The 57331-nt window shown below is 53.1% G+C and carries 58 protein-coding genes and 3 tRNA genes (2 of these 61 running past the window's edge); 33 read left to right on the top strand and 28 right to left on the bottom strand.

The annotated features are described in order from the left end of the window. Positions 1-1030: the 5' portion of an ATP-dependent nuclease gene (locus OGX67_RS18655; protein ID WP_050310687.1), read on the bottom strand. It extends 896 nt beyond the left edge of the window; only the first 1030 of its 1926 coding nucleotides appear in the window; its start codon is at positions 1028-1030; its stop codon lies off the left edge, out of view. Positions 1031-1574: 544 nt separating this feature from the next. Here OGX67_RS18655 and OGX67_RS18650 point away from each other — a divergent pair. After that, positions 1575-2522, top strand: coding sequence for an ArdC family protein (locus OGX67_RS18650; RefSeq protein ID WP_050310688.1), 948 nt, complete (start codon positions 1575-1577; stop codon positions 2520-2522). A gap of 193 nt (positions 2523-2715) precedes the next feature. Here the strand turns inward: OGX67_RS18650 and mobC are convergent, their stop codons facing one another. From mobC to OGX67_RS18550, 20 genes are all read right to left on the bottom strand, one after another. Next, on the bottom strand, positions 2716-3462 hold the full coding sequence (gene mobC, locus OGX67_RS18645; protein WP_050310690.1) for a MobC family replication-relaxation protein: 747 nt from the start codon (positions 3460-3462) through the stop codon (positions 2716-2718). Positions 3463-3471: 9 nt separating this feature from the next. Then, entirely contained in the window at positions 3472-5331 is a 1860-nt protein-coding gene (locus OGX67_RS18640) for a type IV secretory system conjugative DNA transfer family protein (protein WP_050310691.1), read from the bottom strand. Positions 5332-6030: 699 nt separating this feature from the next. Beyond that, positions 6031-6333, bottom strand: a complete 303-nt coding sequence (locus OGX67_RS18635) for a TrbM/KikA/MpfK family conjugal transfer protein (protein WP_050310693.1) — start codon at positions 6331-6333, stop codon at positions 6031-6033. Positions 6334-6393: 60 nt separating this feature from the next. Continuing rightward, a complete protein-coding gene (gene virB11 / locus OGX67_RS18630; RefSeq protein ID WP_003036362.1) occupies positions 6394-7413 on the bottom strand; it encodes a P-type DNA transfer ATPase VirB11 in 1020 nt (339 codons plus the stop codon). Continuing rightward, positions 7403-8707 (bottom strand): VirB10/TraB/TrbI family type IV secretion system protein, encoded by a 1305-nt coding sequence (gene virB10, locus OGX67_RS18625; protein ID WP_050310694.1) that lies wholly within the window; start codon positions 8705-8707, stop codon positions 7403-7405. The genes virB11 and virB10 overlap by 11 nt, the downstream gene beginning before the upstream one ends. Further along, entirely contained in the window at positions 8704-9594 is an 891-nt protein-coding gene (virB9, locus tag OGX67_RS18620; RefSeq protein WP_003036368.1) for a P-type conjugative transfer protein VirB9, read from the bottom strand. The genes virB10 and virB9 overlap by 4 nt, the downstream gene beginning before the upstream one ends. Further along, entirely contained in the window at positions 9591-10274 is a 684-nt protein-coding gene (locus OGX67_RS18615) for a VirB8 family type IV secretion system protein (RefSeq protein WP_050310695.1), read from the bottom strand. The genes virB9 and OGX67_RS18615 overlap by 4 nt, the downstream gene beginning before the upstream one ends. Continuing rightward, positions 10267-10407 carry a hypothetical protein gene (locus OGX67_RS18610; protein WP_020078407.1) on the bottom strand — a complete coding sequence of 47 codons (141 nt, stop codon included), beginning with the start codon at positions 10405-10407 and terminating at the stop codon, positions 10267-10269. The genes OGX67_RS18615 and OGX67_RS18610 overlap by 8 nt, the downstream gene beginning before the upstream one ends. A gap of 89 nt (positions 10408-10496) precedes the next feature. Continuing rightward, the gene (locus OGX67_RS18605; RefSeq protein WP_050310697.1) at positions 10497-11528 is read right to left on the bottom strand and encodes a TrbL/VirB6 family protein; all 1032 of its coding nucleotides are present in this window, start codon (positions 11526-11528) and stop codon (positions 10497-10499) included. A 75-nt stretch (positions 11529-11603) separates the two neighbouring features. Continuing rightward, positions 11604-11879, bottom strand: a complete 276-nt coding sequence (locus OGX67_RS18600) for an EexN family lipoprotein (RefSeq protein ID WP_047063072.1) — start codon at positions 11877-11879, stop codon at positions 11604-11606. A gap of 11 nt (positions 11880-11890) precedes the next feature. Then, positions 11891-12619, bottom strand: coding sequence for a TrbJ/VirB5 family protein (locus tag OGX67_RS18595; RefSeq protein WP_050310699.1), 729 nt, complete (start codon positions 12617-12619; stop codon positions 11891-11893). Between the two features lie 22 nt (positions 12620-12641). Continuing rightward, the gene (locus tag OGX67_RS18590; protein ID WP_252019572.1) at positions 12642-15389 is read right to left on the bottom strand and encodes a VirB4 family type IV secretion/conjugal transfer ATPase; all 2748 of its coding nucleotides are present in this window, start codon (positions 15387-15389) and stop codon (positions 12642-12644) included. A gap of 11 nt (positions 15390-15400) precedes the next feature. Continuing rightward, positions 15401-15679 carry a TrbC/VirB2 family protein gene (locus OGX67_RS18585; RefSeq protein ID WP_003036389.1) on the bottom strand — a complete coding sequence of 93 codons (279 nt, stop codon included), beginning with the start codon at positions 15677-15679 and terminating at the stop codon, positions 15401-15403. Next, complete coding sequence (locus OGX67_RS18580) at positions 15676-16320, bottom strand: lytic transglycosylase domain-containing protein (protein WP_003036391.1); 645 nt, start codon at positions 16318-16320, stop codon at positions 15676-15678. Before OGX67_RS18580 ends, OGX67_RS18585 begins: the two co-directional genes overlap by 4 nt. 70 nt (positions 16321-16390) lie before the next feature. Further along, entirely contained in the window at positions 16391-16612 is a 222-nt protein-coding gene (locus tag OGX67_RS18575; protein ID WP_050310702.1) for a hypothetical protein, read from the bottom strand. A gap of 396 nt (positions 16613-17008) precedes the next feature. Further along, positions 17009-17218 (bottom strand): TraR/DksA family transcriptional regulator, encoded by a 210-nt coding sequence (locus OGX67_RS18570; protein WP_050310705.1) that lies wholly within the window; start codon positions 17216-17218, stop codon positions 17009-17011. Then, positions 17208-17795 carry a DUF2857 domain-containing protein gene (locus OGX67_RS18565; RefSeq protein ID WP_003036399.1) on the bottom strand — a complete coding sequence of 196 codons (588 nt, stop codon included), beginning with the start codon at positions 17793-17795 and terminating at the stop codon, positions 17208-17210. The genes OGX67_RS18570 and OGX67_RS18565 overlap by 11 nt, the downstream gene beginning before the upstream one ends. Before the next feature lie 121 nt (positions 17796-17916). Next, positions 17917-18102 carry an AlpA family transcriptional regulator gene (locus OGX67_RS18560; RefSeq protein WP_003036401.1) on the bottom strand — a complete coding sequence of 62 codons (186 nt, stop codon included), beginning with the start codon at positions 18100-18102 and terminating at the stop codon, positions 17917-17919. A gap of 146 nt (positions 18103-18248) precedes the next feature. Next, on the bottom strand, positions 18249-19175 hold the full coding sequence (locus tag OGX67_RS18555; protein WP_050310707.1) for a hypothetical protein: 927 nt from the start codon (positions 19173-19175) through the stop codon (positions 18249-18251). A gap of 738 nt (positions 19176-19913) precedes the next feature. Continuing rightward, complete coding sequence (locus OGX67_RS18550; protein WP_077266344.1) at positions 19914-20588, bottom strand: TetR/AcrR family transcriptional regulator; 675 nt, start codon at positions 20586-20588, stop codon at positions 19914-19916. A 272-nt stretch (positions 20589-20860) separates the two neighbouring features. Between OGX67_RS18550 and OGX67_RS18545 the strand changes: the two genes are divergently transcribed. The 8 genes from OGX67_RS18545 (at position 20861) to OGX67_RS18510 (ending at position 29414) form a co-directional block, all read left to right on the top strand. Beyond that, entirely contained in the window at positions 20861-22273 is a 1413-nt protein-coding gene (locus OGX67_RS18545) for an efflux transporter outer membrane subunit (protein WP_003036410.1), read from the top strand. Beyond that, positions 22273-23472 (top strand): HlyD family secretion protein, encoded by a 1200-nt coding sequence (locus OGX67_RS18540; protein WP_050310708.1) that lies wholly within the window; start codon positions 22273-22275, stop codon positions 23470-23472. Before OGX67_RS18545 ends, OGX67_RS18540 begins: the two co-directional genes overlap by 1 nt. A 3-nt stretch (positions 23473-23475) precedes the next feature. Further along, positions 23476-25008, top strand: a complete 1533-nt coding sequence (locus OGX67_RS18535; protein ID WP_023137328.1) for a DHA2 family efflux MFS transporter permease subunit — start codon at positions 23476-23478, stop codon at positions 25006-25008. Between the two features lie 105 nt (positions 25009-25113). After that, positions 25114-26040: a ubiquinol oxidase subunit II gene (cyoA, locus tag OGX67_RS18530; protein ID WP_023137327.1), complete on the top strand. Its 927-nt coding sequence runs from the start codon at positions 25114-25116 to the stop codon at positions 26038-26040. Positions 26041-26042: 2 nt separating this feature from the next. Beyond that, positions 26043-28040 carry a cytochrome o ubiquinol oxidase subunit I gene (gene cyoB, locus OGX67_RS18525; protein WP_050310710.1) on the top strand — a complete coding sequence of 666 codons (1998 nt, stop codon included), beginning with the start codon at positions 26043-26045 and terminating at the stop codon, positions 28038-28040. Beyond that, positions 28030-28647, top strand: coding sequence for a cytochrome o ubiquinol oxidase subunit III (gene cyoC / locus OGX67_RS18520; protein WP_023137325.1), 618 nt, complete (start codon positions 28030-28032; stop codon positions 28645-28647). Before cyoB ends, cyoC begins: the two co-directional genes overlap by 11 nt. Then, entirely contained in the window at positions 28644-28967 is a 324-nt protein-coding gene (cyoD, locus tag OGX67_RS18515; RefSeq protein WP_050310712.1) for a cytochrome o ubiquinol oxidase subunit IV, read from the top strand. The genes cyoC and cyoD overlap by 4 nt, the downstream gene beginning before the upstream one ends. A gap of 54 nt (positions 28968-29021) precedes the next feature. After that, positions 29022-29414 carry a helix-turn-helix domain-containing protein gene (locus OGX67_RS18510; RefSeq protein WP_003030860.1) on the top strand — a complete coding sequence of 131 codons (393 nt, stop codon included), beginning with the start codon at positions 29022-29024 and terminating at the stop codon, positions 29412-29414. A 179-nt stretch (positions 29415-29593) separates the two neighbouring features. Here the strand turns inward: OGX67_RS18510 and OGX67_RS18505 are convergent, their stop codons facing one another. Both OGX67_RS18505 and OGX67_RS18500 read right to left on the bottom strand, forming a co-directional pair. Next, a complete protein-coding gene (locus OGX67_RS18505) occupies positions 29594-30862 on the bottom strand; it encodes a tyrosine-type recombinase/integrase (protein ID WP_003030858.1) in 1269 nt (422 codons plus the stop codon). 161 nt (positions 30863-31023) lie between these two features. Then, positions 31024-31099: transfer RNA gene (locus tag OGX67_RS18500), tRNA-Asn, on the bottom strand. A 326-nt stretch (positions 31100-31425) separates the two neighbouring features. Here OGX67_RS18500 and nac point away from each other — a divergent pair. Continuing rightward, a complete protein-coding gene (gene nac / locus OGX67_RS18495) occupies positions 31426-32343 on the top strand; it encodes a nitrogen assimilation transcriptional regulator NAC (RefSeq protein ID WP_003030855.1) in 918 nt (305 codons plus the stop codon). Between the two features lie 101 nt (positions 32344-32444). After that, the gene (cbl, locus tag OGX67_RS18490; protein ID WP_003846751.1) at positions 32445-33395 is read left to right on the top strand and encodes an HTH-type transcriptional regulator Cbl; all 951 of its coding nucleotides are present in this window, start codon (positions 32445-32447) and stop codon (positions 33393-33395) included. Positions 33396-33535: 140 nt separating this feature from the next. Here cbl and OGX67_RS18485 read toward each other — a convergent pair. The 3 genes from OGX67_RS18485 to OGX67_RS26870 all read right to left on the bottom strand — a co-directional run bounded on the left by OGX67_RS18485 (position 33536) and on the right by OGX67_RS26870 (position 35352). After that, a tRNA-Asn gene (locus OGX67_RS18485) sits at positions 33536-33611 on the bottom strand. Positions 33612-33710: 99 nt separating this feature from the next. Beyond that, entirely contained in the window at positions 33711-35198 is a 1488-nt protein-coding gene (locus tag OGX67_RS18480; RefSeq protein WP_003846749.1) for an EmmdR/YeeO family multidrug/toxin efflux MATE transporter, read from the bottom strand. A gap of 46 nt (positions 35199-35244) precedes the next feature. Continuing rightward, positions 35245-35352: a DUF5951 family protein gene (locus OGX67_RS26870; protein ID WP_219339467.1), complete on the bottom strand. Its 108-nt coding sequence runs from the start codon at positions 35350-35352 to the stop codon at positions 35245-35247. A gap of 6 nt (positions 35353-35358) precedes the next feature. On the opposite strand from OGX67_RS26870, the gene OGX67_RS18475 reads away from it, so the two are divergent. Beyond that, a tRNA-Asn gene (locus OGX67_RS18475) sits at positions 35359-35434 on the top strand. Positions 35435-35516: 82 nt separating this feature from the next. Here the strand turns inward: OGX67_RS18475 and paaZ are convergent. Beyond that, entirely contained in the window at positions 35517-37562 is a 2046-nt protein-coding gene (gene paaZ / locus OGX67_RS18470; protein ID WP_257651388.1) for a phenylacetic acid degradation bifunctional protein PaaZ, read from the bottom strand. Positions 37563-37847: 285 nt separating this feature from the next. Here paaZ and paaA point away from each other — a divergent pair, with 285 nt between their 5' ends. The 13 genes from paaA to paaY all read left to right on the top strand — a co-directional run bounded on the left by paaA (position 37848) and on the right by paaY (position 49064). Further along, the gene (gene paaA / locus OGX67_RS18465) at positions 37848-38777 is read left to right on the top strand and encodes a 1,2-phenylacetyl-CoA epoxidase subunit PaaA (protein ID WP_257651389.1); all 930 of its coding nucleotides are present in this window, start codon (positions 37848-37850) and stop codon (positions 38775-38777) included. A 10-nt stretch (positions 38778-38787) separates the two neighbouring features. Further along, positions 38788-39075 (top strand): 1,2-phenylacetyl-CoA epoxidase subunit PaaB, encoded by a 288-nt coding sequence (gene paaB / locus OGX67_RS18460; protein WP_003030843.1) that lies wholly within the window; start codon positions 38788-38790, stop codon positions 39073-39075. A gap of 7 nt (positions 39076-39082) precedes the next feature. Then, on the top strand, positions 39083-39838 hold the full coding sequence (gene paaC, locus OGX67_RS18455; protein WP_257651390.1) for a 1,2-phenylacetyl-CoA epoxidase subunit PaaC: 756 nt from the start codon (positions 39083-39085) through the stop codon (positions 39836-39838). Positions 39839-39850: 12 nt separating this feature from the next. Then, positions 39851-40351, top strand: a complete 501-nt coding sequence (gene paaD, locus OGX67_RS18450; protein ID WP_071696741.1) for a 1,2-phenylacetyl-CoA epoxidase subunit PaaD — start codon at positions 39851-39853, stop codon at positions 40349-40351. A 7-nt stretch (positions 40352-40358) separates the two neighbouring features. Beyond that, on the top strand, positions 40359-41429 hold the full coding sequence (paaE, locus tag OGX67_RS18445) for a 1,2-phenylacetyl-CoA epoxidase subunit PaaE (protein ID WP_257651391.1): 1071 nt from the start codon (positions 40359-40361) through the stop codon (positions 41427-41429). Continuing rightward, complete coding sequence (paaF, locus tag OGX67_RS18440) at positions 41426-42193, top strand: 2,3-dehydroadipyl-CoA hydratase PaaF (RefSeq protein WP_257651392.1); 768 nt, start codon at positions 41426-41428, stop codon at positions 42191-42193. Before paaE ends, paaF begins: the two co-directional genes overlap by 4 nt. A gap of 2 nt (positions 42194-42195) precedes the next feature. After that, positions 42196-42984 (top strand): 2-(1,2-epoxy-1,2-dihydrophenyl)acetyl-CoA isomerase PaaG, encoded by a 789-nt coding sequence (gene paaG / locus OGX67_RS18435; RefSeq protein ID WP_257651393.1) that lies wholly within the window; start codon positions 42196-42198, stop codon positions 42982-42984. A gap of 3 nt (positions 42985-42987) precedes the next feature. Beyond that, positions 42988-44406: a 3-hydroxyacyl-CoA dehydrogenase gene (locus OGX67_RS18430; RefSeq protein WP_257651394.1), complete on the top strand. Its 1419-nt coding sequence runs from the start codon at positions 42988-42990 to the stop codon at positions 44404-44406. Next, positions 44399-44821, top strand: coding sequence for a hydroxyphenylacetyl-CoA thioesterase PaaI (gene paaI / locus OGX67_RS18425; protein ID WP_071696746.1), 423 nt, complete (start codon positions 44399-44401; stop codon positions 44819-44821). Before OGX67_RS18430 ends, paaI begins: the two co-directional genes overlap by 8 nt. Further along, complete coding sequence (gene pcaF / locus OGX67_RS18420; protein ID WP_071696747.1) at positions 44821-46026, top strand: 3-oxoadipyl-CoA thiolase; 1206 nt, start codon at positions 44821-44823, stop codon at positions 46024-46026. Before paaI ends, pcaF begins: the two co-directional genes overlap by 1 nt. A gap of 28 nt (positions 46027-46054) precedes the next feature. Then, the gene (paaK, locus tag OGX67_RS18415) at positions 46055-47371 is read left to right on the top strand and encodes a phenylacetate--CoA ligase PaaK (protein ID WP_057064229.1); all 1317 of its coding nucleotides are present in this window, start codon (positions 46055-46057) and stop codon (positions 47369-47371) included. Positions 47372-47529: 158 nt separating this feature from the next. Next, complete coding sequence (gene paaX, locus OGX67_RS18410) at positions 47530-48456, top strand: phenylacetic acid degradation operon negative regulatory protein PaaX (RefSeq protein ID WP_286526955.1); 927 nt, start codon at positions 47530-47532, stop codon at positions 48454-48456. Between the two features lie 11 nt (positions 48457-48467). Continuing rightward, complete coding sequence (paaY, locus tag OGX67_RS18405) at positions 48468-49064, top strand: phenylacetic acid degradation protein PaaY (protein WP_044711783.1); 597 nt, start codon at positions 48468-48470, stop codon at positions 49062-49064. Positions 49065-49086: 22 nt separating this feature from the next. Here paaY and fhuE read toward each other — a convergent pair whose 3' ends face one another. Beyond that, entirely contained in the window at positions 49087-51273 is a 2187-nt protein-coding gene (gene fhuE / locus OGX67_RS18400; protein ID WP_257651395.1) for a ferric-rhodotorulic acid/ferric-coprogen receptor FhuE, read from the bottom strand. A gap of 348 nt (positions 51274-51621) precedes the next feature. Here fhuE and hinT point away from each other — a divergent pair, with 348 nt between their 5' ends. The 8 genes from hinT to OGX67_RS18360 all read left to right on the top strand — a co-directional run. Then, positions 51622-51981 (top strand): purine nucleoside phosphoramidase, encoded by a 360-nt coding sequence (gene hinT / locus OGX67_RS18395; RefSeq protein WP_003030826.1) that lies wholly within the window; start codon positions 51622-51624, stop codon positions 51979-51981. 2 nt (positions 51982-51983) lie between these two features. Further along, entirely contained in the window at positions 51984-52358 is a 375-nt protein-coding gene (locus tag OGX67_RS18390; protein ID WP_003846733.1) for a YcfL family putative periplasmic lipoprotein, read from the top strand. Between the two features lie 13 nt (positions 52359-52371). Then, positions 52372-53013 carry a penicillin-binding protein activator LpoB gene (gene lpoB / locus OGX67_RS18385; RefSeq protein ID WP_003030820.1) on the top strand — a complete coding sequence of 214 codons (642 nt, stop codon included), beginning with the start codon at positions 52372-52374 and terminating at the stop codon, positions 53011-53013. Next, on the top strand, positions 52994-53818 hold the full coding sequence (thiK, locus tag OGX67_RS18380; RefSeq protein ID WP_257651396.1) for a thiamine kinase: 825 nt from the start codon (positions 52994-52996) through the stop codon (positions 53816-53818). The genes lpoB and thiK overlap by 20 nt, the downstream gene beginning before the upstream one ends. 10 nt (positions 53819-53828) lie before the next feature. Continuing rightward, positions 53829-54854: a beta-N-acetylhexosaminidase gene (gene nagZ / locus OGX67_RS18375; protein WP_003846728.1), complete on the top strand. Its 1026-nt coding sequence runs from the start codon at positions 53829-53831 to the stop codon at positions 54852-54854. Between the two features lie 21 nt (positions 54855-54875). Then, complete coding sequence (ycfP, locus tag OGX67_RS18370) at positions 54876-55418, top strand: alpha/beta hydrolase YcfP (RefSeq protein WP_003030817.1); 543 nt, start codon at positions 54876-54878, stop codon at positions 55416-55418. Between the two features lie 236 nt (positions 55419-55654). Next, positions 55655-56959 carry an NADH-quinone dehydrogenase gene (ndh, locus tag OGX67_RS18365; RefSeq protein ID WP_003030815.1) on the top strand — a complete coding sequence of 435 codons (1305 nt, stop codon included), beginning with the start codon at positions 55655-55657 and terminating at the stop codon, positions 56957-56959. A gap of 168 nt (positions 56960-57127) precedes the next feature. Next, a protein-coding gene (locus OGX67_RS18360) for a glycine zipper 2TM domain-containing protein (protein WP_003030814.1) crosses the window boundary here: on the top strand, positions 57128-57331 show its 5' end (the start). The gene runs 336 nt beyond the window's last position; the window shows 204 of its 540 coding nt (coding positions 1-204); its start codon is at positions 57128-57130; its stop codon lies off the right edge, out of view.

The raw sequence follows: 57331 nt of genomic DNA, 5'->3' as shown, positions 1-57331 counted from the left end.
TATTTTTTGCCATGGTATTCAAGGCACTGACGATACGTCCCAGGTAATGGGGAGAAAGGCTATTCTCTGGTTCTTCCACTGCGACCAGCGTAAAAATCGGAGGGCGCAACTTGTCGGGATCAAATGTAACATCTTCCTCTGCGAGAACAGCTCTACCGATCGCTTGAGATGATAGAACAAGAGAAAGGTAAAGCATCGATTTTTGACCATCGCTCAACCGAGAAAAATCGACAAGCGAGCCATCATGGCCGGGAGTAAATGAAACCGATAAATGGCGTAGCAATGCTTCAATCTCCGAAGCCACAAATGTAATTTTAGGATCTGAGAAAAATTTACCTTTGTGTAGGGTTGCCCAAGTTAATTTCAAACTTTCACTGAAAGCATTGATGGAGGGATTAGCTGCTAGGCTGTCGCTTATCTGGTTGGTTAATCCTCTAATCGTATTACGTTCATCATCCCAACGAACAGCACGGAGTAAACGTCCGAGTAAAGCGTTAGCACCGTAAGCAATATGGTCTGCAGGGTCCCGTCTGGCTGGTAAGTAGTGAACTTGAATATTATTACGCTCTGCCCTGGTTACTTGAGCTGTGGTTTGAGGTGAGCTATCAGGACTGACATCCAAAACATATACTAAGTTTTCTTCTATATCCCCATCTGTTCCCATAGTAGCAGTGAGGCGAAAACGCACACGTGGAATACCTTCTGGCTCATCAAGTCGCATGTGACCAAAATAAGGAGCCACAGTACTGTTATCCTCGTCCTCCGCAAGTTCGTGAAACAGAAAGTCAGCTTCAATCCACAACTGTCTCTCAGGAGGAAATTCATCCTCATCAAAAGGGACATGGAAATCTGTTCGCTGGACACGACGCAATGTTGGATCAAACGCAAAAAGTCGGCATAAAGCCTGAAGTGCTGCTGTTTTACCTGATCCATTAGGACCAATGAGATAGGTCACATCTTCCAAGCTTAGTTCAGTTGGTTCTTTGCCAAAAGACTGGAAACCAGATAACCGAATTGCTTCAAGCTTCATTCTACTTCCTCCCTCAGTACAAGTTATCCATTGAATTGATAAGCGAACCCACTTGTTGTTAATAATACGGTAGCCATTCTGCCATTAATCCCATACAGCCCTTAAAGAGAGTTGTTAAAGGGTATAGTCATTAGCGAGCCTAGGGAGTCTAGGTGGCCTTACACTCATAGGAAATTTCAGCGATTGTAATTAAACCGGATGCAACAAAAAATTTCTGGTAAATCTTGAAGCAAAGATCAGTTTTGGGTGGCCCCGACAAAATTACCTTATGCCTAAATTCAATAAACCGCTATACCCTCAAAAAAAATAAAACCATTTCACTTCTGCGGAGCAAGGGCGCTACGCCCGGATATGCAGGGGCAAGTTTTTTCTCCTGTGCGCTTTTCGTTCCTGTATCGGCTTCCTGTTAATCGTTTCCCAACACAACCCGTCCCGCAAGGGTAAATGGCACGCATGCTGCGCCCTTGCAGCACAGAACGATGCCGGGAAAGCGAACCGTCAGGCGATACGAAGACGAAAATCACACACTGACGGAGAAAAAACCATGACAATTTCCCTGCTTAACCCCCGGACAAGCGCCCCTAACACCGCAGCGGCGACCAGCGTATCCCCGCTGGACCCGTCAGGCTCCTCAAAAACGAAATTTTCTAAAACCAGAAAGGATATTTATCAGACCGTTACCGACAACATCATTGCAGCACTGGAAGCCGGTGTTAAACCCTGGTCCTGCCCTTGGCAGCGTGTATCCGGCATGTCTGGTCTGCCATCCAATTACACAACCGGAACAGTCTATAGCGGTATTAATATCATGCTGTTATGGTGCAGCGCATCTAAACAAGGTTTCAGCGATTCCCGCTGGGTGACTTACAAACAGGCACAGGCAACTGGTGGACAGGTTCGCAAGGGTGAGCATGGCACAACAGCTATTTTCTACACCACACTTGAGAAGGAAAACGACGCCGGAGAAATCGACCAAATCCCGATGCTGAAAACCTTCACCGTATTTAACGTTCAGCAAATCGACGGTTTGCCCCTGACAACGGAAACGGTCAGCCCGGAAGCGACATTTGACCCGTTACCGCAGGCTGAAAATTTGTTAAGGAAGAGCGGCGCAAACATCATCGAGAAAGGACAAAATGCTTTTTTCAGCCCATCAACAGATGAAGTCTGGCTACCGGAGCGCCATCTGTTTTCTGATGCGGCGAATTTCTACGCTACCGGCCTGCATGAGCTGGTTCACTGGAGTGGTGGCAAAAAACGTCTGGGCCGTGAAATGAAAGGGAAGTTTGGCAGTGCTGATTATGCAGAAGAAGAACTGGTGGCGGAGCTGGGAAGTGCCTTTCTGATGGCGGATCTGGGGATTGAGGGAGAGGTACAACATGAAAGCTATATTGCTTCCTGGCTGAAAGCGCTGAAAAACGACAAGCGTTATATTTTCAAAGCGACCAGCGCAGCCTCTAAAGCACATCGTTATCTGATGGATAAACTCTGAGGCCGGAGCCGGACAACCGCAAGGGAATGCGGTTACATGGTTTTTAACCGGCAACGCTGCAAGGCGCAGACTGAGGCGGAACGCAGCACAGCGAGTACCGAACAGTCTGCGCCTCGCAGTGGAATAAATAATTTCTGGCCTGGCGGTATCGCCGCCAGGCCGGTGAGGCCACCATGATGGCCTGTGTAAAAGCTTACGTATAGCTGTCTAATGACAGGCGTTTCAGTTCATCAAGGGTATAAATGCGAAACACCCGGCGGTGGCGTTCTTCCAGCGGGACGTGCTGATGGTTGATGATGACATGCCTGATGCTGTCAAACAGCAGTTCAAGTGCACGCTTCTTCTGTGGATCGGGTACAACATAAAAAACGTAAATCCACTGCTTGCGGGTACGGGCCAGCAGGTGGCTTGCCATGATCGACTGATACCGGGCTCGGGTTTTCAGGCGGCGCTCGGTTTCAATGGCAATAACGTTACCGTCGGGCAGCGTCAGTAATCCGTCCGGGCGATGTTTTACCTGATACTGGCTGAGAAAGGTGGCCCGGTCGCCGTTAATCCATCCCGAAGCGCCTTTCTTCTCCAGAATAAGTCTGGCGGCCTGATTATCAAGATGGTGCTCCAGCGTCCAGCCGGTGATTTTTGATGGTTCAAACCGCGCAGGAAAGATTTTATCATTCGGGGTTAACACCACCGCCAGCCCGTCGCTGGTGATCCCCCATAATGAAATCTTCATTGTTCGTGATTCAAGCACATGCTTCTGGATTAACCCCATTTGCTCAGTTTTTGCCAGCAGCGAATAAAGCGATTTATGATCCCGGAAACCAAATAGCAGCATCAGCGTTTTGAAATCGCTGTAGGTTTCTTCTTTCAGGAAGTTCAGCAGTTGTTTTATTTTTTCTCTGTTGCGTGTCTGGCGCTCTTGATATGTCGAAATCAGCATAACCGCTCCTTAAAAATCCAGCGGGGACAGGTGTTCTCCCTCATGAGGTTGGGGCTCTGCCGGTTTGACTTCGCTTTCGTTGAAAAAAAGACCCGGGTGCGTTGTCATTACATCCTGTATGGATGGTTTATCATCCTCGTCAAAATCCAGTGCGATTTTCACCGGTGCCGCCGATGCGGTAATATCAGGGGAAACCGAGAAGATTTTTAGCTGACGCTTTCTGATCTTTATCGGTGAAATCAGTGAGGCAGAAGGTAGCGTTTTTGTCGTAAAGATAAAGCTGACAAAATCGGGCAGGTTCAGGATCATATTACTGTCAATAAAGAAACGTTCGGCCTGGCGAATGGTACGCTCACTGTCGATGGTCTCCGTCAGCATATTATCCGTTTTAGCCTTACGGAGTTCATCATCCACCAGAATAGTGCCTGACATTCTTGCAACCCATTCCGCCGTATCCGGGTCCATAACCCGGTAAACCAGTTTGAATTTAGCGTTCTCAACGACCGCACCGACAACGGCGTCACCTTTCAAATCTGCCGGGCAGTCTTTTAAATCGGCAATGGACTGGTGATCCATAATAATATGCACACCTTTATCCCGCGCCGCACCTAATCCCTCCAGTGCTGGCCTGGATAAATGGTATTTCAGTTCTGAAAGATAAATAGCAATGGGGCGGGGTATGTCTGTTACACGGTCGCGCCTTTCTGCTAACTGGTACAGGCGAACCAGCAGCATGCGCTGTGCGGTAATTATTTTGCTGTTTCGCATTGAACCGATGACGTAACAGCAACCGCCTTCATCAAATATCTTATTAAGCGAAAATCCGGTAGGGGCATTGATGGCATTGAGCAAGGCCAGTTCCTCAATCTTGCCGAAAAAGGCTTTTATCTTATCTGCAATACTTTGAACATAGTCTCCGTTATAAACTTCTCGAATGGTTGAGGCTGTATTATGGATGACAAATTGTGCGGCTATTCGGGCGGCTTTCCGGTCGTCGATCCGATAAAAGTCAGCTTCCTGTCCTTTTTCTGCCAGACTGAAACCTGCAACGAACAATTCTTCCAGTTCCTCGGGCGTAATATCTTCAATCAGGTTTAGCTGGTATTGCTTTTTTCGCAGGTCGATTAAGGCAAAGGGTTTGCCTGCATCCTCGCAGGCTTTGCGGTAAAGATGCGGTGCCCATTCATCATCCTTGGGGTCCATAACAAACACACCTTCACCGGCCAGAATGCTTTGATAAAGCAATATACCAGCAGCAACCCCTTTACCGGCTCCTGTGGTGCCGATAATATCCGCGTGTTGTTTCTGCCAGTCCTTTAACGGGAGATACAACGGCTCCTTCTCGCTGTCCATACCAGTAAAAATACCTTTATTCAGGTCGATATAATCCAGCGGGTTATAATGCAGTGTTTCCGGCAGCAGGGATTTTACGGTGCGGACATCGGTGCGCAATTCCCGTTCAAGGGTGGTTTTTTTAACAAGGCGTTTCTTTATTCTGTCCAGTTCAGGCGTGAATACCCGGCGAAGCATAATATGAAAAATAATCCCGGTCACAGTGAAAGTAATCCGTGCTGACCAGGCCAGTACTGTATTATCACTGGTGAGTCTGGTCTTAAACAGCCACTGGAAGGATCCGATGACTATCGGGGCCAGTGTGCCGGAGAGAAAACACAACAGGGAAAAAGCGATAATCAACCTTTTCCATAACGGGGCTTTCTGCGGTTCATCGCTTTTCATCAAGGCCAAAAACGGCATCGTCAGCCCCGCTAATAACGCCAGCATAAGCTGATTCTGTTGCATAAAAGCAATGAAGGGCAGAGCGCCATTCATTATCGGAGACAGTGAAACGGCGTGCTTATTTAAAATCATGATGCCTCCTTCGTCAGCTATTCGCCCCATAACATCGCCCCATCAATTCGCCCCACGGTGTCGGGCGAAAAGGCGGGGCGAGCGTATGGGGTAAAGAAGGTGGCCGCTGTGCGGCCATGCGTCGGAAAGCATGCTTCCCGGTAAGAAACAGCGTGCGCCAGTACATGCGGGCTGGACGCCCTTATTGCCTGTCACATGGGGGTAATGACGTTGCTGGACGCCGCGCCAAAACCCCCAAAGTCAACGGCGGCACACCGTCGCCCGCTACGCGCGACCACCCCCTTTAAGACGGTCGCTTTCGCCTTTTTCTTCCCTTTGCTCGTTCCTCGCAGCGGGAATAAAAGGGAAGCTGACCTTTAAAGAGGGTGGTCGCGCCACGCTACCGGCTTTTGGCCGGAGACTTAGCCGCGACGGTGTGCGGGGCTGTGCCCCCCGGGTAAACCGCTGTCGTGGGCGACAGCTTTTCGCTCGCTGGGGCGGCGAAATTTATCCGGCTCCCCCCGGCCTGCAAAATCCGCGTGGGCGCGGCTGTTTGCAGGTGAGGCGCGGTGCCTGAATTATTTTCGCTCCTTAACCCGCGAAAATATTTCTGTCCGCTGCCTCATTTTTACGGCCCCTGTTTCTTCGCTCCTTAATCCGCGAAAAACAGAAGCCGTAAAAACCTGAAAACCGTCATGCGCTGTGCCCGTCTCGCCAGTATTAACCACGAACGCGGCCATATTTACTGATGATCTGACTGATAGCCGCCGGGTCTGCCGAATCACATTCAAGTAAAAACGATTGTCTGGCATCAGCTGTATGGTCAGGCAGAAAACCGTGTTTATTCTTTTTCACGATATTAAAGAATGCACGTTCAGCGGAATGACATTCACTGCCGCCGCCATTTCCGGTTGCTTTACCGTACATACATAACACCACCTCGCAGGCATCAGCAGCCAGTACAGATGTTGAACATGATGCAATAACGCAGAACAATAATACGGAGGATATTGCTTTTTTCATTTCAGTTACCATTATGATTAATTAAAGGTTGCGTTTTTTGGCTAATGTTATTTGTCGGGGTTATTTTCTGAATGTCTCTTTCGTGCTGTTTAAATGAACTGGCTTAAAGTAAATATCACTCATCCGGCGCACATCGCCGTGTATATCAATGCTGACGATGACATCAATGCTTTTAAGTACCTTGCGTAACAACACATCAAAAGGAATGTTCCGGCAGTCGGGGTTTTCATAACAGCGGTCAATGATCCCTTCAATACATTCTGCCGGACAGCCCGCATGCAGGGAGGTGATTAACCCCTCATGCCCGGAGCCGACAATTTTCAGCGCGTCCCACGCTTCCCGCCCACGAATTTCCGCCAGTAATATCCGGTCAGGGTTCATACGATAATTAGCACGGATCAGCCTGCCGGGCGTGACAATAGCATTATCCCCGGCATCCGCCGGGTAAAAAAGATGAACATAATTGCTGTGGTGATAAAAACGGATTTCGGGATTATCCTCAATCGTTACCAGACGGAGATGCAGCGGAATATAATGCAGCAGCGTTTTCATATAGGTGGTTTTGCCGGAGCCGGTTTCACCCACAATAAAAATCGTTTTGCCGTATTCCACCGCCTTTTCCATAAAGTGGGGAATATCCCCGCTGTGATATAACCGGATTAGTGCATTATCCTGACTTTCCGTTTTTTCCTGACCGGCCACGCGCTGATAAAATCCCGCATCAATCCATGACTGATGTGTTTTCTGCTCAAACGAGGGTTTGCGCAGCGTAATGGACACCGTATTACGTTCACAGGCCGGAGGAATAATCGCCTGAATACGTTCGCCAGATCCTAATGTTGCAGAAAGGATGGGTGATGTATCGTCAATATTATCGTCATGCCAGGACGCCAGCGCTCTGGCAAAAGCATGGCACTGACGCAACGTGATGGGGGATGCCTGTTTTTGCCATTTTCCCCGAATTTTTGTATGCAGCTCACCCGGCCGGTTAACAGCAATTTCTGTCAGGCCATCCTGAGCAAGAAAGTCGCCAAACAGCCGGTTTTTCATAAAATCCAGTGACAGGTTTTCAGCGTTCATACCATTTCTTTTTCAGCCGTAGTTGATAAACAGAGGAAAAATCAATATCCGTACCGGTCATGATGCCGATCACATCGCCCTGGTTCAGGTACATCGTGGGCGGGATATTGATGCTGTTTTCCAGCGTCGTTTTCGCCATTTCCGCCGTGGCGGCGCGGGTGTTTTCGGTATAGTCGGTATTGCGGTCTTTACCCGGCGCGGCATCTGATGCCGCTGCCGCCACGTCCTGCACGGTACTGAGCATCAGGGCGTTGCCGAAACGCGCCCAGAAATGGCTGTCGATCCAGCCCGCGATACCCGCCTCACCGAGCGGGCCGGTGGCCTGCGTATCGGTGAGCGGGATTTGCAGGCTGCCGGGCTCCGGCGTGCGCAGCTCCGTCCACAGCACAAACATCCGGCTGCGCCCGTGTTGCAGTGCGCCAGTGCGGTAGACGCCACGGGCGACCGTTCCTGCCGGGATCAGCTTCACGTGGTTACTGGCGCTCCAGACATTCTCACCGATCAGGCAGGAGATATGACCGCCAACATCGGATACGAAGCGCCGCATCATCGAACACGGAATATAACGATCCACCGGGATATAGAGATCGGGATCGAGGCCCAGCCGCCTGACACCAGTGACACTGGCAACGCCCGGATTGTCGTTGTTATTGCTGCCTGCCGGTGCTGTCGTATCCGGGCAGCGCAGACGTCCATCTTCGCCACTGACCAGTACAGACTGACAGGATGTGTACGCCGTGGAGGCTGACGGGCTGCCCGACGTTCCCGCGTTGCTGCGCGATCCGCTTCGGGACGTGCGTGTATCGTCGCCTGACCCTGTACTGTCGCTGTTCAGCCCGTCTGCCAGTGCTGCCGCCTTGTTCAGGGCGGGCGGCCCGGGCGGCAGAGCTGGAGTGGCCGGGGCGCTCTGACTGGCAGGGTCTGTGCTTTCCTGCCTCCCAGGCCCGAACAGGCCAAACGGGTTACTGTCCAGACCCAGATTCTTACGCTCATGCTGCACCGTACCGGAGGAGGGCGGCGCGGTGCCAGATTCTTTCTCATCACCCGTTTTCAGGGCGCTGAGAAGACGATCGCCACCGGATGCCAGCGCGATGACCAGGACCAGACTCAGCAGGCTGACGATCAGCGTGCGGCGACCTGAAGCTTTACGGAAACGGGTCACTTCCGGCTGACCGGGCGGCGTTTTCTGCTCCGGCTCCTGATATGCCATTGCCGCGCGGGCGCGTTCACGGGCTTCCGCTTCCCGTTCTGCGGTGGTTTTTTCCGGTTCGTCCGGGAAAGATTTGTCGGTCATTTTGCCTCCAGCGTAACGGACGGCGAAACGGTGTCACTGTTGGTCAGCGGGATACGCCCGGATCCGTCGTTTTCGATCCCCACCACCGAGGTGCCGTAACGCAGAACCAGTTGCGGCGATGCCGGAACCGCCATCACGGTGTAGTTGCCCTGTTTAATGGTTCGGGGCGTGACCGCCTGCTCCAGGCCGTTCACCACCCGGAAAACGGATGGCAGGGTTTTCGCAGGAGAAAAACCGATATACGCAAAACGACCGTCATCCCAGGTAAAGTCCGGGGCGATGGAGGCTGAGCCAGCTGCCACCCGTTTTGTATAGCGCCAGTTGCGCGGCGTGGTGGCCTGCCCGAATGCCGCCGCTATCCGCTGCCGGTCCAGTGCTTCCTGCTGATGTTGCTGACGGGCGGCGCTGGCGGCGGCAGACTTTTTTCGCAGTTCGTCGGGATAGCGGTAGCGGATAACAAAGGCCTGGGCGGGCGAGTCTTTATCCAGCACGTTCAGTTCCAGGCTGTAATCGCGCTTCGAGGTCACCACGAACAGATTGGTTTTCCAGTCTTTTGCCGTCGGCAGAAACACCTGGCTGACGTTGTTGCCGCTGGCGTCCGTGACCGGCTGGGTAATCGGGTTCGGGCTGACGCCCACCCGGTTGTCGCTTTTCGTCACGGTCCAGCCTTTGGGGAAACCCGCCTGCGCATCGATAACGGTTTCACCGTCATCAAACACCAGCATGGTGACGTAGCCGGGGCGGGTACTGACGACCGTGGCGTTCTGGCTGTTGTACGTGACGTTCTGCATCCGGCTGTCATACGCGCTGCCGCGCGGTGTCGCTGCGCCCCATGCCAGGCATGACACCATTAAGCCAGAGAGGAGCAGGGGATGTTTCAGCATCATTCCCCCCTCAGCTCTTTATCGCGCTGGTAGCTGGTGACGATAAAGCCCAGCGGGTTCACTTCGCGCTGGCTGTCGGTCAGTTGCCGGTGCGGGACGTAGCGGTAAGTGAGGCGGATATTCCACACATCCGTTTTCACGGAATTATCAGCAACACGACGGATTGTGCGCTTAATACGCAGTGTTGCCAGATTATCCGGCCCGGTGGCAGGCGCATGCACATTGGAAATAATGGCGATATAAACGACATATTCCGCCTTATTAAAAATCACGTCCGGTGCCTGGTCGCCGTTAAACCCGTCCAGATAGTCCCGGTTCACGCTGTCGCTGTTAAATAACTGCACGTCGTCATAATCACGCTGGAGGGAGAAATAATTATATCCCTCGCGAAGTCTGACATAGTGTGCTGCCAGTGAATGTGCCAGCGCTTTTTCAGCAGCAATATCCCGCTCCTTCACGCGGGTCATATATTCATAGCGCCCGGTCTGTTTATCCACTGACCATAATTCAGTGTCGGAGGTTTTCAGCGGCAGCAGAATAATAATGGCCGCAATCGCCATTGCGGCCAGAACCAGTCCGGCAGCGGCCACCCGCCAGGCGGTTTTTCGGGAACGCTCTTCCTTTTCCAGCAGTATGGATTCAAAAGAGCGGGAAACATTAACAATGTTCTGAATATCAGACATGGTGAGTCAGCTCCTGAATGATGGCGGGGGAATTCACTGGCTCGGGTTCGCCGGATACCGGTGGGAGGTCGCCCTGATGCCGTGCGCAGCCCGTGAGCGCGCACAGCATCAGAAGGATGATGCTGAATTTCATGGAAGCCCCTTATCGTATGGATGCAGGAATGCCGCACCGGTGGCGCAGGCCACGGCGTGACGGGGAAAGGAAATTAACGGCAGGGAGGATTAACGGTGACGCTGCCGGTTCAGGCGTTTCATGCTTTCGATGGCGGTGGTGCGTTTCTGCCAGGCGCTCACGGTTTTACCCGCGCCTGCGCCGGTGAGCCTGCCGGTCGCCGCGGCGACGGCCATGCCGCCTTTCGCAGCCAGGCGGGCACTGCCTCTGACGCCCGGCCCGGCAAGGCTGGAGGATTTATTCGCCAGTCCGCTCAGGCCACTCATGGCTGCCCCCTGCAGCACCGCCTGTACAGCGGCCCCGCTGAGTGCGCTGGCGAGCCTCGCGGAGAACCAGACCACCACACCTGCCGCAATCCCGGCCAGCAGGCACTGCGCCGCCAGCGTGACCATATTGGTTTCAGCGGATGTTTTTGTTGCAGCATCCAGTATCTTATTCAGGTAATTAATGGCGATACGGATGGATAAGGCGGAAAACATGATCGTTAATATTGCCGCAAAAATCGTTTTCAGCCAGTTATCAAACATCGGTTTAAGAAAACCGTACAGCAGGCAGAAAATAAAGAGCGGCGCGGTGGTGGTCATTAACAGGATGGTGATTTCGGCGAGCAGGTTGACAAAGGTGGCTGCCATCAGCAGGACAATAGAGCCGCCCCATACCAGCACTTCGGCAAGGCCGCCATTCAGTTTGACGTAAGTTGATGTGTCCATATTAAATAACTTTTGCCCCAGCGCCTGTGCCTTTCCCCAGACAGTATCGAGCAGCGCCCAGATATTATCATCGCCGCTGACACCGTCTTTGAGTCCCTGGATAGCCGCTACCGCCATATCAAGCCAGCCATCCCGGTTTAACACAAAGGTGGTGATCAGCAACATTCGCCCCACATCCCAGACGACATCTTCAACCGGGGTCCGGAGTTTGCCAGCCAGTGTCTGATAACCGCGATACAGTATAAATAAGGTAAAAGAGCTGACAATGATGACGCTGATCATCGTGCCGTAAGTGGAAGACTGACCTTCCAGTACAGCATTCAGTCCATCCATGATGTTTTTGTCCATACCAACAAAAATACCACCGGACATGGTGCCTCACCTGATATTTAAAGAAAGGAAATAAAAAAACAGGGAGAATTCCCTGTTTTGTTGGAGGAAATATTATTACTGTGTCACTGCATTTCGTTTTGCAGCTTCCTGCTGAAATATCGCCTCGAATTTTTCCTTAACCCCGGGCTGGCCTTCCTGTGCAAACATAAGTGCTGCCCGGTGGGCAAATTCGCAGTTATCGCTTGCCTCGCCATCCTTCAGGCATTGCGTATAAACCGCATAAGTTTCGTCAGGATGTTGCTTATACCAGGCTTCGGATTTGGTTTCCTTGCAGCCGGACAGTAATATCACGCCTGAGAGTGTGCATAAGGTGAATAAGGATCTGAGCACGGATAACCTCCTTATAAATTATTAAGGTCAGCAACAGGTGCCGTTAGCTGCTGCTGTTCAAAGGCTTTCTGTCTTTGCTGTTCCAGCAATGTCGTTCGCTGTTCAGCCTGCCTGACAGACATCTCCCACTGATTCGTCAGCGCATTTAACTGTACGCTTTTCGCCGCGATGGCGTTAGCCAGATCCTGAGACTCTTTCGAGTCCTGCGCATTCGATATACGGTCAGATAAGTCTGATATATCGCTGAGTGTGCTGTTAATCCTGTTTTCAACGTCAGTGGTATTCTCAATCGCCATTGCCTGATTGAGGATTATCTGTTTGCAACTGTCGGCCAGGGCCTGATATTTTATTCCTTCCTGTTCCTCGCTGCATACGCTGAACGATTTGTATTTACTGTAAAGGTGTTGCAGTTCATAAGAATATGAACTGTTCTTCGTGGTCAGCAGATCATCCAGTGAAATACCGTTCTTACGGAGATTATCAATATCGGTTTTCAGGCTTCGGGCATCACTGAGAAAACCCTGAATATCCCGCACGCCGGTTGCGGTAGCCAGTTGCTTCTTATACGCATTAAGTTCGCTTTTATAATGGGTAACCGTACCCTCCCATTGCTGTAGTTTCTGCATCCACTGGTTAATGGATTCGGTATTCTGCACGGCGTCGAAAACCGGTATTCCGGCGCTGAACGCCTGCGCCGAGAAAAATAACAATAATGCCAGACGGTGATTCCTGGAACGCATTGATAGTACCTCAGGTTGGCTTTCAGATTGCCCGGTCAAAAAAAGTATCTTTCCATTCATCAGGTCGCATACCATCCTGATAAATGGCATCGAATATTTTCAGGTTGTCCTCACTGCCGCTGAGAAGCCGGGTGAATTTACTCATCCCGGACAGATCCATTTTCGCCATCGCCACAAACGGGCGGGTTTCCCCGGCCCGCAGCGGTGTTTTCAGGATGACCATATAATGCTCGCCCGGATCCAGGCTCCTGACCGTGTCATAAACACTTTCCGGCACTTTCATTTTCTCCACGTAATCCGCATGGCTGGCTTTCGGGTTGGCGAGGAAAATCTGGGTACCGCACTGCTCAATAATCGCCGGGGCGATGGGGTGTCTGACGATTTCATCCGGTGACTGTGTTGCCGGAACGAAGATACCGTTCAGCTTTCGGATGACTTTCAGCATATTGAGGGAGAAGCGGGAAAATTCGACATCGGCCAGCCAGCGCCAGAACTCATCCATAAACATCACCAGGCGGCGACCATCCAGAAGACTGGTCACACGGTACAGCAGGTAAAAGGTCACGGGGCCGCGAATATCGTCATCATCCAGAAATTCGGTGCCGTCGATACCAAAGTTATCGACATCGCTGATGGTGAAAGTATCGGCCTCGTTATCAAACACCCAGCCGAACTCGCCCCCCTGCGCCCACTGTTTCAGGCGAATACGCAGCCCGTTGGTGCGGGCGTCTGTGGTCGGCGGCTCCGGCAGCACTTCCAGCAGCCGGGTGATCCCGTACCGGCGGTACTCCGGCGGATAGTCCAGCATGATGGTGTCCACGGCGGCACTGATCCGCTCCTCATCGCGCGGATCGAGCGGCTTACCGTTGCGGCGGCACAGCATGCGCACCAGCCGTTTGATGAAACTGATGTTCCGGCGGGTTGGCTCCAGCGCAAACGGGTTGAAGCCGGTGGGCTCGCCGGTATGGATGCGGAAATAACGCCCGCCCGCCTGGCGGATCGCCATCTCCGCCGCCCGGTCCTTATCGAAATACACCGTGGTCAGCCGTTTGATGGTGGCAGAAGGCGCAAACGACGCCGGGTTACGGTACTTCTGCATCAGTTGTTGCATAATGGTCATCAGCAGGGTTTTGCCGGATCCGGTTTTCCCGATAATCGCCGTATTCCCCGGCGTTTTCTCACCGGTGTCATCCCGCCCGGCCTGGCTGTCGTGCAGGTTCAGGTAATACCCGCCACCGCCGGGAGATGTGAGGATGGCGATGGCTTCCCCCCACGGATTACCGCTGCGTTTGTGGGGATGGAAGTTATGCAGGCAGGCTATATCGGCAAAATTCTGGCTGCTGACGGCCACCAGTCGGGGTCGCAGCGTATACACGCCCGGCAGTTGCGCCAGATACGCGGCGGGCAGTGACAGGGTGGAGAGCGTTGTCATAATACCAAGATCGGCGAAGGGCTGGGCCAGAACGTTAGTGTCCTTCACCACCTGTCCGGCACTGTCTGAGGAGATCAGCAGGGAAAAGTGGAATTTACCGCACGACACATGTCCGGACTGGAGCAGGTCGCGCAGGACAATCAGCTCTTCGCGCTGGGAAGTCGCGTCGTCGTCCGTGGAGTTAAGCCGTTTTTCCGCCAGACGGATATGATTCTGCGCCTCATCCCGTGCCATGCAGGTAAAGGACTGCGTCAGAACATACTCGCTTTCGGCGTACAGCAGCGCATCCAGCATACCGGTATGGGTTTCCGGGGAATAATCCTTAATCTCCAGGCTGCGGAAGAAACGGGAACCGCTGACCGTCTGGCATTCACCGGTGTCGGTGGTGAAAAAGACGTCTGGCGTACTGAGCGTTTCATAAAATGGTGAGCGCGTTACGGCCACCTTCTGCCACTGACCGGTAAGCAGACGATGGAAGAACGCCAGTTGTGAGGAATACACCCGCCCGTTTTCTTCATATATCCCCAGCGGCGTTGCCATATAGCGGGATAATGAAGATTCCAGTGCTTCGCGGTATTCCAGCATGATTTTGAGCGCGTCATCCAGTGCTGCCTGGCGTTTACTGTGCGACTGCGCTTTCATGGTTTTCTTCTCAATCTGAGAGAACGGCGCGTAGCAGACGGTGAAAAACAGCCGGTGCCGCCAGAACGGTTTGTCTTTTACCGGCTGGTAATACCGACGTGTTACCTCATCGGAAAAGGGAATACCCGAACAGGCTTCAAAAACATCATGGTATTTTTCACGGAGCCGGTGAATATAGAATGTTACCGGCAGACCCTCATACGAACGAATAACGTTATTCAGGTGCGTGGCCATCAGGGTCAGGTGATGTTCGTCTTCACATTCAAAGACTGTGCCGTCCAGCTCCCAGGTGGCAACCAAATCACGGTGACGGTTTCTGATGACGTAAGGGTGAATATGGGAGGAGTACGGAATATATTTATCCAGCGTAATACGCTCGTTTAATTTCATTTTCTGAATAAACTCCGAGACATCAACGTTATCGTACTGGTTTGCCAGCAGGGCATTCGCGCCAAAATGGGTATTGGTGAAAAGCCGCCCACGGGTTTTAAACGCCAGCCAGAGCAGACTGAAATAATGAATGTCCTTTCGGGTTTTATTTTTCATTTCCGCCCATGCAGGAATGAGCATAATCGCCAGGTAATAGCTGACATAGACTGCCAGCAGGACGATGGCCCCGCTGACGAGAACGAACGGCACCAGAGGAATACCCATAATGGCGGCAGGCCGCGTGAGTGCTTTATTCAGCGTAGCCATCGTTGCCTCCCTTATGACGCCCAGTAGGCACCGAAGCCGGACGCGCCGACGATCAGGATCGCGCCGATGATGATGTTACGCATGTCATGCAGGCTCTTGCCGTCGAACAGCACCTTGTAGCCCACCCACATAGTCGCCAGTGTGATGGTGACGGCGGCCAGTCCCAGCAGGCCGGTCGAGGTATTGCTCAGTGTTTCATTGGCCTTGTTAAAACCACTGTTCGCCGCCAGCACCGGGGCAGACAGCAGCACGGAAACAACAGCGGAGTAACGGCGTTTACGCATGATCATTTCTCCTCATCAGGGATAACAGGGATAGCGCCGCGAATGACGGAATCGGGATAATGCAGGGAAGTCAGGATCGGCGCAGTGGCACCGGCAGGCTCGCCGCGCAGCACAACGGCGGGATAACGGGCAGACGGTTGTGTGCTCGGGTCAGGGGCTCGCTGCCGGTCTTCCCGGGTGGACGGGACGACATAGCCAATGCGCTGTACGTAGCTGGTCTGGTTAAAGGCGGATTCCGGTCGCTGACCGGTTTCAAAGTTGCCGGAGTAGTAACAACTGAGCGCTCGTTTCAGAGTGCTACCGCGCCGGTAACAGTCGGCGAGAATGCGCTCAAATACCGACAGATTGATGCAAGGGTTAAGTAAGTCGCTGGCCGTGACGCCGTAATGGCGGAAATTGGTGCTGGTGATTTGCATCAGGCCGACCGAATAGCGTCGGCCTTGCGCCGCCAGCCGTCCGGTGAGGCTCATCGCCTCATCATGGCTTGCGGGAAAATGTGAAATCACACCTTTGCCGCCCGGCACGATTTCAGCAATGGCGTAAGGGTGAAAACCGGATTCGACCCGTGCCACATCAAGTGCCGTGGACGGGTGAACACTGGTGGCGCACTGCGTCGCCAGCGCCAGAAAGGCTGTGGTGGAAAGCATAGTGGCCTCGTAACCGTGGGTCCGGCAGCGTATACAAAAACACGTTACCGGGGAGAAGGACAAAAGCGGGTTAAACGGCTGCGGCATCCTGTGAAATGTCACTCTCTTCTCTCGGTTCAAGCAGTACCAGCCTGCCTGAAACCGCAATACCGGGGATCAGCACGATATTCAGGCCAGGCTTACCGTTATGTGCGAAGGCCACACCAACCCTGGTCCAGTACGTGTTTTTCTCGCCCTGTGCATCGGGCTGACTTCCCTGAGTGATAAAGACGTGATAATTGGGTTTTCTCATGGTATTTCCTTTAATAAAATAGCCGTGAAAGCAATAAAAAGGTCACATCCCGGTTCTGCATTCCGGTTTTAACGGGTCAGCGAGAACATTCAGCGGCACCCTGAATTGTGGTTACGTGACAGCCCGATCCAATTTGTTAAAGAACAATCCCCGGCCTGGACGAATGAACGTCCATCAGGGCAACCATGTTGTTATGGCATTTTCAGAATCAGATATTCAGTGCGGGATATAAACGATAAATTCAAAACAAAAATAAGAGAGATAAACTGGCGAGGATTATCAGATGCGGAAAGAGGGAGAAGGATGCAGAACAGATAATAAAGAAGGCATTCTATTTTAATGGAAACAGAAAGACGTGCAGAGAAATAATATCCCCGAACGTCTTTATCGCTATTATTAGCGTCTGCGATGCTCAAGTTGTTCCTGACATTCTGTACAGGTGGTTATGCCCGGCAGAGTCTGCCGTCGTTTTTCAGGAATAGGTTTACCACATATACGACAGTGAAATAATGATCGTGTTGAACCCGGCTTAAAACGGTTCTGCTCAATCATCTCCTCCAGTCGCTGTTCATTAAATTCCTGATCGCGGTCGATCTCATCCGGCATGGAGAGTCCTCCTGCCAGTAGCGGCTTCCTGTTCGCACAGTGCGATACGTTTCCAGACCGTGGTGAGTGACAGCGCTTCGGCCTCTGGCTGCAGGATTTCCGTCACCTGCATCATGGTGATCAGTGCATCGGGCGATTCAAGGTTTTCTACCCTGCGCTGCTGCCATTGCAACCAGATAGCCACATCTGTCTTTTCATCCGGTTCAGGCGTTCGGCCATACGGCACGCTGACACCCAGCAACCGACGGCGAAGGCAGACTTCATTGGAGGTGAGACCAAAATAGTGGTTCATCAGTGCGATGGAGCCGCCCAGTCGTATGGCCCGGTCAATTAGTTGTCGGCGCTGTTCTTCCTGACCAGAATGGGCCAGCAACTGGTGCAGAACATCGTGGCGTAGCGAGACTGCGATAAAAGGCGCGGCTGCTCGGCTCAGCGTAAAGAGTGCATCTGGCGAGAGCTGGCTGAGGGCATTCATTTCGTCAAATGTGAAACCGAGATCTTCACAGTGACGAATATTGCCTTCATTAAGCGCCTGCAGGGCATTGGTGAGTACGGCGTAATTTAGTGAAGGGATCATAATATGTATTCCGTATATTTTTTTCAACAGGCAAGATAGATGCAGAAATATCTGGGTATATAGCCTGTTGGAGGGTATTTAGTTGAATCAGTTGCTTTAATTCGCCTTCCCTTGACCGCGTTTAGCGCCGGGACAATTTAATATTGATCCATTCGTCAATTTCTGATTCCAGCCAGGCCACACTGGCTGGTCCGATTTTTATTGAACGAGGAAATGTACCCTCTTTCATATACAGATAGATTTGTGAACGTTTCAAGCCGGTTTTTTCTTCAACCTTTTTTAAGCGTAATAACTGATGTGATGTCATGATTGTCTCCTGTAGCAAAACAAACATTGGTATGCCTGGAGATAATAAAAAAGCATAACGGAAGGAGAAGTGGTAGTGGTAAACCCCGTATTACGGGGTTTAATAAACTAAATACGGGATCATATTGTTGACAGATAAACACAATATCAATTTAATAAGGATGAGGACGGAGGGGAGCCACGCTCTAGTGCTGTTTTTAAAGTATCACCGCTTAGACGGTCAGTGATACCATCAGCTGCCGCCCATTCTTCAAAAATTGTCAATAATTTATAGGGTTGTTTTATTAATGGACTGATAACATCATTGTGCCTACAAGCGAGCCAAAATAACCTTGACAAGGGTGTGGATATTCTAGTTGAAGAGGGGAGGGATTTCTCTGTAACCTGGGTGCTAATTAGTTTCTCAATCTCTGAGTAACGAATAACAAAGCAGGAATCCTGAGGCAAATTATAGAGGGGGAAATATTCTTGCTTTGTATTTTGATTTATCGTTCCCTCTGAAGAAATTCTCTCCATAATATCAAACGCCAGATCTGTTGGTAGGTTTTTTATTTGATGTTCAATTCTACACTTCCAGGTTGTTTTTTCAAACAGCTGAAAAACTTCATTGGACATAGTAACAGTGATGCCATAATTTACCGTGTTTTTCCCAATAATTGGTAATGGTATATTCAATGAGCATGCGAGAAATCGCTTTATTAAAATACATTCAAACCCAATAAGTGATGTATCAATAATATTTTGTGTGGAGTGGACGTATCTGCCCTCAGTACTGAAAATTGAGTCCCATCCATTAATAAAGCTATTTTTTTCTAGCAGACATAAACGATGAATCAATGTCCCTCTAGCTGGATGCATTTTTACTTTTTGAAATGCATATTTTATTTTTCGCAGAATAATTGGAGATTGAAAGTATATGGCGAGATTAATTTTATTATATAATGCATAACGGTAAATATCACTCTCTTTGATTCTTTCGTTGCTCTCTGTATTAATTATGTTAACGGCTTCTTGTATGGTTACCCAGTCAGGTTTCGGAAGCGAACCGTTTATGATCTCGCTGCTTTTCAACATGAAAAACTCCTTTTACATATTTTTCTATGCAAAACTTAAATTACGATTCACTGTTTCATTATTCATGAATATTATCGATAATGTACAAATGAACCCTATTTTATAAAGTAAAGAGTTTAAAAATAAAATTGTTAAACTAGTTTTTAGTTCGCTATGAAATTTTCTCTCGTAACTATGGATGAGGAGACAATTTCCTGAGAGCATAATGAAGGATGAACTGAATAATATTAAGACTAACGAAGATAAAACTCTATGAATAAAATATCGAGCCGAAATAATAAAGAGTAGTAGTACAAGATCTTTATGGCGAAAATTTTCATATTTTCGTTTGTAGGATCCCTGTTGAGAGAATTCAATAGTAATCCAATCTTTTATGTTGCAAGGGTTATGTTTGAGGCAGTTGCTTGAGCGCTGCTTTGGCTCATAGATGCTTCCTGGTGCTGGTAGAGAAATTGCCTCCCAGTGCTCCATTAGTTCTGAAAACCTTACTACTCCGATCATGCTAACGTCTCCTGACTAAAACGAACGGTACGGTTCGATTTGATCAGGATAGACAAAATTTCTGTCAAGAGGCAAGTTAGGGCGCTAACTAAATTTAGTCGCCTGGAGTTATAGAGAAGAACGATTCGGAAAATGTAATCCACTTGATGGTAGTGTTCCATATAATAATATGGAACAAATTGATAATATTATAAACTCCTGAGCATCTTCTAATTTCTTTAAAACTGGAGATTATAATTATCCTTTACGAAAGGCTAATAAAAAGGCATTGACCGCATCCTTTGCCCATTGATCACGCTGTGCAGCAGAAGTGGAAGATTTTGGATGCATTAAGCACTGTATTTGAGGCTCACCGCGTACCATATTCACGAATAAGGAAGCAACTGCATTTCGCCCAATACCACCTAACGAGATTTCTCCTTTAGATTCAGCTTGTTGTAGTATTTCTTCAACAATGTTATTTATCTTTTCTGGACCTGCTAAATAGAAACGTCTACCTAATTCAGGAAAACGCGGTGCTTCAGAAGCTACAACACGGTAGAGAGCGAGGCCATTTTCCGAAAGCACAATATCCAGATACGTTCGGGCTATTTTAAATAATTTATCATAAATATCTTTTCCCGAAATTTTAATTTTATGTACTTTTTGAAGAAAACGCTCACATTCTATTTCAATCACTGCTGTAAATAATGCTTCTTTATTTGGATAATATGCATATACGGTTGATTTTGAGACTCCGGCAGCCTGTTGGATCATATCTGTTGATGCTGCTGCATAGCCTCTTTCCAGAAAAATAGCTTTTGCTCCTTCAAGCACGCGTTGTGCTTTTTCAGGTAAGTTACTAACTATATCATTAGAAAGTATTTTATTTTTTCTTCTAGTGTCAATTGAGGTCTTTGTTGATACCGACATCTGCACTTCCTTATCCGGAATAAAGCTTGATCTTACCATAAGATGAAACTCGAAATCATATCGTTCAGGCCTGAGTGCTACTCACGTATTTTTGCGACGTAGTTGAGTGAAATTTGGTCTTGACTGTACCGAACCGATCGGTTTACTTTGTTCGCCGTAAACTAGAATAAACAGGGCGATCAAGAATGAGGTGTGTGTCAGGTTACAGATTTGCACATGGGACGAAGTCAGTAAGGTACCGTCCGCATTATCTGAAAGGATGTGTTATCTCCGTGCTCAGTCTTGCTTTGGGGTCATGTGCTGCGATCCCCGATCTGGGAACTGCTCCTCAGCCGGAGCAGGCTGCGGCGCTGATTTCACAACGCAGTTTTTCCGCTCCGCATGCTGACTGGCCGCAGGAAAAATGGTGGATGGCCTTCGGCGATACGCAGCTTAACCAGCTGATGAGTGAAGCCACCGCGCATTCACCTTCTCTGGCACAGGCAGAAGCCCGGGTGCGTGAAGCCACGGCCAGAACCGGTGTCGCCCGTTCCCGGTTATACCCGTCAATGGACGCCAGCGCGTCCATTGATAAAGAGAAGCTCAGCTACAACTACATCTACCCTAAAACAGCCGTGCCGCACGGATGGAATGATATGGGGCAGGCCAGCCTCAACTTTAGCTGGGAACTGGATTTCTGGGGTAAAAACCGGGATGCGCTGCGTGCCGCGACATCCGAAGCCAGCGCTGCTGAGGCAGATGCCGCCGCCGCGAAACTGATGCTGACGACGATGCTCGCGGACGCTTATATCCGTCTGCAGTACCAGTATGACAGTCGTGACATTGCGGCCCGACAACTGCGTAACCGGACGGATACCGTCAGGCTGGTGCAGTTACGCCATGCTCAGGGACTTGATTCCAGAGTCTCCGTGGAAGAAAGCGGTGCCCGGCTGGATGTCGCCAGAGCGGCGCTGGCTGAAGCCGATGAGCAAATCAAATTAACCCAAAACGGCATCGCGGCTTTACTGGGCCGGGGGCCGGACAGAGGGCTGGATATCCTCAGACCCCGGTTGCAGATGCGCCGCCCTGTCGGGTTACCTGATGCGCTGAACGCAAACCTGCTCGGACGCAATCCGGAAGTGGTGGCCGCACGGTGGCGGGTTGAAGCCGCCGCCAGCAATATCGGTGTTGCCAGAGCGCAGTTTTACCCGAACGTGAACCTGATGGCCTTCGTCGGATACCAGTCACTGGGGCTGAATAACCTGTTCAGCTCGGGCTCTGATATCGGGAGCGTCGGACCTGCCATCAGCTTACCCCTTTTTGAAGGCGGGCGTTTACGCGCCAACTATAAAGGTGCGAGAGCGGAATATGAATATGCGGTGGCGTCGTATAACGAGGCGCTGACACAGGCATTACGTGAAACTGCTGATGTTACACGGAGCCTTGCTGCTCTGGTGGGCAGGTCAGAAGCAACCGCATCTGCTTTGTCCCACAGCGAGGAAGCTTATCATCTGGCAAAAGCCCGGTATCAGGGGGGGCTGGCCGATTATCAGGAAGTTCTCATTTCTGAAGATGCGTTACTCCAGGCTGAGCTGGCGAATACAGCCATGCATTCCCGGGGTTATGTCTTGGATGTGTCACTCGTCAAGGCCCTTGGGGGCGGATTTGAATCCAGTTCAACATTTGATGCGCAGGTGAAACCGTAATGACTGAAGATAAAGATAAAAACGGCCCACAGGATATGGACAGGGCTCCGGATAACACGAATGCAAAACCGGATAGCGGTGATAAAAAAAAGCATCGCCGTAAATTATTCGCTTTGTTTGGTGGCGTCCTGATTCTTATCGCCATCGGTTATGCCATCTGGCTGATTTTCTTTGCCGGTAAATCCGTCTCAACGGATAACGCCTATACCGCTGCCGAAGTCGCAGACGTCACGCCGCTTGTCGGCGGACCGGTGAAGAAAGTAAATGTGGTCAACACGCAGCTTGTGCATGCCGGTGATGTACTGGTCGTGCTTGATGAGACGGACGCCAGAATTGCGGTGTCACAGGCTGAAGCTGAGCTTGGCAGCGCCCGGCGGAAGGTGATGCAGATTATGGCCAATGACACCGCTCTGGGCGGACAGCTTGATTCGCGTGAAGCAGGTATTCAGAGCGCCGAACATGATGTGGCGAGGGCACGAGCCCGGTTTGATAAGGCCACCCTTGATGAGCGACGTCGCCGGAATCTGGTGAAAGCCGGGGCCGTATCTGAGCAGGATTTTACGGATGCGCAGACAGAATTACGGGAGGCAACGGCCGCGCTGGGAGAAGCGGAAGCCAGTCTGAAAGCTGCTCGCGCTGGCAGTGTCGAAGCAAAAGGATCCCGGCAGGCGAACGAGGCCCTGTTTCTGAACAGTACCGTTGAAACTAACCCCATTGTGGTGGCGGCCAGAACCCGTCTCGATCAGGCCCGTATAAACCTGGCGCGTATGGTTATCCGGGCCCCGGTGGATGGAGTGGTAACACAGCGCTCAGTGGATATCGGGCAGCATGTTCAGGCTGGAAACCGGCTGATGCGGGTTGTGCCCATCGAGGATATTTATGTTGATGCGAATTTCAAGGAAGGTCAGCTCAGCGACGTCAGACCGGGCCAGAAGGTAGAGCTGACTTCAGACCTGTACGGCAGCGGTGTTGTTTATCACGGCGTGGTTCAGGGATTTGACGGAGGCTCCGGTTCCGCGCTTTCACTGATACCGGCGCAGAATGCCACGGGTAACTGGATTAAGGTCGTGCAGCGACTGCCGGTGCGTGTTCGTCTGGAGCGGGAAGAACTGCGTAAAAATCCTCTGCGCATCGGGCTGTCCATGGAAGTGACGGTGGACCTGACATCGAATGCCAGAGATGACCACACGGAGAAATAAGGTATGTCTGGTTCAGCATTTCCACCTCTGTCCGGATTCAAACTGGTTGTTGCGGCAATCGTGCTCTCGCTCGGGAATTTTATGGTGGTACTCGATACCACCATTACTAACGTCGCGATGCCCACAATATCCGGTTACCTGGGCGTGTCGACAACAGAAGGAATCTGGATCATCACCGCCTATGCGGTGGCTGAAGCCATCACGGTGCCGCTGACCGGCTGGCTGGCGATGCAGTTCGGTCAGGTGCGCGTATTCCTTTTTTCTGTTGTTGCATTTGTGATTTTTTCTGTCTGCTGCGGTCTTTCCTGGTCACTACCGAGCCTGGCCATTTTCCGTGTGCTGCAGGGGCTTGCCGGTGGCCCGCTGATCCCGCTTTCTTCCACGTTGCTGCTTGCAGCCTTCCCGAAGAAACAGGCCAACATTGCCGTGGCGCTCTGGGGAATGATGACGGTAGTAGCGCCTATATTCGGTCCGATACTGGGTGGGCTTATCTCGGATAACTGGAGCTGGCAGTGGGTATTTTACATCAATATCGGCTTTGGTCTGATTGTGGGGTTTGGGACCTGGTGGGTGCTGAAGGGGAAAGAAACACATATCAGCCGTTCCCGGCTGGACAGCGTGGGGCTGGGTCTGCTCGTCATCTTTGTGGCAGCCTTTCAGATCATGCTGGATAAAGGACGTGAACTGGACTGGTTTTCCTCGGATATTATCATTGTCTGCGCCATTGTGGCCGCTATTGCCCTGATCTCGCTGATTATCTGGGAGCTCACCGCTGAGCAACCGGTGCTGGATCTGAGCGTATTTAAGTCACGTAACTGGGTGGTATCTACCGTCACGCTCTGTCTGATGTTCGGTATTTTCTTCGGGAATATCGTGCTGACCCCCCTCTGGTTACAGCAATGGATGGGATACACGGCAACCTGGGCCGGGTATGCGACGGGCCCCATGGGGATCCTGGCCGTCCTGAGCTCGCCCATAATTGGTCGTCTGCTGCCGAAGGTCGATCCCCGTCTGCTGGTGAGCTATGGCATGGGGGTACTGGCGGTCTCCTTTGTGATGCGTGCCCTGCTGACGTCGCAGGCTGACTTTATGTCAGTTGCCGTTCCCATGTTCGTTCTGGGGGCCGGAGTTCCCGCCTGCCTTATCACGCTCACCTCGCTGGGCGTGTCCGAACTGCCGCCGGAGAAAGTGGCAGCCGGTTCCGGGCTGCAGAACTTCCTGCGTGTCATGTGCATGGCGGTAGGCTCTTCCCTGACCCAGACCTACTGGGAACATATGACAAAATTTAACCGAGCGGAGCTGGTGACGGCAATCAATCCTGACGTGCCAGGGATTGTCAGCAACACGCTGGGCGCGGCCGGTATTCCGACAGACACGTCAGCGGCTCTGTTTTCGAGAATGATCGACAGTCAGGCCATCATGCTGGCAACGAACGATTTCTATCAGTCGGCCACCGTTCTGATGCTGGGGTCCATAGGCATTATCTGGCTAATCAAAAAACCGAAAGGACCGCTTCAGAAGATGTCGGGCCATTAAATAACAGGAATGGCGGTAGCGGGAATGAGAAGGGCAGAGTATCTCCCCGTGAAAAGGTTTCATTATTTATTGCCGGTCTGCAAGTCCGTGAAATGAGGTTGTCCCATGCGATATCATAAATATAAGACCATTGTGAAGTGCCTGCCGGTAATAACAGGGACGTTATTACTAAGCGGATGTCATGCTGTTTTACTTGATCCCAAAGGGCAAATCGCTATTGAACAACGGGCGCTAATCATTACGGCTTTTTGTCTGATGTTAGTGGTCGTTATTCCCGTGGTTCTGATGGCAGTTGTGTTTACCTGGAAATACCGGACCACGAATACCACGGCGAAATATACGCCTGACTGGTCCCACTCCAATAAAGTGGAGGCGGTGGTCTGGACGGTGCCCGTCCTGATTATTCTGTTTCTGGCCGTGCTGACATGGAAGTCCACCCATGCGCTTGACCCATCCAGGCCACTGACCTCTGCGGTGAAACCCATCGATATCGAAGTCATCTCCCTGGACTGGAAATGGTTGTTTATTTATCCCCAACAGGGCATTGCCACCGTCAATCAGATTGTATTCCCGGTAAATACCCCCTTGAATTTGCGTATTACATCCAATTCCGTGATGAATGGCTTTTTTATTCCGGCACTCGGCAGCCAGATTTATGCGATGCCGGGCATGCAGACCCGGCTGCATCTGATCGCCGGTGAAACGGGAACCTTCAACGGAATCTCGTCCAGTTACAGCGGCAGGGGCTTTTCCGGCATGAAATTTAAAGCGACTGCCGTACCGGATAATACCGCGTTTGAACAGTGGATCGCTGATGTGAAGAAATCACCGGATATGCTGCTCGGTCCGGCTGATTTTGAAAAACTGGCTGAGCCTGACGAAAACCACCCGGTTGAATTCTTCTCTGTCATCGATCCGACGTTGTTCAGATACGTGACTGAAAAATTTAAAGCACACGATCACGATAAGGAGACGGGAATGACTGGGTCAGAGCCGGAACAACACCTCTCACACAGAGCGCGGGGAAATTAATTATGCTCACAGGAAAACTGACGCTGGATGCCATACCTGAGGACCCGATTGTCAGGGTAACGATCGTTGCTATTCTGATACTTGGTGTGGCAATTGTTGCCGCCATCACATATTACGGTAAGTGGAAATATTTATGGTCCGAATGGCTGACCTCCGTTGACCATAAAAAGCTCGGGATCATGTACATCATCGTCGCGTTCGTGATGTTACTGCGCGGCTTTTCCGATGCAATCATGATGCGCAGCCAGCAGGTACTGGCCTCATCCGGAGTGGAAGGGGCGGGGTATCTGCCGCCCTGGCACTACGATCAAATTTTTACGGGTCACGGTGTAATCATGATTTTTTTCGTGGCGATGCCTTTCGTTATCGGCCTGATGAATATTGTGGTGCCCCTGCAGATTGGCGCGCGTGATGTGGCTTTTCCTTTCCTGAACAACCTGAGTTTCTGGTTAACGGTGGTAGGCGTGGTGCTGGTTAATCTCTGCCTGGGAGTGGGGGAGTTTGCGACCACCGGCTGGCTGGCATATCCGCCGCTTTCGGAGTTAGCGTACAGTCCCGGTGTCGGGGTGGATTACTGGATATGGACACTCCAGCTGTCGGGGATCGGGACCACACTGACCGGGATTAACTTCTTCGTCACCATACTGAAAATGCGTGCACCGGGTATGACGATGTTTAAGATGCCGGTGTTCACCTGGGCGTCGTTGTGTACCAACGTGCTGATTATCGCTTCTTTCCCTGTGCTGACCGTCACGCTGACATTGCTGACCCTTGACCGCTATCTGGGCTTCCATTTCTTCACCAATGATATGGGCGGCAACATGATGATGTACGTCAACCTGATTTGGGCGTGGGGCCATCCGGAAGTGTATATCCTGGTGTTGCCGGTCTTCGGGGTCTACTCGGAAGTGGTGGCAACCTTTTCCAGGAAACGTCTGTTCGGTTATACCTCGCTGGTGTGGGCAACTGTCGCCATCACTTTGCTTTCCTTCCTGGTATGGCTGCATCACTTCTTCACCATGGGAGCCGGTGCGAACGTTAACGCCTTCTTCGGGATCATGACGATGATTATCGCTATCCCGACTGGTGTGAAAATCTTCAACTGGTTGTTCACCATGTATCAGGGGCGCATTCAGATGCACTCCGCTATGTTATGGACGGTAGGTTTTATTGTCACCTTTTCTATAGGGGGTATGACCGGCGTCCTGCTGGCCGTGCCGGGAGCTGACTTTGTCCTGCACAACAGCCTGTTCCTGATTGCCCACTTCCATAATGTCATTATCGGCGGAGTGGTGTTCGGCAGTATGGCTGGTGTGTCCTACTGGTTCCCGAAAGCGACGGGGTTCACCCTGAATGAAAAATGGAACAAGAGGGCGTTCTGGTTCTGGATCATCGGATTTTATGTGGCGTTTATGCCGCTCTATGTGCTGGGGTTCATGGGGATGACCCGCCGCTTGAGTCAGAATATTGACCCCCAGTTCCATCCCCTGCTGGTCGTGGCAGCCAGCGGTGCTGCGCTGATAGCCTGCGGGATACTGTGCCAGGTCATTATGTTCTGGGTGTCGGTGCGCGACCGCCACGAAAACCGGGATATGACCGGCGACCCGTGGGGCGGACGGACACTGGAGTGGTCCACCTCTTCCCCGCCGCCATTCTATAACTTTGCTGAAGTGCCTTTTGTCCACGAACGTGATGCGTTCTGGGAAATGAAGGAAAGAGGGGAGGCATACAAGCAACCTGCTAACTATGCCGAAATCCATATGCCGAAAAACAGCGGGGCGGGGCTGATTATTGGTCTGCTCTGCATCGGGTTTGGCTTCGGGGCTATCTGGCATATCTGGTGGCTGGCGGGATTGTCATTCCTCGGGATTATCCTGACCTGGGTTATTAAAAGCTTCGATGAAGATGTGGATTATTACGTACCCGTCGCCGAGATAAAAAAAATCGAGGATCAGCACTTTGCAGAAATAAACAAAGCCGGTGTGACATATGGTAAGTGAAGCCCTGGATTCATCCTTCCGCACCCGTGCTGAGCACGGGCATCAGGGTACAGGTACCAGTAAGGTCTTCGGCTTCTGGATCTACCTGATGAGCGACTGCATTATCTTCGCCACCCAGTTCGCGACTTACGGCGTCATGGTTCATAACATTGCAGGTGGTCCGGCGGGTAAGGATATTTTCGAACCTCCGTTTGTACTGGCGGAAACTGTGCTGCTTCTGTTTAGCTCGATTACCTATGGTTTTGCTGTTATCAGCATGGATAAAGACCGCGAGGGCGGTGTACTTGGATGGCTGACCCTGACATTTCTGTGTGGTCTGGGTTTTATCGGAATGGAAGTCTGGGAGTTCAGTCACCTGACTGCTGAGGGTTTCGGCCCACAGCGCAGTGGCTTCCTGTCAGCGCTGTTTACTCTGGTGGGCACCCATGGTCTGCATGTGACATGTGGACTGATCTGGATGCTGATCCTGATGTATCAGGTTGCCCGACGAGGTCTGTCAGGATTCAGTCGCCCCCGTCTGATATGCCTGAGTCTGTTCTGGCATTTCCTCGATGTCATCTGGATTTGCGTGTTCAGTATTGTTTACCTGATGGGAGCAATGCCATGAGACATTCTGCAGACGCACAGGGCGTAGCTTACGGCAATACGATGTCTTATATAACCGGCTTTCTCCTGTCGGTCATTCTGACGGTGATCCCGTTCTGGCTGGTTATGGACAGTGGTGTTTCCGCAGGGATCATCGCAGGCGGGGTCATGACGTGTGCCGTTGTTCAGGTGCTGGTACATCTGGTGTATTTTCTTCACCTGAATGCTTCTTCTGAAATGCGCTGGAACCTCGTAACCATTGTCTTTTCCGCTGCCATTATCTTTATCATTATTACCGGGTCGTTGTGGATCATGTGGAATCTCAATCATCAGATGATGTGAACAGGGCTTTGGCCTTTCTGTTATTCCTGTCTGCCTCATTGTGGGGGGCTATATATGGACATAAAAAAAATACGGAAGGAAAAGATAAACCGACTTGTGGTGTATGAAATTATGCAATGGATTGATGAGCATCTGGAGGAGCCGCTGAAGGTTGAGGATGTTTCTGCAAAAGCTGGTTATTCAAAATGGCATTTTCAACGGATGTTCAAGGAGGTGGCAGGAATAAGTCTAGGGAAATATATAAAGCTTGAAAAACTAAGACGTGCTTATTTTTTACTGGAGAATACGGATATACCCGTCATAGAGGTGTGCTTTATGCTCGGGTTTACCAGTCAGCAGGTATTTACCCGAGCGATGAGAAATGAAATGCATCATACACCAGGGGCTGTCAGAAGGAATAAACCTGTTCTGAAAAAGAGTTCTGGTATAAAGCGTGATGAGTTATAACCCTCTGTGAATATCATACCCCTCATTGTTTTGTTCTAAAATTACAGGGCGGATTTTAATACCAACTGACAAGGATAAATGGAAGGGGAAATACCATGAAGAAGATACAGAAAAATAACAACAGCATCTGCGTTGTCAGATGCTGTTGTTATCGTAATCCTGATTAGTTTTTTGCTGACTCAGGTAGCTTCATGACTGATATTTTTACTATATATATATGGGGGAACATAGTTTTCCCGGCACGTATAAAGATAATCAGACCACCACTGCATCATCGCTTTACGGGCTTCCAGATGTTCAGCTTTGTGGATATAAGCTATCCGCACGCTGTTGCGTTCCTGATGACTCATTTGGCGTTCAACAGCATCCTTCGACCAGAGTCCGGATTCCATTAAGGCGCTGCATGCCATTGCCCGAAAGCCATGGCCGCAAATGTCCATTTTTGTGTCATAGCCCATCAGTCGCAGTGCCTTGTTGACTGTATTTTCACACATTGGCCTGTAAGGGTTATGGTCACCGGGGAACACTAGTTCCAGATGACCTGAGATTTCCTCTACTTGTTTCAGGATAACGATGGCTTGCCGGGATAATGGAACAATGTGGGGCGTGCGCATTTTGGCTCCGCGTCCGGAATAACGAACACCGGGAAGAGCTTCGCGGGTAGCGGGGATGGTCCAGATACAGTTCCTGAAATCAAACTCGCTCCATCGGGCGAAACGCAGTTCACTGGAACGGATAAACAGGTGAAGGGTCAGAAGGACCGCTTGACGGGTTAACCCTCGTCCCTGCTGATAACCATCAATGCGCCCCAGCAATTCCGGCAGGCGTTCCAGCGGCAGGGCGGGGTAGTGGCGCTTAACGGGGGGCGCTGTCACGCCGTCAAGGTTTGCCGCCGGGTTGCTGTCAATGAATCCCTGATGAACCGCATGACGCATGATGTTACAGAGGTGCTGCCGCGTGCGGGACGCGACTTCCAGCAGACCTTTTTTCTCAATGCTTTTCAGCAGGTCAATGAAATGACGGGGTTTAAGTTCCGTGACGGACAGATGTCCGATAACCGGAAAAATATGATTGTGCATGCTGGCAAGCAGACGGTCAGCGGTATTCTGCGACCATTTTTTATTGCTTTTATGCCACGCCAGCGCCACTGTCTTAAAGACCTTTTCCGGTGAGCGGGCGGCTCTTTCGGCTATACGTTGCTGAGCGGGGTTAATGTTCTGCGCCAGCAACTTGCGGATACCGTCTCGTTGTTGCCGGGCGTCGGAAAGGGATACATCGGGATAAGCGCCTAAGCCAAGGCGGGATTCTTTACCGTTAATTCGATACTTAAGATACCAGAGACGTGAGCCGCCTGGATTGACCAAGAGGTATAGACCGTGTGAATCGGAGACTTTGAAGGATTTTTCAGAAGGCTTGAGACTGCGGATTTTCGTGTCGTTGAGAGACATATGGGGGTCACTCCATAATCGAACCAAACTGACCCCAAATCTGACCACCAAATTCTCCCGATGCGGAGGATAAAATCAAAATGCATCGGGAAGAGTTTTCACGCTAACCTGTTGAACCAACATCATATAATGATTCGCAAGGATGCATGAAAGCAGGAAATTGGCTCCTCTGACTGGACTCGAACCAGTGACATACGGATTAACAGTCCGCCGTTCTACCGACTGAACTACAGAGGAATCGTTTGAACGAGGCGCATATTAGCGAGGGTGGTGAGGCTTGTCAAAGGGGTAAATACATTTGTGTGTTCGTTTGCTGACAAAATCAGCAAAGCGGCGATCTTTCCGTCTTTCTATGCTTTTGCCCCATTCTGGTGCGTGTCTACCTCTTCCAGGGCAGCCTGAATGAGATATTTAGGTGTGCAGAATGATCTTCCTTCGCTTTTACTCCTGACTTTGTGCGGCTTTAACCATAAAACACCGTTTTAGACGAAAGTGGCAAGTATCTTGCAATCCTGAATTCAATGACTGCCAGCACGGGTTCTGGTATTCCGACAGGAGGCAAAATGAACTTTAGACGACTGAAATATTTCGTGAAAATCGTCGATATTGGTAGCCTGACCCAGGCAGCGGAAGTATTGCATATTGCGCAACCCGCGCTGAGCCAGCAGGTCGCTACGCTGGAAGGTGAGCTTGATCAGCAATTGCTGATTCGTACCAAGCGTGGCGTCACGCCGACGGAAGCAGGAAAAGTGTTATATACCCACGCCCGGACGATTTTACGTCAGTGTGAACAGGCGCAACTTGCGGTTAATAACGTGGGACAGACCTTGACAGGCCAGGTCTCTATCGGCCTTGCGCCGGGGACAGCAGCGTCATCCATTACCATGCCGTTATTACAGACGCTACGTGCCGAACTGCCCGATGTGCAGGTTTATCTGCATGAAAATAGTGGGGCAGTGCTGAATGACAAGCTGCTCAGCGGGCAATTAGATATGGCAGTGCTCTATGAGCGTTCACCCGTGGCGGGCATCAGCAGTCAACCGTTGCTTAAAGAGGATCTGTATCTGGTCGGCACGCGTGAGTGCCCGGGGCAAAGCGTCGATTTAGCCGCGGTGGCGCAGATGAATTTGTTCTTGCCACGGGATTACAGCGCGGTTCGCCTGCGCGTGGATGAAGCTTTTTCGCTACGTCGCTTAACGGCTAAAGTGATTGGCGAAATTGAATCTATCTCCACCCTGACGGCCGCCATTGCCAGTGGTATGGGCGTCACAGTGTTGCCTGAGTCGGCCGCCCGTTCATTATGCAATGCAGCGAACGGCTGGATGGCGCGCATCACAACCCCATCGATGAATCTGCCATTATCGTTGAACGTATCAGCCAGAGGGAGCTTGTCGCCCCAGGCACAGGCAGTGAAGGAGATCCTGTTGTCGTTGGTTAGCCGTCCGGCGCTGGAAAATCGCGAATTGCAGCTGGTCAGCTAAACCTTATTCCCACGAGGAATAAGATGCAGGTTTTTATTATTTGTTATGCCGGGCATCAGACTTTAACAATAGCGTAATGTCTGATGTGCCCGGAGTGAAACGTGAATTTCCAGCAGCTCAAAATAATCCGCGAGGCGGCCCGTCAGGATTACAACCTGACGGAGGTCGCGAATATACTGTACACCTCGCAGTCGGGCGTCAGCCGACACATTCGTGAACTTGAAGATGAACTTGGCATCGAAATTTTTATCCGTCGCGGTAAACGCCTGTTGGGCATGACTGAACCGGGTAAAGCCTTGCTGATCATTGCCGAGCGTATTCTGAATGAGGCCAGCAATGTTCGTCGACTGGCGGATCTGTTTACCAATGACACGTCCGGCGTTCTGACGATTGCCACCACGCATACCCAGGCACGCTATAGCTTGCCTGCGGTGATAAAAGCCTTTCGTGAGCTGTTCCCTGAGGTGCGTCTGGAACTTATTCAGGGCACACCACAGGAGATTGATGTCCTGCTACAAAATGGCGGGGCAGATATCGGAATTGCCAGTGAGCGGCTGAGCAGCGATCCATTGTTGGTGGCTTTTCCCTGGTTTCGTTGGCACCACAGCCTGCTTGTTCCTCAGGACCATCCATTAGTGAAGGCTTCTCCGCTAACGCTGGAGTCCATCGCTCACTGGCCGTTAATTACCTATCGTCAGGGGATTACAGGGCGTTCCCGCATCGATGAGGCGTTTGCTCGCAAGGGGCTGATACCTGATATTATTCTCAGTGCCCAGGACTCGGATGTGATTAAAACTTACGTGTCACTGGGATTGGGGATTGGGCTGGTGGCAGAGCAATCCAGCGGCGAGCAGGAAGAGGGGACGTTAACCCGTCTGGATACCCGGCATTTGTTTGATGCAAATACCGTTTGGCTAGGACTTAAACGCGGACAACTGCAGCGCAACTACGTCTGGCGATTCATCGAGCTATGCAACGCAGGGTTATCCGTCGATGAAATTAAGCGTCAGGCGATGGAGCCAGATGAAGCGGTGATTGATTATCAGATTTAACAATAAAAGCCCGTGAGAAACGGGCTTCTCTCGTTGCCAGTATGGAAAAGCCTGGGTGTGAAGTGAAGCGCTCTACCTGGCTAATGGGATCGCAGAAAAGCAAAAAGCCTGCTTAGTTTCCTGAGCAGGCTTCTTAAATATGGCTCCTCTGACTGGACTCGAACCAGTGACATACGGATTAACAGTCCGCCGTTCTACCGACTGAACTACAGAGGAATCGTTTGAACGAGGCGAATATTAGCGATGCCGCTCAGCGTTGTCAAAGCCTGAATGGATAAATGCGATCGTTTGCTGAAATATTCCTCATTTCGCCGATTATTCAGACGCAACCGGTTGTTTTATGCACTTTTCGCGTTCGGGGCGTGGGTATTTCCACAACCAGCGGCCTGTGACCATACGCCAGTAAAATAACGCGGCGCGCACGGCCCAGTCGAAGAACATACCTAACCAAACGCCGACAACTCCCCATCCTAATACGATACCCAGAGTGTAGCCCGCGACTACGCGGCAGCCCCACATGCCCAGCATCGATACCCACATAGCAAAACGTGCATCTCGCGCACCTTTAAAGCCCGCTGGTAACACCCAGGAGGCTGCCCATATCGGCATAAATGCTGCGTTGAGCCAAATCAGGATGACTATGACCTCTTTTACATCCTGATCGTGGGTATAAAATGAGGCCATCACCCCGGCGAAAGGTGCGGTTAGCCAGGCAATTGCCGTTAGCCCAATCGTCGACAGCCAGAACACATGCCGTAGCTGGATTTCAGCCTGGGCAATCTGGCCATTTCCCAGACGCCTGCCGGTAATGATTGTCGACGCGGAACCTAAAGCATTCCCCGGTAAATTGATAAGCGCGGCGATAGAAAATGCAATAAAGTTCCCGGCGATAACGCTGGTTCCCATGCCTGAAACAAACATCTGCGTCAAAAGTTTACCGCCATTGAACAGCACTGACTCGATACTTGCCGGAATGCCGATCCCCATCACCTCCCATATAATGGCGAGATTGAGTGGCTTAAAATAGCTTTTGAAGGGAATTCGCAGCGCGGGGTTAAAACCAATCATCAGTACCCAGATGATGGCAATCGCCCCGATGTAGCGCGAAATGGTCAGTCCCAGGCCTGCTCCCACAAATCCCAGACCTTGCCAGGAAAAGATTCCGTAAATCAGGATGCTACTGATGATGATATTCAGGATGTTCATACCGCCGTTAATCAACAACGGTATTTTAGTATTTCCGGCCCCACGTAGTGCGCCACTGCCGATCAGCGCAATGGCTGCCGCCGGGTAGCTGAGCACCGTCAGCTCCAGATAGGTAAGTGCCAAAGCTTTAACGTCTGGCGTTGCTTCACCTGCGACAACGTCAATAATCTGTTGACCAAAATAGTGAATGACCGCTGCCAGCACGGTAGCAAAAATTGTCATGATCACCAGCGATTGTCTGGCTGCGGCTCTGGCCCGTCGACGATCTCGTTTCCCGAGGCTAAATGCTACAACTACGGTGGTACCCAGATCGATGGCGGCGAAAAATGCCATGATGACCATATTAAAACTGTCAGCGAGTCCGACACCGGCCATTGCTTCTTTTCCCAACCAGCTTACCAGGAAAGTGCTGAGAACACCCATCAATAGCACACAGGTGTTTTCCAGGAAAATGGGGACAGCCAGCGGAGTGATTTCGCGCCAAAAGAGAACCTTATAACTCTTGCGTTTGGCATACCAGGGCGTGCGGGAAGCGACCTGGCGTAAGGCAGCGGAGACGTTCAAAGTGGACCTTAACGAAGAAAGTTGAAACCTCATTTCAAATGATGAGGGAGAATCAAAAAAGCTGCAAAGTTTTTTCTATTTAAAATGTCTGTAAATGCAACAAACTGTCGAGAGAAGCATCAATTGATTCGCATTCGAAGAAATGAGGTTTGACAAAAATTTTTTCGCCGCTAAGATAAGCCTCCACAACGATTCCTCTGTAGTTCAGTCGGTAGAACGGCGGACTGTTAATCCGTATGTCACTGGTTCGAGTCCAGTCAGAGGAGCCATATTTAAGAAGCCTGCTCAGGAAACTAAGCAGGCTTTTTGCTTTTTGTTTCAAATCTGGTCGCGCGAAGCGACACCGGGTTCTTAAGCCGGGAAATCCCCATGCTGACGCGCAACCAATGTCAGAATGGAATACAGCGCCACCGCCTGCTGGTGCTGATTAAAGATCTCCACCGCCCATTCCACCACGCCAGTCGCTTTTTCTTCGGCATTGCGCTGAAGTTTCACCGTTTTGCGTTTGCAGGTTAAACGCACCTGGATAGTGTCGCCCGGCTTAACCGGCTCGATAAAGCGCAGATTTTCCATACCGTAGTTGGCGATAACCGGGCCAACGCCCGCGTCTACAAATAGACCGGCAGCGGCGGAAATCAGGAAGTAACCGTGCACCACGCGCTCGCCGAAAATAGACTCGGCAGCGGCGATTTTGTCCATATGGGCGTAGAAGTGGTCACCGCTGAGGCAGGCAAAGTTAACGATATCCGCTTCGGTCAGTGTACGACGTGGCGTCAGCAGGCTGTCGCCCGGCTGGATCTCTTCGAAGTATTTACGGAACGGATGAATACGATCTTCCGTGACCTGCGCGCCACGCACCCACTGTTGGCTTACCGCAGCGAGCATGGTTGGACTGCCCTGAATGGCGGTGCGTTGCATGTAGTGCTTCACCGCGCGCAGGCCGCCCAGCTCTTCGCCGCCTCCCGCACGTCCCGGGCCGCCGTGGACCAGCTGTGGCAGTGGAGAGCCGTGGCCGGTCGATTCCGCCGAGGATTCTTCGTTCAGCACGTGAATACGCCCGTGGGCGCGGGCTGCACCGAGGATAAACTCTCGCGCCAGTTCGCCGCTTGCCGTCACCAGCGTTCCTGCCAGACTGCCTTCACCAGCGCGTGCCAGTGTCAGGGCGTGTTCGCGGTTCTGATACGGCATCAGCGTGGCGACCGGACCAAAGGCTTCAATTGCATGTACCGCGGCAATTTCATCCGGCTGCGGACAAAACAGCAGCGTTGGCGGGAAGAAAGCTCCAGCGGTGCTCAGATCTGCTTTTCCGCCCAGCAGCACCTCACACCCGGCTTCAACCAGACGATTCACATTATCCTGCACGTCCTGACGCTGATCGTTATTCACCAGCGACCCCATCTTCACGCCTTCCTGCGCCGGATCGCCCACTACCACCTTTTGCAGGCGGGCAATCAGCGCTTCACTGACGGCTTTCACCTGCGCCTGCGGCACGATAATGCGGCGAATGGCGGTACATTTCTGCCCGGCTTTGGTGGTCATTTCGCGCACCACTTCGCGAATAAACAGCGCAAACTCCGGCTGCTCCGGGGTGATATCGTCGCCCAGTAAGCAGCAGTTCAGCGAGTCCGCTTCCATGGTGAAGGGCACAGATTTCGCCACCAGATTCGGATGCACGCGCAATTGCTGCCCGGTATGCGCAGAGCCGGTAAAGGTCACTACGTCCTGGCTATCCAGATTATCCAGCAGATCGCCCGCGCCGCCGCAGATCAGGCTTATTGCACCGTCCGGCACCAGCCCGCTGTCGACAATGGCTTTGACCATCGCCTGCGTCAGCTGCGCGGTGGCGGTCGCCGGTTTAACGATCGCGGGCATGCCGGCAAGCCAGGTCGGCGCCAGCTTTTCTAACATCCCCCAGCAAGGGAAGTTAAAGGCGTTGATATGCACCGCAACGCCGGACTTTGACGTCAGCACATGGCGCGCGGCAAAGCCGCCCTGTTTGGACAACGGAATCAGCTCATCTTCCGGCCACAGCACATCATCCGGCAGCTCACGCCCGCCGAGGCTGGCATAGGTGAAAAGCGTGCCGATGCCGCCTTCGATATCGACCCAGCTGTCACCGCGTGTTGCTCCGGTTTGCGCGGATATGGCATAGAAATCGGCTTTCAGTTCCATTAAATGCTTCGCCACCGCTTTTAGCATCGCGCTGCGCTGAATAAAGGTCATTGCCTGTAACGCTTTGCCGCCGTGTTCAATGGCGAAGCGGCGCGCCTGCGCCATATCCAGCCCTTCGCTCGTCACTTCCCAAAGCGGCTCGCCGGTAATGGCGTGATGGATGGTGCGGGTGCGGCCCCGGCCGGTCTGCCAGGCGCCGGATAAATAGCTGGCTAACTGCTGCATCGTAAATCTCCAGATATGTTACGTAATCTCGCTATAAATAGTTATTTTGTGAATCACAAAATGCAAGCGTGATTTTAATAATTTATTAACAATGCGATCGCGAACACTTTACCTTTATTGATTATGATTCTGAATTTGCTGAATAAACTAAAAGGCTTTGCGGTGCGCATCACAAAATCCACAAACAAAATTTGTGGTTTTATTTAACCAGAGTGTAACTTTTACAAAACAACATGATTCGCAAAAAATGAATTGTTTGATTTATCGGAATCATAAGGTGATGACGTGACAGAAGAACAACGCTTTGACCAGCGCATCGCGCAGGACACCGCCATCGAGGCGCAGGACTGGATGCCGGATGCATACCGTAAGACGCTGATCCGCCAGATTGGCCAGCATGCGCACTCGGAAATCGTCGGCATGCTGCCAGAAGGCAACTGGATAACCCGCGCACCCACGCTGCGGCGTAAGGCCATTCTGCTGGCAAAAGTACAGGACGAGGCCGGACACGGCCTGTACCTCTATAGCGCGGCGGAAACACTGGGCTGCGCGCGTGAGGATCTGTACCAGAAGATGCTCGACGGGCAGATGAAATACTCCTCCATCTTCAACTACCCAACCCTGAGCTGGGCGGATATCGGTGTGATCGGCTGGCTGGTCGATGGCGCGGCGATCGTCAACCAGGTGGCGCTGTGCCGCACCTCCTACGGCCCGTATGCCAGGGCGATGGTCAAAATCTGCAAAGAAGAAAGCTTCCACCAGCGTCAGGGCTTTGAAGCCTGTATGGCGCTGGCGGCGGGCAGCGAAGAACAGCGGCAGATGCTCCAGGATGCGATCAACCGTTTCTGGTGGCCCGCGCTGATGATGTTCGGGCCGAGCGACGACAACTCGCCGAACAGCGCCCGCAGTATGGCGTGGAAAATCAAACTGCATTCCAACGACGAACTGCGCCAGCGCTTTGTGGATAACACCGTTCCGCAGGTTGAAATCCTCGGCATGACCGTGCCGGATGCCGATCTGCAGCTTGATGAAGCGACGGGGAAATACCGATTCGGTGAGATCGACTGGCAGGAATTTAATGAGGTCATCAACGGTCGTGGTGTCTGCAATCACGAACGTTTGGGCGCCAAGCGTAAGGCCTGGGAAGAGGGGGCATGGGTGCGCGAAGCCGCGCTGGCGCATGCCCAAAAACAACAGGCCCGCGATGCGGCGTAAGGAGAGAACCATGAGCAAAACATACTGGCCGTTATACGAAGTGTTTGTCCGCAGCAAGCAGGGTCTGTCGCATCGTCACGTGGGCAGCCTGCACGCCGCCGATGACCAGATGGCGCTGGAGAACGCCCGCGATGCGTACACCCGCCGCAGCGAAGGCTGCTCTATTTGGGTCGTGAAGGCGAGTGAAATTGTTGCCTCGCAGCCGGAGGATCGCGGTGAATTCTTCGACCCGGCAGAAAGCAAAGTCTACCGCCACCCGACGTTCTACACCGTGCCGGACGGCATGGAACATATGTGAGGCAACGATGACGACTCTCAATCCCGTTGCAACCTATGCCCTGCGTCTGGGCGATAACGGCCTGATCCTGGCACAGCGTTTAGGCGCATGGTGCGGCCACGCACCGGAGCTGGAAATCGATCTGGCGCTGGCCAATATCGGTCTCGATCTGTTGGGACAGGCGCGCAATTTTCTCAGCTACGCCGCCGAACTGAACGGTAACGGCGACGAAGACACGCTGGCCTTTGGCCGCGACGAACGCCAGTTCAGCAACGTACTGCTGGTCGAACAGCCGAACGGTAATTTCGCTGACACCATCGCCCGTCAGTTCTTTATGGATGCCTGGCACGTGGCGCTGTTCAGCCGTCTGGTTAACAGCCGCGACGCGCAGATTGCCGCCATCGCCGCTAAAGGGCTGAAAGAGGTGCGTTATCACCTGCGCTTTAGTCGCGGCTGGCTGGAGCGCCTGGGCAACGGTACCGACTACTCCGCGCAACTGATGCAGCAGGCGGTCAACAGCCTGTGGCGTTTCACCGGTGAGCTGTTTATGGCCGACGAGCTGGATATCAGCCTGAGCGAGCAGGGCATTGCCGTTGACCCGCGCGAATTAGCGGCCGAATGGCAAACGACGGTGCACACCGCGCTGCTCGACGCCGGCCTGCAGATCCCTGAAGAAGCGGCGTTCCGTCGCGGCGGCAAGCAGGGGCTACACAGTGAGCATCTCGGTCCGATGCTGGCAGAAATGCAGTATTTACAGCGTTCGTACCCTGGACAGCAGTGGTAACAGGAGGTGGCTATGCAACGTCTTGCCGATATCGCGCCCGCCGAAGTGCGCACCGTGTGGGGACTGTTAAGCGCAATCCCCGACCCGGAAGTGCCGGTGCTGACCATTACCGATTTGGGGATGGTACGCCGGGTTGAACGCCTCGGCGACGGCTGGGTGATTGGCTTTACGCCAACCTACTCGGGCTGCCCGGCTACCGAGCACCTGTTGGGTGAGATTCGTACGGTGATGACCACGCATGGCTACACGCCGGTACATATTGTGCTACAGCTCGATCCGCCATGGACCACCGACTGGATGAGCCCGGATGCCCGCGAACGCCTGCGCCAGTACGGTATCAGCCCGCCGCAGGCCCATGCCTGCCACGCCGGCGAGATGCCGAAAGACGTGGTTTGCCCGCGCTGCGGCAGCACCCACAGCTCGCTGATTAGTGAATTCGGTTCCACGGCCTGTAAAGCGCTGTATCGCTGCGACAGCTGCCGTGAACCCTTTGATTACTTTAAATGTATTTGAGGCTGCGATGACAACATTTCATTCGCTTACCGTGGCAAACGTTGAGCCGGAAACCCGTGATTCGGTCACCATTACCTTTGCCATTCCCGACGCGCTGCGTAGCGTGTACGCCTTCTGTCCGGGCCAGCACCTGACGCTGAAAACCCGCCTGGGCGGGGAAGAGTTACGCCGCTGCTACTCCATTTGCCGCAGCCGTTCGCCGTCAGAAATCAGCGTGGCGGTTAAAGCCATCGACGGCGGCCGTTTCTCCCGCTATGCCCAGAGCGATATTCAGCAGGGTATGGAATTTGAGGTGATGGTGCCGCAGGGGCACTTTGGCTACCAGCCGCAGGCCGAGCGTGAAGCGGAATATCTGGCGATTGCCGCCGGGTCCGGCATTACGCCGATGATGGCGATTATCGAAGCCACGCTGGCGACCGAAGCGGACAGCCGGTTTACGCTTATCTACGGTAACCGCAGCAGCCACAGCATGATGTTCCGCCAGGCGCTGGCTGACCTGAAAGATCGCTACCCGCAGCGTTTGCAGGTGGTGCATCTGTTCAGCCAGGAGTCGATGGACAGCGACCTGCTGCAAGGGCGCATTGACGGCGACAAGCTGCATGCGCTGGGCAAAACGCTGCTTGATTTCAGCCGTTTTGATGATGCGTTTATCTGCGGCCCATCGGCGATGATGGACGAAGCCGAAGTGGCGCTGCGAGAACTGGGCGTGCCGGAAAAATCTATTCACCTTGAGCGCTTCAATACGCCGGGCACCAGCGTGAAACGCGCCACCGGCGTGCAGGCTGAAGGCCGCACGGTCACTATTCGCCAGGACGGCCGCGATCGCCTGATTTCGCTGAACGCCGAAGATGACAGCATTCTTGATGCCGCGCTGCGTCAGGGCGCAGACCTGCCGTTTGCCTGTAAAGGCGGCGTGTGCGCCACCTGTAAATGCAAAGTGGTGCAGGGCGAAGTGGCAATGGCCGCTAACTATAGTCTGGAAGCCGATGAAGTGGCGGCGGGCTATGTGCTGAGCTGCCAGGCGCTGCCCAAAAGCGCGGATGTGGTGGTCGACTTTGACGCACGGGGGACGGCATGAGCGAACTGCTGATTACCCGTCATGACCGCGTGCTGCAGCTGACGCTGAACCGCCCGCAGGCGCGTAATGCCCTGAACAATACGCTGCTATTGCTGCTTGCCGAAGCGCTGGAAAGCGCGGCGGCCGATCCGACGGTGAGCGTCTGCGTGATTAGCGGCAACCCGCGCTATTTCGCGGCCGGTGCCGATCTCAACGAAATGGCCGAAAAAGACCTGCCCGCCACCTTCGACGATATTCGTCCCCGTTTGTGGGCGCGCATCGACGCCTTCAACAAGCCGCTGATTGCGGTGGTGAACGGCTACGCGCTGGGCGCGGGCTGCGAGCTGGCGCTGCTGTGTGACCTGGTGATTGCCGGCGATAACGCCCGCTTTGGCCTGCCGGAAATTACCCTCGGTACCATGCCGGGCGCAGGCGGCACGCAACGTCTTATTCGCAGTGTTGGCAAAGCGCTGGCGAGTCGGATGGTGCTGAGCGGCGAAGGCATTGACGCCGAACGCGCACAGCAGGCTGGGCTGGTGAGCGACATTCATCCGGCGAACCTCTCCGATGAATACGCGTTGAAGCTGGCTGCAAACATCGCTCGCCACTCGCCGCTGGCGCTGCGTGCGGCAAAGCAGTCGCTGCGTCTGGCGCACGAGGTGAGCTTACAGGCCGGTCTGGTGCAGGAACGCCAGCTGTTTACGCTGCTCAGCGGTACCGAAGATCGTCGTGAAGGCGTCAGCGCCTTTTTAGAAAAACGCACACCGGAATTTAAAGGACGCTAATCGTGGAAGCTTTCATTCTCAGCGAAGTGGAACAGGGCGTCATGACCATCACCCTGAACCGCCCGGACCGACTCAACAGCTTTAATGACGTGATGCACCAGCAGCTCGCCAACTGCCTGAAACAGGCCGAGCGCGACGACACCATTCGCTGCCTGCTGATTACCGGTGCCGGGCGCGGTTTTTGCGCCGGACAGGATCTGAACGACCGTAACGTTGACCCGAGTGGCCCTGCGCCGGATCTGGGCATGTCGGTGGAGCGTTTTTATAACCCGCTGGTGCGTCGTTTAGCCGCGTTACCAAAACCGGTTATCTGCGCCGTTAACGGCGTGGCCGCCGGGGCGGGTGCAACGTTAGCGCTGGGCTGCGATATCGTGCTGGCCGCGCGTTCGGCGAAGTTTGTGATGGCCTTCAGCAAGCTCGGTCTGGTGCCGGACTGCGGCGGAAGCTGGGTGCTGCCGCGCGTTGCCGGTCGCGCTCGCGCCGTAGGTTTACTGATGCTGGGCGATAACCTCAGCGCCGAACAGGCCGCGCAGTGGGGAATGATCTGGCAGGTGGTGGACGACGCTGAACTGAAAGACACTGCGTTAGCCATGGCGCGTCATTTTGCTACGCAGCCGACCTATGGGCTGGGGTTAATTAAGAAAGCGCTTCAGCTTTCTGAAACCAATACGCTGGAAAACCAGCTCGATCTGGAGCGGGATTATCAGCGAATGGCCGGTCGCAGCGACGACTATCGCGAAGGCGTCAGCGCCTTCCTCGCCAAACGTCAGCCACAGTTCAGCGGGAAATAAGCCATGAACCAGACTCTTCACACCGTCGCCGTGATTGGCGGCGGCACCATGGGGGCCGGGATCGTCGAAGTGGCGGCCAGTGCCGGACACGCGGTGCGGCTGTATGACATTTCGTCTGAGGCGATTACCCGCGCTATCGACGGCATTGCCGAGCGCCTCAACGCCCGCGTTAGCCGCGGCAAAGTCAGCGCCGAGCAGGCGCAGGCGCTGCTGGCACGCATTACGTCAGCAACCGAATTAACACAGCTAGCCGATGCGCAGTTAATCATTGAGGCCGCGTCCGAACGTCTTGAGATTAAAAAGGCGCTGTTCAGCGAGCTGGCAGAGATTTGCTCGCCGTCGACGCTGCTGACCAGTAATACCTCGTCTATCTCCATTACCGCCATTGCGGCGGGCATCAAACATCCCGAACGCGTAGCGGGGCTGCACTTCTTTAACCCGGCACCGGTTATGAAACTGGTGGAAGTGGTGAGCGGCCTTGCCACCTCAACGGAAGTGGTCAAGCAGCTTTGCCAGTGCGTTAGCGCCTGGGGTAAGCAGCCGGTGCGCTGCCGCTCCACGCCGGGCTTTATTGTCAACCGCGTGGCGCGCCCGTATTACGCCGAAGCCTGGCGGGCGCTGGAGGAACAGGTCGCCGCGCCGGAAGTGATTGACGCGGCGCTGCGCGACGGCGGCGGTTTCCCGATGGGGCCGCTGGCGCTGACCGATCTGATTGGTCAGGACGTCAACTTTGCCGTCACCTGTTCGGTATTTAACGCCTTCTGGCAGGACCGCCGTTTTCTGCCGTCGCTGCTTCAGCAGGAGCTGGCGCTGGCCGGGCGTCTGGGCAAGAAGAGCGGCCACGGCGTCTATCGCTGGCCTGTTGAAGTATCGCCTAATCTGGCTGTTGCAGCGGTAGTGCCTGAAAATGCAGCAAAAAACATTAAGTGTGACGTTGTCACTGAACTGGATGATGTGCTGCTCCTTGAAACCACCGGTGAAACCGCGCTGGCCTTAAGCGTCCAGCATCAGCGTCCGGTGGTGGTTTATGACCATGCGGCGGGCGACACGGTCGTACTGGCGAGCGCGCAAACCAACCCACAGTCGGCAACCGACAAAGCGGTGTACTACTTCCAGCAGCAGGGCAAAAAGGTTCTGCACATTGCTGATTATCCCGGCCTGCTGGTATGGCGTACGGTAGCGATGCTGGCGAACGAAGCGCTGGATGCGGTGCAAAAAGGCGTCGCCAGCGCGGATGATATCGATACCGCTATGCGTCTGGGGGTGAACTACCCACGCGGCCCGATTGCCTGGGGTGAATCGCTTGGCTGGGGGCGCGTGCTGCGCCTGCTGGAAAACCTACAACAGCACTACGGCGAAGAACGCTACCGCCCGAGTGCGCGACTGCGCCAGATGGCGCTGCTGGAGATGCGTCATGAGTAACCAGGCCTGGCGCAACGCCCGCGCCATGTACGAGAAAGATACCTGCGCCCGCGCGCTGGGCATCGAGATTATCGAAATGGATGAAGGCTATGCGCAGATGACGATGGCGGTGCTGCCATCGATGCTCAACGGCCACCAGACCTGTCACGGCGGGCAGCTGTTTTCGCTCGCGGACACCGCCTTTGCCTACGCCTGTAACAGCCAGGGGCTGGCGGCGGTGGCGTCGGCGGCGAGCATCGATTTCCTGCGCCCGGCCTTCACTGGCGATCTGCTGACCGCCACCGCGCGGGTGAAACAGCAGGGCAAGCTGACCGGCGTTTACGACATTGAGATTGTTAATCAACAGCAAAAAACCGTTGCCCTGTTTCGCGGAAAATCGCACCGCATCGGCGGCACAATCACAGGAGAAGCCTAATGCGTGACGCCTTTATTTGTGACGGAATTCGTACCCCGATTGGCCGCTACGGCGGCGCGCTGGCGGGGGTTCGCGCTGACGATCTGGCGGCGATCCCGCTGCGTGAATTGCTCCGTCGCAACCCGCGCCTGGATGCCAGCGCCATCGACGATGTGATTTTCGGCTGCGCCAACCAGGCCGGTGAAGACAACCGTAACGTGGCGCATATGGCAACGTTGCTGGCGGGTTATCCGCACAGCGTGGCGGGCACCACCATCAACCGTCTGTGCGGTTCCGGGCTGGACGCCATCGGCTTTGCCGCACGAGCCATTAAGGCGGGCGATGCGGATCTGTTGATTGCCGGCGGCGTCGAGTCGATGTCCCGCGCGCCGTTCGTCATGGGCAAGGCCACCGCGCCGTTCCAGCGTCAGGCGGAAATGTTCGATACCACCATCGGCTGGCGTTTTGTGAACCCGCTCATGCAGCAACAATTTGGTACTGACAGCATGCCGGAAACGGCGGAGAATGTAGCCGAATTGTTAAATATAAGCCGTGAAGATCAGGACGCCTTCGCCTACCGCAGCCAGCAGCGCACGTCAAAAGCGCAGCGTGACGGCATTCTGGCGCAGGAAATCGTACCGGTACAGATTATCGGTAAGAAGGGCGCGGTCAGCGCGGTGCGCGACGATGAGCACCCGCGTGCGGAAACCACAATGGAACAGCTTGCTCAGTTGAAAACCCCGTTCCGCAAGGGCGGCGTGGTGACGGCAGGCAACGCCTCGGGCGTGAACGACGGCGCGGCGGCGATGATTATCGCCAGTGAACAGCAGGTAAAAGAACAGGGACTGACGCCGCGGGCGCGCATCGTGGCGATGGCGACGGCGGGCGTTGAGCCGAAGTACATGGGGCTGGGGCCGGTTCCGGCGGTGCGTAAAGTGCTGGAGCGTGCCGGGCTGAATATTAACGATATGGACGTGATTGAGCTGAACGAAGCCTTTGCCGCCCAGGCGCTGGGCGTGATGCGGCAGTTGGGGCTGGCGGATGATGCGCCGCACGTGAATCCAAACGGTGGCGCCATCGCTTTAGGCCACCCGCTGGGGATGAGCGGCGTGCGTCTGGCGCTGGCGGCAACGCTGGAGCTGGAACGACGCAATGGACGTTATGCGCTGTGTACGATGTGTATTGGCGTGGGCCAGGGCATTGCCCTGATCCTCGAGCGTGTGTGAGCGAATTGACCTGCGAGTACCCTACAAAATGACAACGATAACAACATTAGATCCGATTGAAACCGCATCGCGTGACGAATTAGTCGCTCTGCAGACCGAGCGCCTGAAGTGGACGCTCAAACACGCCTATGAAAATGTCCCGATGTACCGCCGTAAATTTGATGCGGCAGGGGTTCACCCGGATGATTTCCGTGAGCTGAGCGATCTGAGCAAGTTTCCCTGCACCACCAAGCAGGACCTGCGCGATAACTATCCGTTTGATACCTTCGCGGTACCGATGGAGCAGGTAGTGCGTATCCATGCGTCATCCGGTACCACGGGTAAACCGACGGTGGTGGGCTATACGCAAAATGATATCGATACCTGGGCTAACATCGTCGCCCGTTCGCTACGTGCCGCAGGCGGTACCGCGAAAGATAAAATCCACGTCGCTTATGGCTATGGCCTTTTCACAGGCGGACTGGGCGCACACTACGGCGCGGAACGCTTAGGGGCAACGGTGATCCCGATGTCCGGCGGCCAGACCGAGAAACAGGCGCAGCTGATCCGTGATTTTAAGCCCGACATGATCATGGTCACGCCATCTTACTGCCTGAACCTGATTGAAGAGCTGGAGCGCCAGATGGGCGGTGATGCGCGGGGCTGTTCGCTGCGTACCGGTGTCTTTGGCGCAGAGCCGTGGACAACGGGGATGCGCGCGGAGATCGAACGTCGCCTCGGTATTACGGCGCTCGATATTTATGGCCTGTCGGAAGTGATGGGGCCGGGCGTGGCGATGGAGTGCATCGAAACGGGTGATGGTCCGACAATCTGGGAGGATCATTTCTTCCCGGAAGTGGTCAATCCGGATGACGGTACGCCACTGGCTGACGGTGAGCACGGCGAACTGCTGTTCACCACGCTGACGAAAGAAGCGCTGCCGGTCATTCGTTATCGTACCCGCGACCTGACGCGCCTGCTGCCGGGAACCGCGCGCACGATGCGTCGTATGGATCGCATTAGCGGGCGCAGCGATGACATGCTGATTATTCGCGGCGTCAACGTATTCCCGTCTCAGGTGGAAGAAGAGATCCTCAAGATTGATCATCTGGCCCCGCATTATCAGCTTGAAGTGGATCGCCGTGGCCATCTTGATTCACTTTCGGTACGCGTGGAGCTTAAAGAGAGTAGCCTGGTGCTAAGCCACGAGCAGCGCTGCCAGATTTGCCACCATCTGCGTCATCGCATTAAGTCGATGGTCGGCATTTCAACGGATGTCAGCATCGTCAATTGCGGCAGCATTCCACGCTCCGAAGGCAAGGCCTGCCGCGTGTTTGACCTGCGTAAAGCTGCCGCCAACGGCTAAGTCTCGTAGGCCTGATAAGCGTAGCGCCATCAGGCACAATGGCGCAACGCTGCCGGATGGCGGCGTTGCCTTATCCGGCCTACAAACTCCTGGCGTATCGCTGATCTATTCCTGTGCTATGATTCAAAAAGCACAAAAAAGACAACAGTATGAATCATATGGAAAAGCTCGATAGTTTTATTCAGCAGGCGGTAACCGCAATGCCGGTCAGCGGCACCTCGCTTATCGCCTCGCTTTACGGGGACTGTTTATCGCAACGCGGTGGAGAAGTCTGGTTGGGTAGTGTTGCCGCGCTGCTGGAAGGGCTTGGCTTCGGTGAGCGTTTTGTACGTACCGCACTGTTTCGCCTTAATAAAGAAGAATGGCTGGACGTGGTACGTATCGGCCGACGCAGTTTCTACCGCCTGAGCGATAAAGGGCTACGCTTGACGCGTCGCGCCGAGAGCAAAATCTACCGTGCCAGCGCCCCTGAGTGGGACGGTACCTGGCTGCTGCTGTTCTCCGAAGGGCTGGAAAAAAACACCCTCGCCGAAGTTAAAAAGCAGCTGTTATGGCAAGGTTTTGGCGTACTGGCGCCGAGTCTGCTGGCGTCACCATCGCAAAAGCTGGCGGACGTCCAGTCGCTGCTCCATGAAGCTGGGGTGGCGGAAAACGTCATCGTTTTTGAGGCGCATTCGCCGTTGGCGCTCTCCCGCGCCGCGCTGCGTGAGCGGGTAGAAGGGTGCTGGCACTTAACCGAACAAAATGCCATGTACGAGGCGTTTATCACTCTGTTCCGTCCGTTGTTACCGTTGCTACGTGACGCCGGGCCGGACGAACTTACGCCAGAGCGCTGCTTCCAGATCCGCCTGTTGCTCATTCACCTTTATCGTCGGGTTGTGCTCAAAGATCCGCTGCTGCCGGAAGAATTGTTGCCTGCTCACTGGCTAGGGCAGACGGCGCGTCAGCTGTGTATTAATATTTATCAACGTGTTGCGCCCGGCGCCCAGGTTTTCGTCAGCGAAAAAGGCGAGAGCTCGGTGGGGGAACTACCCGCGCCAGGGCCGCTCTATTATCAACGCTTCGGCGGATTAGCCGAGGCGTAACAGGAGAAGCCATGCCGATTTACCAGATTGACGGGATGATCCCGGTAGTTCCTGCGGAAAGCTATGTTCACCCAACCGCAGTGCTGATTGGCGATGTCATTCTCGGCAAAGGTGTTTATGTTGGCCCCAATGCCAGCCTGCGCGGAGATTTTGGGCGTATCGTGGTTAAAGATGGGGCGAATATCCAGGATAACTGCGTGATGCACGGATTTCCCGGCCAGGATACGGTGGTGGAAGAGGACGGACATATCGGCCACGGAGCTATTCTGCACGGCTGTGTGATAGGGCGTAACGCGCTGGTCGGCATGAGCGCGGTGATTATCGATGGCGCGACCATTGGTGAGAACAGTATCGTTGGTGCTTCGGCGTTTGTGAAAGCGCGCGCCGAGATGCCTGCCAACCATCTGATTGTCGGCAGCCCGGCGAAAGCGATTCGCATGTTAACTGAGCAGGAGCTGGTGTGGAAAAAACAGGGCACTCGCGAATATCAGGTGCTGGTTGAGCGCTGCCAGAAGACGCTGGCAGAGGTGCAGCCGCTGACTGCGGTAGAACCCGACAGAAAGCGGCTGGAGTTTGATGAGAATTTGCAACCTAAGTCAGCGGGTTAGCAATTCTACGCAATACCTGGTGTCAGAACTGATAGCTGGCGGTGATGCTGACGTTGCGCGGCTCACCATAAACGATAGAACCGTCGATATTCGTGTCATAGGTTTTATCGAACAGGTTATTGAGGTTACCCTGCACTGAGAAGTTTTTTGTTACCTGGTAACGGGTGAACAAATCTACCAGGGCGTAGCTTCCCTGTTCCGCGCGGAATGTGCCATAAGGCGTGACCGTATCGCTGTAAACTCGATTCTGCCAATTGACTCCGCCGCCTACGGTCAGTTCCGGCATGGCTGGCAGGCGATAACGGGTGAACAGTTTTACCGTGGTCCGTGGCAGGTTAGGGTTTACAGCATTGCCTTCGTTGTCTTCAGCAACATAGCGTGTCGCGCCAAACGTCATCTGCCAGTTATCGGTGATCGCACCGTTAATTTCGAATTCGACCCCTTTGCTGACTGTACCATCCATCGCTTTAAAGGCCGTATCGCCATTGCTACCGGCGATTGGCACGCCGGTTGATTGCGCTACGTTATCCTGTTCAATGCGGAACACCGCGAGCGTGGTGGTTAAACGGCTGTTCATCCAGTCGGACTTCAGGCCAAGCTCATAGTTGTTGCCGGTAATCGGAGAGAGATATTTACCGGAACTGTCGCGCTTGTTCTGCGGCTGGAAGATTGAGGTATAGCTGGCGTAGGTAGACCAGTTATCGTCAATGTCATACACCAGGCCCGCGTACGGGGTGGTGTGGTTTTGCTCCATGCTGTAGGTCAGGGTGTCGATACGCCAATTGGTATAACGCGCGCCGACAATCAAATGCAGTGGGTCGGCCAGCGAAATACGCGTTGCGGCGTACAGCGATTTCATGTGCGTGGTATCGTCCTGAGCCAATGACTGCGGTTTCCAGTTAGTTTCCGGGAAGTTACCATCGTAGGTATAGAAGCTGCCGATTTCGTTGGGGAAAACGTTCGCCCACGAGCTTTCATAACGGTTATTCTGTTTACTGTAGCTGCCGCCCAGAATCAGATTATGCTGACGACCAAACAGATCGTAACCGCCGTCGGCAAATAGATCGACAGCATCCACTTTACGTTTGCCGCTGTTCCAGCCGGTTCCTCCGACATAGTCATATCCCGGACCATAGTTGCCATATGGGCCAATCAGCGTGCCGTCGGCCTTATTAACATAGGCATCGACGTACATCATTTTACTGTCGAACTTGACCTCGGAGTGGGTGGCGTTCATGGTCGCCTGCCAGGTATCGGCAAAACGTTGTTTGATGGTGACAAACACTTTGTTGAAGTCTTTATCGTTGTAAGCCCAGTCCGGCGCAGTGCTGCGCGAACGGTCATAGCTGTTTTTACTGCCATCGGTATTCCAGCGCGGTAATCCACCCCAGGTTGGGCTGTTGATATCAATGCGCTGGTATTCATAACCTGCAGACAGGCTGGTGGTGTCACCCAAATCGGCATCGACAATCCCGGAGAAGAACATTTTTTCGCTATTGTAGCGATCAAGCCAGGAGTCGTTATTCTGGTAACCCGCCACGATGCGACCGCGCACATTGCCGTCTGCCGTAAGCGGGCTTTGCAGATCGGTCACATAGCGTTGTTTGTTCCAACTGCCATATTCTGCAGAAACATTACCGGTGAACTCGCGGCTGGTGGCATGCTTACGGATCATGTTAATGGAGGCTGAAGGGTTACCCGTCCCGGTCATCAGTCCGTTTGCACCACGGACCACTTCGATACGCTCAAAAAGGGCTGTGTCGGAAAGGGCGTCACCGAGATTCCAGCGGGATTCAAAATAGGTCGGGATCCCATCGACCATATAGTTATCAATCTGAAATCCGCGCGAGTAATAGCTGCTGCGATCGGAATCCGCCTGGCTTTTGCTTATCCCCAACGTGTTGTCCATCACATCGCCCAGCGTTTGCAACTGCTGATCTTCCATGCGTTGCTGGCTGACAATGCTGACCGATTGCGGAATATCGCGCTGTGTCATCTGCATTTTTGTGCCCGCGGTCGTCGATTTAACGCTGTAATCCTGTTCGTCGCTGGATGCGGCTGGAGCAGAACCCTCCACGATCACTGTCTCTTCAGCAGGGGCTGCGAGGCTGGTGGAAGGTAAAAGCGCTAGCGTAATGCAGGCTGCCAGCGCAGAAGGGGCAAGCCCCGGTTGGCGTTGAATATTCCCGTTGAGTGTTGTGAAAGACATCGAAAAGTCCTTGATAATTATTAATATTAAGTTCGAATCACCGGTAGTTGTGATGAGCCCTTTGGTGTAAATTATTAAATGCGTATGTAAATACAAATGCGAAATATACGCATTAGCACTTAATGTGTAAACGGATGCTACGACATAAATGAAATATTGTTTCAGTACTATGCTTGAGCAATAGCGCTGGGAAATGGTTATAAGAGCAGCATTGACTGGGGTTTTCGCTTAAAAAATCGAGGGTTAAAGTTGAAAGAGCGTGAGTAACTCGCTCATACTCTATACTCGCAGAGTTACCCGGCGTAGCATGGCAAAACGCTTGGGCTGTTAATGAAAAAGGAAAACGTCGTGGCAGAAGAAACTATATTCAGCAAAATTATCCGTCGTGAAATTCCGTCGGATATCGTATACCAGGATGAACTGGTCACTGCGTTTCGTGATATTTCCCCTCAGGCACCTACGCATATTCTGATCATTCCTAACATCCTGATCCCAACCGTCAACGATGTGACGGCTGAACATGAACAGGCATTGGGCCGCATGATCACCGTTGCAGCGAAAATTGCTGAGCAGGAAGGCATTGCTGCAGATGGGTACCGCTTAATCATGAACACCAACCGCCACGGGGGTCAGGAGGTGTATCACATTCATATGCACCTGCTGGGTGGCCGTGCGCTTGGCCCAATGCTCGCGCATAAAGGTCTGTAGGCATGATCAGAGGATGCATTGTACTTTCACTGGGCTTGCTGCTACTGGCGGGTTGTCGAACACACCCAGAAATTCCGGTAAGTGATGAACAGTCGCTGGTGATGGAGTCAACGATTCTGGCGGCAGGTATAACAGCAGAACAGCCCACGTTAACCACGTCTGATATTCAGGCCTCGGCATCCTCGCGACTCTATAACGAAAGACAAGAACCCGTCACCGTTCATTATCGGTTTTACTGGTATGACGCCAGAGGACTGGAAATGCATCCTCTGGAAGCGCCGCGCAGCGTGACTATCCCGGCTCATTCGTCGGTGACGCTGTACGGCAGCGCCAATTTTCTGGGGGCGCACAAGGTTAGACTTTATCTTTATTTGTAAGGGGTGAATCTTGATGATCAAAATGAATCGCTACGCACTGGTTGCCGCGCTGGCGATGTTTCTCTCTGGCTGTGTGGTGCAACGAGAGCCCGCACCGGTAGAGGAAGTCAAGCCGGTGCCGGAACAGCCTGTGCAACCGCAACAGCCGGTGCCGGTAGTGCCAACGGTGCCAACCATACCGCAGCAGCCGGGTCCGATTGAGCACGAGGACCAAACGGCGCAGCCGACGCCACGTCAACGTCATTATGACTGGAACGGGGCTATGCAGCCGATGGTCGGAAAAATGCTGCAGGCTGACGGCGTAAAAGCGGGCGGCGTTCTGCTGGTTGATAGCGTGAATAACCGCACCAACGGCTCGCTGAACGCGGGTGAAGCCACCGAAACCTTACGTAATGCTCTGGCGAATAACGGTAAGTTTACTCTGGTTTCCGCTCAGCAACTGGCAGTCGCCAAGCAGCAGTTAGGTCTGTCGCCGAACGATAGCCTGGGAACGCGCAGTAAAGCGATTGGTATCGCCCGTAACGTTGGCGCGCAGTATGTGCTTTATTCCAGCGCATCCGGCAACGTCAATTCGCCTGCGCTGCAAATGCAATTAATGCTGGTACAAACTGGCGAGATAATCTGGTCAGGTAAAGGTGCCGTTCAGCAACAATAACAGACTCACGCGCGGCGAAGTGTTGTCGCGCTATTTCCCGCAGTATCATCCCGTCGCAGCCAGCCAAACTGGCCTGAGTGGCGGGAGCTGCATCATTGAGCATCATTCTCACCGGCTGGTACTGCGTTGTCATCACGACCCTGATGCGCCGGAATCGCATTTCTTACGCCAATATCATGCGTTAAAACACCTGCCAGAAAACCTTGCGCCACGTCCTCATTTTTATACGCGTGGGTGGATGGCCGTCGAGTTTTTTCACGGTAAGGTAGAATCCAGATTACCGGACGCCGACGAACTCGCAGGCTTACTGTATCATCTGCACCAGCAACCCCGATTGGGCTGGCGAATCAGCCTGCTGCTGCTACTTGAACAGTACTGGCAGTGTGGCGATCCGGCGCGTCGTACACCATGCTGGCTGCGCGCGCTGAAGCGGCTGAGGAAACGAGGTGAGCCTCGACCTTTGCGTCTGGGGCCGCTGCATATGGATGTTCACGGTGACAACATCGTACGCACAGCCTCAGGGCTGCGGCTGATTGACTGGGAATACGCCGGAGACGGTGATATTGCCCTGGAGCTGGCGGCGGTATGGGTCAGCGATGAATCCCAGCACCAACAGCTGGTTAGCACCTACGCTCAACGAGCGCACATTGAGCCAGACGTTTTGTGGCGACAAGTCAGACAATGGCAACCCTGGATAATGATGCTGAAGGCGGGGTGGTTTGAGTATCGCTGGCGGCAAACCGGTGATAGACAATTTATCAGGCTGGCCGATGAAACCTGGCGGCAGCTAACAATGAAAGGATAAGGAGAGCAGTGTGGGCCCAGTAATGTTGGATGTCGAAGGGTATGAGCTGGACGCAGAAGAGCGTGAGATTCTGGCGCATCCGCTGGTAGGTGGGTTGATCCTCTTTACCCGAAATTATCATGACCCGGAACAGCTGCGTGAATTAGTGCGACAAATCCGGACTGCGTCACGTAACCATCTGGTGGTGGCGGTAGATCAGGAAGGCGGACGCGTACAGCGCTTTCGAGAAGGCTTTACTCGCCTGCCTGCGGCTCAATCGTTTGCCGCGCTGCACGGTCTGGAAGAGGGCGGCAAACTGGCTCAGGACGCCGGATGGTTGATGGCCAGCGAAATGATCGCGATGGATATTGATATCAGCTTTGCACCGGTACTGGATGTGGGCCATATCAGCGCCGCAATCGGCGAGCGTTCTTACCACGCCGATCCGCTAAAAGCATTGGCGATGGCGACCCGCTTCATTGACGGTATGCATGCCGCAGGCATGAAAACGACCGGTAAACATTTCCCTGGTCATGGGGCCGTGACGGCGGATTCACACAAAGAAACCCCAACCGATCCTCGCTCAGAAGCCGAGATTCGTGCGAAAGATATGTCCGTGTTCCAGACGTTGATTACGGAGAACAAACTGGATGCCATTATGCCTGCGCACGTCATCTACAGTGATGTAGATCCGCGTCCGGCGAGTGGCTCATCTCACTGGCTGAAAACGGTGCTGCGCCAGGAGCTTGGCTTCGATGGTGTCATTTTCTCCGACGATTTGTCGATGGAAGGGGCGGCGATTATGGGAAGCTATGCCCAGCGTGGACAGGCATCGCTGGATGCAGGTTGCGATATGATCCTGGTCTGCAATAATCGTAAGGGAGCGGTCAGTGTGTTAGATAATCTGTCGCCGATCAATGCAGAACGTGTTACACGTTTGTATCATAAAGGTTCATTTTCACGTCAGGAACTGATGGATTCGGCACGCTGGAAGACGGTAAGCGCTCAGCTAAACCAGCTTCATGAGCGCTGGCAGGAAGAGAAAGCAGGTCATTAACGCAAGTTTGGCGAGGATGCGATGATTATCTATTTACACGGTTTTGACTCTAACAGCCCGGGCAACCATGAGAAGGTGTTGCAGCTGCAATTCATCGACCCGGATGTCAGGCTGATTAGCTACAGTACGCGGCATCCCAAACATGATATGCAGCATCTGCTAAAAGAAGTGGACAAAATGCTACAGCTGAATGTGGATGACCGTCCGCTGATTTGTGGTGTGGGGCTCGGGGGATATTGGGCTGAACGGATTGGTTTTCTGTGTGATATTCGTCAGGTAGTGTTTAATCCTAACCTGTTCCCGTATGAGAACATGGAAGGCAAAATTGACAGACCTGAGGAGTATGCAGACATCGCAACAAAATGCGTGACCAATTTCCGCGAAAAGAATCGCGATCGCTGTCTGGTTATCCTGTCGCGTCATGATGAAGCGCTCAATAGCCAGCGTTCGTCGGAAGAGCTGCATCACTTTTACGAGATAGTCTGGGACGAAGAGCAGACGCATAAGTTTAAGAATATCTCTCCGCATTTGCAGCGCATCAAAGCGTTCAAGACGTTAGGTTAATCCTTATTGAGTGCGTAAAAAACCAGCCATCGGGCTGGTTTTTTTGTTCTTAAAGTTCCGGTTGTCTATCTTTTCAGCATCAAAACTTGATACACATCAATTTTGGTATGACCAATGCACCGTTCGTGTTATTCTCACTCTCGAAGAACATTTTCATTACTGTAACTTGTTGTTAATTAAGAGCTATATTAATAACTTTTAATTAACAATTGGTTAATAAATTTGAGGGGGTCACGTTGACTACACCATTGAAAAGGATCGTGATTGTCGGCGGCGGTGCTGGCGGACTGGAAATGGCGACGCAGTTGGGTAAAAAACTCGGGCGTAAGAAAAAGGCCAAAATCACACTGGTAGACAGAAACCACAGTCATTTGTGGAAACCGTTACTGCATGAAGTGGCGACGGGTTCACTGGATGAAGGCGTGGATGCGCTGAGCTATCTGGCACATGCCCGTAACCATGGCTTCCAGTTTCAGTTAGGTTCGGTGATAGATATCGATCGTGAAGCGAAGACCATTACTCTCGCTGAGCTGCGCGATGAGAAGGGGGATCTGCTGGTTCCTGAGCGTAAAGTGCCGTATGACACGCTGGTGATGGCGTTGGGCAGTACCTCCAACGATTTCAACACTCCTGGCGTGAAAGAAAACTGCATTTTCCTCGATAACCCGCATCAGGCGCGTCGTTTCCACCAGGAGATGCTGAATCTGTTCCTGAAGTATTCCGCGAATCTGGGCGCTAACGGAAAAGTGAATATCGCCATTGTGGGCGGTGGTGCGACGGGGGTTGAGCTCTCCGCTGAGCTGCACAATGCGGTAAAACAACTGCACAGCTATGGTTACAAAGGACTGACCAACGACGCGCTGAACGTTACGCTGGTGGAAGCTGGCGAGCGCATTCTGCCTGCGTTGCCGCCGCGTATTTCCGGTGCTGCGCATAATGAGTTAACCAAACTGGGCGTACGCGTACTGACCCAGACGATGGTTACCAGCGCTGACGAAGGCGGACTGCACACCAAAGATGGCGAATACATTAAAGCCGACCTGATGGTGTGGGCGGCGGGTATCAAAGCGCCAGACTTTATGAAAGACATTGGCGGTCTGGAAACGAACCGTATTAACCAACTGGTGGTTGAGCCAACTCTGCAGAGCACGCGCGATCCTGACGTGTACGCGATTGGTGACTGCGCTTCCTGCGCTCGCCCGGAAGGGGGTTTTGTGCCTCCGCGCGCTCAGGCAGCACACCAGATGGCGACCTGTGCGATGAACAATATTCTGGCACAGATGAACGGCAAGCCACTGAAAGCGTATCAGTACAAAGATCACGGCTCTCTGGTCTCGCTCTCTAACTTTTCTACCGTGGGTAGCCTGATGGGCAACCTGACTCGTGGTTCGATGATGGTGGAAGGGCGTATTGCGCGCTTTGTATACATCTCACTGTACCGCATGCACCAGATTGCTTTGCACGGCTACTTCAAAACCGGCCTGATGATGCTGGTCGGCAGTATCAACCGGGTGATTCGCCCGCGTCTGAAACTGCATTAATATCGACTTGTGGCGCCGGATGATTTTACGCATCCGGCGCCTTCCTTCAGAGTTCTCCGAATCATCCTGCGTTCGTGCCTCATCCTGCTATTTTCATCCGTAATCTGATTGGCATTCCTTACCTTCTGTTGCAAAGTTGTTGCTAATAGCAAAAAAGGAGGAAGTCCCGTGAATAAATCAATGTTGGCGGGTATAGGGATTGGCGTAGCTGCTGCGCTGGGTGTTGCAGCAGTGGCCAGTCTGAACGTTTTCGAGCGTGGCCCACAGTATGCGCAAGTTGTCTCTGCAACACCGATTAAAGAGTCGGTAAAAACACCGCGTCAGGAGTGCCGGAACGTAACTGTCACGCACCGTAAGCCGGTTCAAGATGAA

This window comes from Citrobacter sp. Cf118, assembly GCF_030334095.1.
GTDB classification, from domain to species: Bacteria; Pseudomonadota; Gammaproteobacteria; order Enterobacterales; family Enterobacteriaceae; genus Citrobacter; species Citrobacter freundii.
Note: the sequence above shows the minus strand (reverse complement) of the source record. Positions and strands in the feature narration are given on the sequence as shown.

Excerpts from the sequence above, each read along its gene's own strand:
- paaD (WP_071696741.1), top strand. The coding sequence starts at position 39,851 with ATGCAACGTCTTGCCGATATCGCGCCCGCCGAAGTGCGCACCGTGTGG.
- OGX67_RS18575 (WP_050310702.1), bottom strand. The coding sequence starts at position 16,612 with ATGAGAAAACCCAATTATCACGTCTTTATCACTCAGGGAAGTCAGCCC.
- OGX67_RS18510 (WP_003030860.1), top strand. The coding sequence starts at position 29,022 with ATGGACATAAAAAAAATACGGAAGGAAAAGATAAACCGACTTGTGGTG.
- nac (WP_003030855.1), top strand. The coding sequence starts at position 31,426 with ATGAACTTTAGACGACTGAAATATTTCGTGAAAATCGTCGATATTGGT.
- paaY (WP_044711783.1), top strand. The coding sequence starts at position 48,468 with ATGCCGATTTACCAGATTGACGGGATGATCCCGGTAGTTCCTGCGGAA.
- OGX67_RS18635 (WP_050310693.1), bottom strand. The coding sequence starts at position 6,333 with ATGAAAAAAGCAATATCCTCCGTATTATTGTTCTGCGTTATTGCATCA.
- paaB (WP_003030843.1), top strand. The coding sequence starts at position 38,788 with ATGAGCAAAACATACTGGCCGTTATACGAAGTGTTTGTCCGCAGCAAG.
- cyoC (WP_023137325.1), top strand. The coding sequence starts at position 28,030 with ATGGTAAGTGAAGCCCTGGATTCATCCTTCCGCACCCGTGCTGAGCAC.
- OGX67_RS18590 (WP_252019572.1), bottom strand. The coding sequence starts at position 15,389 with ATGGCTACGCTGAATAAAGCACTCACGCGGCCTGCCGCCATTATGGGT.
- OGX67_RS18580 (WP_003036391.1), bottom strand. The coding sequence starts at position 16,320 with ATGCTTTCCACCACAGCCTTTCTGGCGCTGGCGACGCAGTGCGCCACC.
- paaZ (WP_257651388.1), bottom strand. The coding sequence starts at position 37,562 with ATGCAGCAGTTAGCCAGCTATTTATCCGGCGCCTGGCAGACCGGCCGG.
- OGX67_RS18640 (WP_050310691.1), bottom strand. The coding sequence starts at position 5,331 with ATGATTTTAAATAAGCACGCCGTTTCACTGTCTCCGATAATGAATGGC.
- cyoB (WP_050310710.1), top strand. The coding sequence starts at position 26,043 with ATGCTCACAGGAAAACTGACGCTGGATGCCATACCTGAGGACCCGATT.
- virB11 (WP_003036362.1), bottom strand. The coding sequence starts at position 7,413 with ATGAACGCTGAAAACCTGTCACTGGATTTTATGAAAAACCGGCTGTTT.
- fhuE (WP_257651395.1), bottom strand. The coding sequence starts at position 51,273 with ATGTCTTTCACAACACTCAACGGGAATATTCAACGCCAACCGGGGCTT.
- OGX67_RS18555 (WP_050310707.1), bottom strand. The coding sequence starts at position 19,175 with ATGTTGAAAAGCAGCGAGATCATAAACGGTTCGCTTCCGAAACCTGAC.
- OGX67_RS18585 (WP_003036389.1), bottom strand. The coding sequence starts at position 15,679 with ATGATCATGCGTAAACGCCGTTACTCCGCTGTTGTTTCCGTGCTGCTG.
- OGX67_RS18480 (WP_003846749.1), bottom strand. The coding sequence starts at position 35,198 with ATGAGGTTTCAACTTTCTTCGTTAAGGTCCACTTTGAACGTCTCCGCT.
- virB9 (WP_003036368.1), bottom strand. The coding sequence starts at position 9,594 with ATGATGCTGAAACATCCCCTGCTCCTCTCTGGCTTAATGGTGTCATGC.
- OGX67_RS18430 (WP_257651394.1), top strand. The coding sequence starts at position 42,988 with ATGAACCAGACTCTTCACACCGTCGCCGTGATTGGCGGCGGCACCATG.
- lpoB (WP_003030820.1), top strand. The coding sequence starts at position 52,372 with ATGATCAAAATGAATCGCTACGCACTGGTTGCCGCGCTGGCGATGTTT.
- OGX67_RS18570 (WP_050310705.1), bottom strand. The coding sequence starts at position 17,218 with ATGCCGGATGAGATCGACCGCGATCAGGAATTTAATGAACAGCGACTG.
- OGX67_RS18550 (WP_077266344.1), bottom strand. The coding sequence starts at position 20,588 with ATGTCGGTATCAACAAAGACCTCAATTGACACTAGAAGAAAAAATAAA.
- OGX67_RS18650 (WP_050310688.1), top strand. The coding sequence starts at position 1,575 with ATGACAATTTCCCTGCTTAACCCCCGGACAAGCGCCCCTAACACCGCA.
- OGX67_RS18605 (WP_050310697.1), bottom strand. The coding sequence starts at position 11,528 with ATGTCCGGTGGTATTTTTGTTGGTATGGACAAAAACATCATGGATGGA.
- ycfP (WP_003030817.1), top strand. The coding sequence starts at position 54,876 with ATGATTATCTATTTACACGGTTTTGACTCTAACAGCCCGGGCAACCAT.
- paaI (WP_071696746.1), top strand. The coding sequence starts at position 44,399 with ATGAGTAACCAGGCCTGGCGCAACGCCCGCGCCATGTACGAGAAAGAT.
- paaK (WP_057064229.1), top strand. The coding sequence starts at position 46,055 with ATGACAACGATAACAACATTAGATCCGATTGAAACCGCATCGCGTGAC.
- OGX67_RS18535 (WP_023137328.1), top strand. The coding sequence starts at position 23,476 with ATGTCTGGTTCAGCATTTCCACCTCTGTCCGGATTCAAACTGGTTGTT.
- mobC (WP_050310690.1), bottom strand. The coding sequence starts at position 3,462 with ATGCTGATTTCGACATATCAAGAGCGCCAGACACGCAACAGAGAAAAA.
- OGX67_RS18595 (WP_050310699.1), bottom strand. The coding sequence starts at position 12,619 with ATGCGTTCCAGGAATCACCGTCTGGCATTATTGTTATTTTTCTCGGCG.
- cyoA (WP_023137327.1), top strand. The coding sequence starts at position 25,114 with ATGCGATATCATAAATATAAGACCATTGTGAAGTGCCTGCCGGTAATA.
- OGX67_RS18390 (WP_003846733.1), top strand. The coding sequence starts at position 51,984 with ATGATCAGAGGATGCATTGTACTTTCACTGGGCTTGCTGCTACTGGCG.
- paaF (WP_257651392.1), top strand. The coding sequence starts at position 41,426 with ATGAGCGAACTGCTGATTACCCGTCATGACCGCGTGCTGCAGCTGACG.
- OGX67_RS18565 (WP_003036399.1), bottom strand. The coding sequence starts at position 17,795 with ATGATCCCTTCACTAAATTACGCCGTACTCACCAATGCCCTGCAGGCG.
- paaE (WP_257651391.1), top strand. The coding sequence starts at position 40,359 with ATGACAACATTTCATTCGCTTACCGTGGCAAACGTTGAGCCGGAAACC.
- OGX67_RS18540 (WP_050310708.1), top strand. The coding sequence starts at position 22,273 with ATGACTGAAGATAAAGATAAAAACGGCCCACAGGATATGGACAGGGCT.
- pcaF (WP_071696747.1), top strand. The coding sequence starts at position 44,821 with ATGCGTGACGCCTTTATTTGTGACGGAATTCGTACCCCGATTGGCCGC.
- virB10 (WP_050310694.1), bottom strand. The coding sequence starts at position 8,707 with ATGACCGACAAATCTTTCCCGGACGAACCGGAAAAAACCACCGCAGAA.
- paaX (WP_286526955.1), top strand. The coding sequence starts at position 47,530 with ATGGAAAAGCTCGATAGTTTTATTCAGCAGGCGGTAACCGCAATGCCG.
- cyoD (WP_050310712.1), top strand. The coding sequence starts at position 28,644 with ATGAGACATTCTGCAGACGCACAGGGCGTAGCTTACGGCAATACGATG.
- OGX67_RS18505 (WP_003030858.1), bottom strand. The coding sequence starts at position 30,862 with ATGTCTCTCAACGACACGAAAATCCGCAGTCTCAAGCCTTCTGAAAAA.
- OGX67_RS18615 (WP_050310695.1), bottom strand. The coding sequence starts at position 10,274 with ATGTCTGATATTCAGAACATTGTTAATGTTTCCCGCTCTTTTGAATCC.
- OGX67_RS18610 (WP_020078407.1), bottom strand. The coding sequence starts at position 10,407 with ATGAAATTCAGCATCATCCTTCTGATGCTGTGCGCGCTCACGGGCTGC.
- paaC (WP_257651390.1), top strand. The coding sequence starts at position 39,083 with ATGACGACTCTCAATCCCGTTGCAACCTATGCCCTGCGTCTGGGCGAT.
- OGX67_RS18560 (WP_003036401.1), bottom strand. The coding sequence starts at position 18,102 with ATGACATCACATCAGTTATTACGCTTAAAAAAGGTTGAAGAAAAAACC.